At 46.0% G+C, this 57259-nt stretch carries 58 protein-coding genes and 5 tRNA genes (1 of these 63 cut by a window edge); 21 read left to right on the plus strand and 42 right to left on the minus strand.

Features of this window, described 5'->3' with window-relative positions; translation table 11 throughout:
• Window positions 1-125: 125 nt before the first annotated feature.
• From Q0G26_RS08715 to Q0G26_RS08725, 3 genes are all read right to left on the minus strand, one after another.
• The gene (locus tag Q0G26_RS08715) at window positions 126-1331 is read right to left on the minus strand and encodes a type III PLP-dependent enzyme (protein WP_293829919.1); all 1206 of its coding nucleotides are present in this window, start codon (window positions 1329-1331) and stop codon (window positions 126-128) included.
• Window positions 1332-1620: 289 nt separating this feature from the next.
• Window positions 1621-2901, minus strand: coding sequence for a serine--tRNA ligase (gene serS / locus Q0G26_RS08720; RefSeq protein ID WP_009145851.1), 1281 nt, complete (start codon window positions 2899-2901; stop codon window positions 1621-1623).
• Window positions 2902-2979: 78 nt separating this feature from the next.
• The gene (locus Q0G26_RS08725) at window positions 2980-3852 is read right to left on the minus strand and encodes an NAD(P)/FAD-dependent oxidoreductase (RefSeq protein ID WP_021719199.1); all 873 of its coding nucleotides are present in this window, start codon (window positions 3850-3852) and stop codon (window positions 2980-2982) included.
• A gap of 172 nt (window positions 3853-4024) precedes the next feature.
• Between Q0G26_RS08725 and Q0G26_RS08730 the strand changes: the two genes are divergently transcribed.
• The 6 genes from Q0G26_RS08730 (at window position 4025) to Q0G26_RS08755 (ending at window position 4752) form a co-directional block, all read left to right on the plus strand.
• A tRNA-Lys gene (locus Q0G26_RS08730) sits at window positions 4025-4100 on the plus strand.
• Between the two features lie 5 nt (window positions 4101-4105).
• A tRNA-Glu gene (locus tag Q0G26_RS08735) sits at window positions 4106-4180 on the plus strand.
• Between the two features lie 5 nt (window positions 4181-4185).
• A tRNA-Val gene (locus Q0G26_RS08740) sits at window positions 4186-4261 on the plus strand.
• Between the two features lie 31 nt (window positions 4262-4292).
• Window positions 4293-4369: transfer RNA gene (locus Q0G26_RS08745), tRNA-Asp, on the plus strand.
• Between the two features lie 4 nt (window positions 4370-4373).
• Window positions 4374-4449: transfer RNA gene (locus tag Q0G26_RS08750), tRNA-Phe, on the plus strand.
• Window positions 4450-4545: 96 nt separating this feature from the next.
• Window positions 4546-4752, plus strand: coding sequence for a hypothetical protein (locus Q0G26_RS08755; protein WP_009145849.1), 207 nt, complete (start codon window positions 4546-4548; stop codon window positions 4750-4752).
• 73 nt (window positions 4753-4825) lie between these two features.
• On the opposite strand, the gene Q0G26_RS08760 is transcribed toward Q0G26_RS08755, so the two are convergent.
• Complete coding sequence (locus tag Q0G26_RS08760) at window positions 4826-5032, minus strand: heavy metal-associated domain-containing protein (protein ID WP_293829921.1); 207 nt, start codon at window positions 5030-5032, stop codon at window positions 4826-4828.
• Between the two features lie 19 nt (window positions 5033-5051).
• Window positions 5052-7310 (minus strand): heavy metal translocating P-type ATPase, encoded by a 2259-nt coding sequence (locus Q0G26_RS08765; RefSeq protein WP_293829922.1) that lies wholly within the window; start codon window positions 7308-7310, stop codon window positions 5052-5054.
• Between the two features lie 166 nt (window positions 7311-7476).
• On the opposite strand from Q0G26_RS08765, the gene Q0G26_RS08770 reads away from it, so the two are divergent.
• Window positions 7477-7866, plus strand: a complete 390-nt coding sequence (locus Q0G26_RS08770; protein WP_293829924.1) for a helix-turn-helix domain-containing protein — start codon at window positions 7477-7479, stop codon at window positions 7864-7866.
• A 59-nt stretch (window positions 7867-7925) separates the two neighbouring features.
• Here Q0G26_RS08770 and Q0G26_RS08775 read toward each other — a convergent pair whose 3' ends face one another.
• From Q0G26_RS08775 to Q0G26_RS08805, 7 genes are all read right to left on the minus strand, one after another.
• A complete protein-coding gene (locus Q0G26_RS08775; RefSeq protein WP_293829926.1) occupies window positions 7926-9359 on the minus strand; it encodes an RNA-binding domain-containing protein in 1434 nt (477 codons plus the stop codon).
• A gap of 164 nt (window positions 9360-9523) precedes the next feature.
• Window positions 9524-9895, minus strand: coding sequence for a helix-turn-helix domain-containing protein (locus Q0G26_RS08780; RefSeq protein WP_293829928.1), 372 nt, complete (start codon window positions 9893-9895; stop codon window positions 9524-9526).
• Between the two features lie 101 nt (window positions 9896-9996).
• Window positions 9997-10392 carry a pyridoxamine 5'-phosphate oxidase family protein gene (locus Q0G26_RS08785; protein WP_293829930.1) on the minus strand — a complete coding sequence of 132 codons (396 nt, stop codon included), beginning with the start codon at window positions 10390-10392 and terminating at the stop codon, window positions 9997-9999.
• 321 nt (window positions 10393-10713) lie between these two features.
• Window positions 10714-11097 carry an aspartate 1-decarboxylase gene (panD, locus tag Q0G26_RS08790; protein ID WP_009145844.1) on the minus strand — a complete coding sequence of 128 codons (384 nt, stop codon included), beginning with the start codon at window positions 11095-11097 and terminating at the stop codon, window positions 10714-10716.
• Between the two features lies 1 nt (window position 11098).
• Window positions 11099-11953 carry a pantoate--beta-alanine ligase gene (gene panC / locus Q0G26_RS08795; protein ID WP_276634532.1) on the minus strand — a complete coding sequence of 285 codons (855 nt, stop codon included), beginning with the start codon at window positions 11951-11953 and terminating at the stop codon, window positions 11099-11101.
• Between the two features lie 31 nt (window positions 11954-11984).
• Window positions 11985-12824: a 3-methyl-2-oxobutanoate hydroxymethyltransferase gene (panB, locus tag Q0G26_RS08800; RefSeq protein ID WP_293829932.1), complete on the minus strand. Its 840-nt coding sequence runs from the start codon at window positions 12822-12824 to the stop codon at window positions 11985-11987.
• On the minus strand, window positions 12817-13665 hold the full coding sequence (locus Q0G26_RS08805; protein ID WP_293829934.1) for a Rossmann-like and DUF2520 domain-containing protein: 849 nt from the start codon (window positions 13663-13665) through the stop codon (window positions 12817-12819). Before Q0G26_RS08805 ends, panB begins: the two co-directional genes overlap by 8 nt.
• A 324-nt stretch (window positions 13666-13989) precedes the next feature.
• On the opposite strand from Q0G26_RS08805, the gene Q0G26_RS08810 reads away from it, so the two are divergent.
• The 4 genes from Q0G26_RS08810 to Q0G26_RS08825 all read left to right on the plus strand — a co-directional run bounded on the left by Q0G26_RS08810 (window position 13990) and on the right by Q0G26_RS08825 (window position 17095).
• A complete protein-coding gene (locus tag Q0G26_RS08810; protein WP_293829936.1) occupies window positions 13990-14205 on the plus strand; it encodes a 4-oxalocrotonate tautomerase family protein in 216 nt (71 codons plus the stop codon).
• A 229-nt stretch (window positions 14206-14434) separates the two neighbouring features.
• Complete coding sequence (bioD, locus tag Q0G26_RS08815) at window positions 14435-15118, plus strand: dethiobiotin synthase (RefSeq protein WP_293829938.1); 684 nt, start codon at window positions 14435-14437, stop codon at window positions 15116-15118.
• Between the two features lie 124 nt (window positions 15119-15242).
• Window positions 15243-16598 (plus strand): adenosylmethionine--8-amino-7-oxononanoate transaminase, encoded by a 1356-nt coding sequence (gene bioA / locus Q0G26_RS08820; RefSeq protein WP_293829940.1) that lies wholly within the window; start codon window positions 15243-15245, stop codon window positions 16596-16598.
• Between the two features lie 11 nt (window positions 16599-16609).
• Window positions 16610-17095: a hypothetical protein gene (locus Q0G26_RS08825; RefSeq protein ID WP_293829942.1), complete on the plus strand. Its 486-nt coding sequence runs from the start codon at window positions 16610-16612 to the stop codon at window positions 17093-17095.
• A gap of 23 nt (window positions 17096-17118) precedes the next feature.
• On the opposite strand, the gene Q0G26_RS08830 is transcribed toward Q0G26_RS08825, so the two are convergent.
• Complete coding sequence (locus Q0G26_RS08830; RefSeq protein WP_293829944.1) at window positions 17119-17493, minus strand: hypothetical protein; 375 nt, start codon at window positions 17491-17493, stop codon at window positions 17119-17121.
• On the opposite strand from Q0G26_RS08830, the gene bioF reads away from it, so the two are divergent.
• The 5 genes from bioF to Q0G26_RS08855 all read left to right on the plus strand — a co-directional run bounded on the left by bioF (window position 17474) and on the right by Q0G26_RS08855 (window position 23946).
• Window positions 17474-19375, plus strand: coding sequence for an 8-amino-7-oxononanoate synthase (bioF, locus tag Q0G26_RS08835; RefSeq protein WP_293829945.1), 1902 nt, complete (start codon window positions 17474-17476; stop codon window positions 19373-19375). The two genes, Q0G26_RS08830 and bioF, sit on opposite strands and share 20 nt — an antisense overlap.
• Window positions 19376-19503: 128 nt before the next feature.
• Complete coding sequence (locus Q0G26_RS08840; RefSeq protein ID WP_293829946.1) at window positions 19504-20706, plus strand: CaiB/BaiF CoA-transferase family protein; 1203 nt, start codon at window positions 19504-19506, stop codon at window positions 20704-20706.
• Between the two features lie 30 nt (window positions 20707-20736).
• Window positions 20737-21522, plus strand: coding sequence for an acyl-CoA dehydratase activase (locus tag Q0G26_RS08845; RefSeq protein ID WP_293829948.1), 786 nt, complete (start codon window positions 20737-20739; stop codon window positions 21520-21522).
• A gap of 5 nt (window positions 21523-21527) precedes the next feature.
• Window positions 21528-22817: a 2-hydroxyacyl-CoA dehydratase family protein gene (locus tag Q0G26_RS08850; RefSeq protein ID WP_293829950.1), complete on the plus strand. Its 1290-nt coding sequence runs from the start codon at window positions 21528-21530 to the stop codon at window positions 22815-22817.
• 1 nt (window position 22818) lies between these two features.
• Window positions 22819-23946: a 2-hydroxyacyl-CoA dehydratase family protein gene (locus tag Q0G26_RS08855; protein ID WP_293829952.1), complete on the plus strand. Its 1128-nt coding sequence runs from the start codon at window positions 22819-22821 to the stop codon at window positions 23944-23946.
• Window positions 23947-24060: 114 nt separating this feature from the next.
• On the opposite strand, the gene Q0G26_RS08860 is transcribed toward Q0G26_RS08855, so the two are convergent.
• Complete coding sequence (locus Q0G26_RS08860; RefSeq protein ID WP_293829954.1) at window positions 24061-24489, minus strand: DUF523 domain-containing protein; 429 nt, start codon at window positions 24487-24489, stop codon at window positions 24061-24063.
• An 84-nt stretch (window positions 24490-24573) separates the two neighbouring features.
• Entirely contained in the window at window positions 24574-26028 is a 1455-nt protein-coding gene (locus Q0G26_RS08865) for a flotillin family protein (protein WP_293829956.1), read from the minus strand.
• Window positions 26029-26520: 492 nt separating this feature from the next.
• Between Q0G26_RS08865 and Q0G26_RS08870 the strand changes: the two genes are divergently transcribed.
• Window positions 26521-27693 carry an MFS transporter gene (locus Q0G26_RS08870; RefSeq protein WP_293829958.1) on the plus strand — a complete coding sequence of 391 codons (1173 nt, stop codon included), beginning with the start codon at window positions 26521-26523 and terminating at the stop codon, window positions 27691-27693.
• Between the two features lie 556 nt (window positions 27694-28249).
• On the opposite strand, the gene rhuM is transcribed toward Q0G26_RS08870, so the two are convergent.
• The 9 genes from rhuM to Q0G26_RS08915 all read right to left on the minus strand — a co-directional run bounded on the left by rhuM (window position 28250) and on the right by Q0G26_RS08915 (window position 36307).
• Window positions 28250-29251 (minus strand): RhuM family protein, encoded by a 1002-nt coding sequence (gene rhuM, locus Q0G26_RS08875; RefSeq protein WP_293829960.1) that lies wholly within the window; start codon window positions 29249-29251, stop codon window positions 28250-28252.
• Window positions 29252-29393: 142 nt separating this feature from the next.
• Window positions 29394-29600 (minus strand): DUF951 domain-containing protein, encoded by a 207-nt coding sequence (locus tag Q0G26_RS08880; protein WP_021719843.1) that lies wholly within the window; start codon window positions 29598-29600, stop codon window positions 29394-29396.
• Complete coding sequence (locus Q0G26_RS08885) at window positions 29600-30259, minus strand: CBS domain-containing protein (RefSeq protein WP_021719844.1); 660 nt, start codon at window positions 30257-30259, stop codon at window positions 29600-29602. Before Q0G26_RS08885 ends, Q0G26_RS08880 begins: the two co-directional genes overlap by 1 nt.
• A gap of 99 nt (window positions 30260-30358) precedes the next feature.
• Window positions 30359-31063, minus strand: coding sequence for an ABC transporter ATP-binding protein (locus Q0G26_RS08890; RefSeq protein ID WP_293823134.1), 705 nt, complete (start codon window positions 31061-31063; stop codon window positions 30359-30361).
• A complete protein-coding gene (locus Q0G26_RS08895) occupies window positions 31063-31836 on the minus strand; it encodes an ABC transporter ATP-binding protein (RefSeq protein WP_293829962.1) in 774 nt (257 codons plus the stop codon). Before Q0G26_RS08895 ends, Q0G26_RS08890 begins: the two co-directional genes overlap by 1 nt.
• Window positions 31811-32770 carry a branched-chain amino acid ABC transporter permease gene (locus tag Q0G26_RS08900; RefSeq protein ID WP_009145530.1) on the minus strand — a complete coding sequence of 320 codons (960 nt, stop codon included), beginning with the start codon at window positions 32768-32770 and terminating at the stop codon, window positions 31811-31813. The genes Q0G26_RS08895 and Q0G26_RS08900 overlap by 26 nt, the downstream gene beginning before the upstream one ends.
• 11 nt (window positions 32771-32781) lie before the next feature.
• The gene (locus tag Q0G26_RS08905; protein ID WP_277249539.1) at window positions 32782-33672 is read right to left on the minus strand and encodes a branched-chain amino acid ABC transporter permease; all 891 of its coding nucleotides are present in this window, start codon (window positions 33670-33672) and stop codon (window positions 32782-32784) included.
• Window positions 33673-33797: 125 nt separating this feature from the next.
• A complete protein-coding gene (locus tag Q0G26_RS08910; RefSeq protein WP_293829964.1) occupies window positions 33798-34973 on the minus strand; it encodes an ABC transporter substrate-binding protein in 1176 nt (391 codons plus the stop codon).
• A 161-nt stretch (window positions 34974-35134) separates the two neighbouring features.
• Window positions 35135-36307, minus strand: a complete 1173-nt coding sequence (locus Q0G26_RS08915; RefSeq protein ID WP_293829967.1) for an ABC transporter substrate-binding protein — start codon at window positions 36305-36307, stop codon at window positions 35135-35137.
• A 365-nt stretch (window positions 36308-36672) separates the two neighbouring features.
• On the opposite strand from Q0G26_RS08915, the gene Q0G26_RS08920 reads away from it, so the two are divergent.
• Complete coding sequence (locus Q0G26_RS08920) at window positions 36673-37086, plus strand: hypothetical protein (RefSeq protein WP_293829969.1); 414 nt, start codon at window positions 36673-36675, stop codon at window positions 37084-37086.
• A gap of 77 nt (window positions 37087-37163) precedes the next feature.
• Here Q0G26_RS08920 and Q0G26_RS08925 read toward each other — a convergent pair whose 3' ends face one another.
• The 13 genes from Q0G26_RS08925 to Q0G26_RS08985 all read right to left on the minus strand — a co-directional run bounded on the left by Q0G26_RS08925 (window position 37164) and on the right by Q0G26_RS08985 (window position 47280).
• Window positions 37164-37640, minus strand: a complete 477-nt coding sequence (locus Q0G26_RS08925) for a DUF4446 family protein (protein ID WP_293829970.1) — start codon at window positions 37638-37640, stop codon at window positions 37164-37166.
• A gap of 51 nt (window positions 37641-37691) precedes the next feature.
• A complete protein-coding gene (locus Q0G26_RS08930; protein ID WP_293829972.1) occupies window positions 37692-38675 on the minus strand; it encodes a ParB/RepB/Spo0J family partition protein in 984 nt (327 codons plus the stop codon).
• On the minus strand, window positions 38668-39429 hold the full coding sequence (locus tag Q0G26_RS08935; protein ID WP_021719853.1) for an AAA family ATPase: 762 nt from the start codon (window positions 39427-39429) through the stop codon (window positions 38668-38670). The genes Q0G26_RS08930 and Q0G26_RS08935 overlap by 8 nt, the downstream gene beginning before the upstream one ends.
• A 418-nt stretch (window positions 39430-39847) precedes the next feature.
• Complete coding sequence (locus Q0G26_RS08940) at window positions 39848-41299, minus strand: ATP-binding protein (RefSeq protein ID WP_293829974.1); 1452 nt, start codon at window positions 41297-41299, stop codon at window positions 39848-39850.
• Between the two features lie 307 nt (window positions 41300-41606).
• Window positions 41607-42713: a redox-regulated ATPase YchF gene (ychF, locus tag Q0G26_RS08945; RefSeq protein WP_210685300.1), complete on the minus strand. Its 1107-nt coding sequence runs from the start codon at window positions 42711-42713 to the stop codon at window positions 41607-41609.
• Window positions 42714-42876: 163 nt separating this feature from the next.
• Complete coding sequence (locus Q0G26_RS08950) at window positions 42877-43362, minus strand: PepSY domain-containing protein (protein WP_293829976.1); 486 nt, start codon at window positions 43360-43362, stop codon at window positions 42877-42879.
• A gap of 41 nt (window positions 43363-43403) precedes the next feature.
• Entirely contained in the window at window positions 43404-44108 is a 705-nt protein-coding gene (locus Q0G26_RS08955) for a hypothetical protein (RefSeq protein ID WP_293829978.1), read from the minus strand.
• A 148-nt stretch (window positions 44109-44256) separates the two neighbouring features.
• Window positions 44257-44487, minus strand: a complete 231-nt coding sequence (rpsR, locus tag Q0G26_RS08960; RefSeq protein WP_009145516.1) for a 30S ribosomal protein S18 — start codon at window positions 44485-44487, stop codon at window positions 44257-44259.
• An 18-nt stretch (window positions 44488-44505) separates the two neighbouring features.
• Window positions 44506-44943 carry a single-stranded DNA-binding protein gene (gene ssb, locus Q0G26_RS08965; RefSeq protein WP_293829980.1) on the minus strand — a complete coding sequence of 146 codons (438 nt, stop codon included), beginning with the start codon at window positions 44941-44943 and terminating at the stop codon, window positions 44506-44508.
• 3 nt (window positions 44944-44946) lie between these two features.
• Complete coding sequence (rpsF, locus tag Q0G26_RS08970; RefSeq protein WP_293829982.1) at window positions 44947-45231, minus strand: 30S ribosomal protein S6; 285 nt, start codon at window positions 45229-45231, stop codon at window positions 44947-44949.
• Between the two features lie 133 nt (window positions 45232-45364).
• Window positions 45365-45805, minus strand: coding sequence for a transcriptional repressor (locus Q0G26_RS08975; protein ID WP_293829983.1), 441 nt, complete (start codon window positions 45803-45805; stop codon window positions 45365-45367).
• Window positions 45806-45817: 12 nt separating this feature from the next.
• Window positions 45818-46615, minus strand: a complete 798-nt coding sequence (locus tag Q0G26_RS08980) for a metal ABC transporter permease (RefSeq protein ID WP_293829985.1) — start codon at window positions 46613-46615, stop codon at window positions 45818-45820.
• On the minus strand, window positions 46615-47280 hold the full coding sequence (locus Q0G26_RS08985) for a metal ABC transporter ATP-binding protein (protein ID WP_293829987.1): 666 nt from the start codon (window positions 47278-47280) through the stop codon (window positions 46615-46617). The genes Q0G26_RS08980 and Q0G26_RS08985 overlap by 1 nt, the downstream gene beginning before the upstream one ends.
• Window positions 47281-47471: 191 nt before the next feature.
• Here Q0G26_RS08985 and Q0G26_RS08990 point away from each other — a divergent pair, with 191 nt between their 5' ends.
• Window positions 47472-48383, plus strand: coding sequence for a zinc ABC transporter substrate-binding protein (locus Q0G26_RS08990; RefSeq protein ID WP_293829989.1), 912 nt, complete (start codon window positions 47472-47474; stop codon window positions 48381-48383).
• Between the two features lie 140 nt (window positions 48384-48523).
• Here the strand turns inward: Q0G26_RS08990 and Q0G26_RS08995 are convergent, their stop codons facing one another.
• The 4 genes from Q0G26_RS08995 to Q0G26_RS09010 form a co-directional block, all read right to left on the minus strand.
• Window positions 48524-48820, minus strand: coding sequence for a hypothetical protein (locus tag Q0G26_RS08995; RefSeq protein ID WP_210685293.1), 297 nt, complete (start codon window positions 48818-48820; stop codon window positions 48524-48526).
• Between the two features lie 71 nt (window positions 48821-48891).
• Entirely contained in the window at window positions 48892-49671 is a 780-nt protein-coding gene (locus Q0G26_RS09000; protein WP_293829991.1) for a YgcG family protein, read from the minus strand.
• A 12-nt stretch (window positions 49672-49683) separates the two neighbouring features.
• Window positions 49684-50787 carry a hypothetical protein gene (locus Q0G26_RS09005; RefSeq protein ID WP_210685291.1) on the minus strand — a complete coding sequence of 368 codons (1104 nt, stop codon included), beginning with the start codon at window positions 50785-50787 and terminating at the stop codon, window positions 49684-49686.
• Window positions 50788-51303: 516 nt separating this feature from the next.
• On the minus strand, window positions 51304-52818 hold the full coding sequence (locus tag Q0G26_RS09010) for an SPFH domain-containing protein (protein WP_293829993.1): 1515 nt from the start codon (window positions 52816-52818) through the stop codon (window positions 51304-51306).
• Between the two features lie 411 nt (window positions 52819-53229).
• On the opposite strand from Q0G26_RS09010, the gene Q0G26_RS09015 reads away from it, so the two are divergent.
• Window positions 53230-54564: an ABC transporter substrate-binding protein gene (locus Q0G26_RS09015; protein WP_293829995.1), complete on the plus strand. Its 1335-nt coding sequence runs from the start codon at window positions 53230-53232 to the stop codon at window positions 54562-54564.
• Window positions 54565-54593: 29 nt separating this feature from the next.
• On the plus strand, window positions 54594-56411 hold the full coding sequence (locus tag Q0G26_RS09020) for a LuxR C-terminal-related transcriptional regulator (protein ID WP_293829997.1): 1818 nt from the start codon (window positions 54594-54596) through the stop codon (window positions 56409-56411).
• Between the two features lie 280 nt (window positions 56412-56691).
• Here Q0G26_RS09020 and Q0G26_RS09025 read toward each other — a convergent pair whose 3' ends face one another.
• On the minus strand, window positions 56692-57259 hold the 3' portion of the coding sequence (locus Q0G26_RS09025) for a hypothetical protein (protein WP_293829999.1). It continues 491 nt past the right edge of the window; 568 of the gene's 1059 nt are visible here — the last part of the coding sequence; its start codon lies beyond the right edge, outside the window; the stop codon is at window positions 56692-56694.

Genomic DNA, 57259 nt, shown 5'->3' on the forward strand with positions numbered 1-57259 from the left:
TTTGTCTTTAATAAAAATAAAGTGCCGGTGGTCTCAATCTTATTTTAGATCAAGACCCCAACACTTATTATAGAACCACAAAAACCGCACCAACGTTAAATGCTGATGCGGTAATAATTCTATTTTCATTTTACAGCCTGCGCCACAGACTGGTTCATCTCAACACAGCCAACAGCAGCAACAGGCTCAACCTCAGCCTTTACGCGCTCCCAGATAACGAATTTCGCCTTACTGAAGCCGTTAAAGGTAGTTGCACTGGCAGAGGTATAGGCACCGCAGCCGGGAACCAGCAGCAAATCGCCAACCTGCAGCGGCACAGTCAGGCGGCCGCGGAACATAATATCCAATGAATCACAGCTTGGTCCTGCAAACGTCGCTGCCACCTTTTCCTCACCCTCACGGAAGCTGATGAGCTTGAAATCCCATTGGTCAAAGAGTACACCGGAGAAGGTTCCGTATAAACCCTCATCGAGGAAGTACCATGGCTGACCGCCACGCTCGGTAACGCCGATGACGCTGGTAATCAGATTAACCGCCGTACCGCAAATATAACGGCCCGGTTCGGCCCAAATTTCGGCATCGGCAAAATCTTCATCCAGACGTGCGTTAATCTGGCGAAGCATTTCCGGCAGGTTAAATTTCACCTTTGGCTCAGGAATAGGGAAGCCGCCGCCGATATCCAACACACGCAGCTTCAGGCCTGCTGCCTCAGCCTCCTCAAACAGCTCACGTGCGATATCCAGCGCATGCAGATAAGGATCAGCGCTGACAGTCTGACTGCCTACATGAAAGGCAATGCCAGCCATATCCAGGCCTGCATTCTTAGCCTGCTGCATCAGTGCCAGCGCATTTTCACGCGCTGCGCCGAATTTTTTATTCAAATCAACATGTGCCGAAGAATTGTCGATACGCAGTCTGAGCAGTACAGTCGCATCCGGGCACTGTTTTTTTATTTTATCTATTTCACTGGCGCTGTCAAAGGTCATCTTGCGTACACCACAGCTGCGGCAGGCCTCCAGCCCTACGCTTGTCTTTACAGGATTAGCGTAAATCAGACGACCGCCATCCACACCCATATCATGCAGAGTGCGGATTTCTCCGTCGCTTGCTACGTCAAAGCAGGAGCCCATATCTGCCATCACCCGCAAAATTTCCGGATGCGGATTAGCTTTAATCGCATAATGAATTTTAACACGCGGCATATATTTTTTCAAAACCTTGTAGTTCTTTTTGATTTCATCTAAAGAAAGCACTAACAGCGGTGTACCGAAACGTACCGCTAATTTTTCTACAGCCTGTTGGCTTATTTGGAAATGTTTTTTATTACTCATAACACTCTCCCCTTGCTATTGCATTTATTTTTTCTTCTATGATTGTACCACAATAATCTGAAAGTACAATAGGAAAACGGCAAAAAATTGATTTTTTTCGAGGAGAATGGAAAAATTTCCCAATAATCACGGATTGGCTCATTTTCCAGCATAAAATAGCGAAAATTTCGCCATAAAACATATGAAACAACAGAAACATATCTGAATACGGCAGGCAAAAATAAAAGCGTTGAAATGCCGGTTAAATGACATTTCAACGCTTATTTTTATTCAGCTGTATCTGCGCAGCTTATTTTTTCGGAGCGGGAATTACATCGCAGCCCATATAAGGACGCAGAACCTCAGGAACAACTACGCTGCCATCAGCCTGCTGATAGTTTTCCAGAATAGCAGCAACGGTACGGCCAACAGCTACACCACTGCCGTTAAGGGTATGTACAAATTCCGGTTTGGATTTTGCATCACGACGGAAGCGGATGTTGGCACGGCGTGCCTGGAAGTCCAGGAAGTTGGAGCAGGAAGAGATTTCGCGGTAGCAGTTTGCTGCCGGCAGCCATACTTCGAGGTCATAGGTAGTAGCGGAGCTGAAGCCCAGGTCACCGGTGCACAGACGTACAACATGGTACGGCAGGCCCAGTAATTGCAGAACCTCTTCAGCATCGTTAGTCAGCTTGTCCAGCTCAGCCCAGGATTCTTCCGGTTTAGTGAATTTAACCAGCTCAACCTTGTTGAACTGATGCATACGGATCAGGCCACGGGTATCACGGCCTGCAGCACCAGCTTCTGCGCGGAAGCAAGCACTGTATGCAGTATATTTCAGCGGCAGCTCGTCGCCGGTCAAAATGTCATCACGATGATAGTTGGTTACAGGAACCTCTGCAGTCGGAATCAGGTACATATCGCCGTTTTCCAGCTTGTACATATCCTCGGCAAATTTCGGCAATTGACCGGTGCCCTGCATGCTTGCACCGTTAACGATGAACGGCGGGAAGAATTCGGTATAACCATGCTTTCTGGTGTGTACATCCAGGAAGAAGTTGATAACGGCACGCTCCAGACGGGAGCCCATGCCACGATAGAATACATAACGTGCACCGCTAACCTTAACGCCACGTTCGAAATCCAGAATGCCCAGGTTTTCACCGATATCCCAGTGAGCCTTAGGTTCAAAATCAAATTTAGTCGGTTCGCCCCAGGTGCGGATAACCGGGTTGCAGGTGTCATCCTTGCCTACAGGAACATCTTCTGCAGGAACGTTAGGAATAGTCAGCAGAATGCTTTTGATTTTTTCTTCAATCTCTTTCAGTTCCTTATCATCTGCAGCAATTTTATCGCCGAGAGCACGAACTGCAGCCATCTGCTCAGCAGCATCCTGACCAGCTTTTTTCAGCTTGCCAATCTCTTGAGATGCAGTGTTGCGTTCTTTCTTCAGTGCTTCTACCTGTTGGGTAATTTCACGACGTTGTTTATCCAGTTCCAGGAATTCAGTCAAATCAAGGCTGCCATTACGGCTTTTTACAGCCTCTTCGACCAGCTTCGGATTTTCGCGGACGAATTTTAAATCTAACATAATATAGCCTCCAAATAATTTATCATAACTTATATTGTAGCATAAATCCCGTCGGGATAAAAGATTTTACTGCAATTTTTAATAGTCAATTCCCTCATCGCGACGTGCAAGATAGCGGATTGCCGAAAGAGCAGCCTTTTGTCCCTGCCCTGCAGCACGATTTACCTGCCAAGGCTGACCTGTACAGTCTCCGCCGGCAAAAACGCCTTCAATATTTGTTTGCGCCTGATCATCAACATAAATGCTGCGGCCGCGGATTTCCAGGCCCGGCAAAAAGCTATTGAGCGGATCGCTGGCACGGAAGACAAAGGCAGCCTTAACGCTGTAAAAATCATCGCCTGCACGTAGGCCGGTAACCTTGTCAGTACCGGTAATTTCTGTCGGCTTATCCAGCACTACAGTAATATTTTTCTTTTTCGGCGGAATAAAGCCGGAATAAAGCGGGAAAAAGAAGACATGCTCACATTGCTCTGCCAGATATTCTACTTCTTCCAGAGCATCAGGAACAGTAGCAATAGCGGCCACAGACTTGCCCTTATATTTATCAGCATCAACAATAGCACAGTAGCTTACGCCCTTGCCCAAAAATTCCTTTTCTCCGGGGAACAGCGTAGAGCGGGAAATACCGGTCGCCAATACTACGGAATCCGCAGAATATTCGCCATGCGGTGTACCAAGCATAAAGCCTTCGCCTACCTCACGCAAAGAAATAATTTTAGATTCAATGATATCTACTTCCATCTGCTTGAGATGATTTACAAAAATATCCATAAGCGCAGTACCGGAAATATCGGGTATACCCATATAATCTGTTATCTGCGCTACACTACGCAGACGGGGGCTGAAGCCGTGGGCTTCAAACAGAACAACCTTACGTCCCTTGCTGGCAGCAGTAATCGCTGCAGATACACCAGCAGGACCACCACCAATAACGGCAATATCGTAATCCATAAGTCTATCCTCCGTACAAAAAATTTAGAACCTACTATAACACTTTAATTGTATGCTTTTCTAGATGCATAGTCAATTGTTTTTATGCCTCCAAAGATTTTTTAAGTTTTTACGAAAAAAGTGCTTGACATTTTCTAGCAGATAGGGTATTATAATCAAGTAACGTGACCACGGCCCATTAGCTCAGTTGGTAGAGCACCTGACTCTTAATCAGGGTGTCGTAGGTTCGAGGCCTACATGGGTCACCACATTTGGCCGGTTGGTCAAGCGGTTAAGACACCGCCCTTTCACGGCGGTATCGGGGGTTCGATTCCCCCACCGGTCACCAAATACGGGCGCTTAGCTCAGCTGGGAGAGCGTCTGCCTTACAAGCAGAATGTCAGCGGTTCGATCCCGTTAGCGCCCACCATTTTTTTGCCCATTTGCCTCAATATTGTAATGGCCCGGTGGTTCAGTTGGTTAGAATGCCGCCCTGTCACGGCGGAGGTCGTGGGTTCGAGTCCCATCCGGGTCGCCATTACGCCTCGGTAGCTCAGTTGGTAGAGCAAAGGACTGAAAATCCTTGTGTCCACAGTTCGATTCTGTGCTGAGGCACCAATCCAAAAACAGCACCTGCTATTGCGGGTGTTTTTTTATTATCTATGTATCTCAAACTGCTTAAATTCATTTTTTCAGTCAGCAAGGAGTGTTATCATGTTTGAAAAATTTTTCCATGAGGTAACCGGTCCCTATATCTGGGGCTTAATTCTGCTTTTATCCCTGCGTGCCATCTTTTCTTCCGTACGCAAAAAGGATTATCCGCACGCTGCTGCTTTTATCGTTGTAGCTATTGCTGCCGCATTCATGACAGCAAGTGCACTTGATATGCTTCCGCCTGCTATAGCAGAAATATTTGCATAAGAAAAAAAGTCGCCTCGTAGCGACTTTTTACAAGCAAAAACGCCGCTTACGCGACGTTTTTTTGTGCTTATTTTCAGTTGATGGCGGTTACATCAAAGCCGGTATCCTCAACAGCTTCTTTCAAAACTGCGTCATCCAGCTCAGCGCCCTCAACAACAGCATTATTGTTTTCCAAGGAAACAACAACACTTGTTACACCTGCCACAGCAGCAAGTGCTTCCTTAACAGCGCCAACACAGTGCTGACAATGCATACCTTCAATAGCAATAGTTTTAGTCATGATAAAATCTCCTTTGCAATTACAATTTTATAAAACGCAGTCTCAGTGCGTTAGTAACAACAGAAACACTGCTGCAGCTCATCGCCGCTGCAGCAATCAGCGGATTCAGCAGCCAGCCGAAGGCTGTATAAAATACACCTGCGGCAAATGGAATACCAATCGCATTATAAATAAAGGCCCAGAAAAGATTTTCTTTGATATTGGTCATCACGCTGCGACTCAGGTGAACCGCCTTTGTCACATCCAGCAAATCACTCTTAATCAAAACCATATCAGCAGCCTCAATCGCAATATCAGTGCCTGCGCCAATGGCAATACCTACATCAGCGCGCGCCAGCGCCGGTGCATCATTGATGCCGTCACCTACCATAGCGACAATGTGTCCCTCCTGCTGCAGCTTGCGTACTACCGCTTCCTTATCCTGCGGCAGCACCTGCGCAATAGCCTCATCCACGCCAACCTGCGCGCGAATCGCCTCCGCCGTCGCCCGATTATCACCGGTAACCATCAGCACACGCAGGCCCATTGCCTGCAGCTTGCCGATAGCTTCTCTGCTAGTCGGCTTAACAGTATCGGCAACGGCAATACAGCCTAAAAGCTCGCCTGCACGTACAAAGTATAATGGTGTTTTTCCCTGAGCCGCCAGCTTGTCATACTGGTTCATCAAGCTGCTGACATCAACATTCAACGTCTCCAACAGATTGAGATTACCTGCTGCGCACTCATCCCCTGCAAGCAAAGCAGTAAAGCCCTGACCAGGGATTTGCTTATAATTGCCAGCTTCCGCAAGCACCAGACTCTTTTCTTCAGCAGCAGCAACAATCGCCTCGCCCAAGGGATGCTCTGAAAGCTTCTCCAGACTGGCAGCAAAGGCCAGCAATTCATTTTCAGTAGCCTTTATAGGTAAAATATCCGTCACAACCGGCTTACCCGCTGTTATCGTACCTGTTTTGTCTAAGATAACGGTATCAACCTTGTGCGCTGTTTCCAATGCCGTTGCCGATTTAATCAGGATACCACTCTTTGCACCACGCCCTGTGCCGACCATAATCGCCGTCGGTGTTGCCAATCCCAAAGCACAGGGACAGGAAATGACGAGCACCGAAATAGCAATCGTCAGCGCAAAATGCCAGCTTGCACCCAGCGCCAGCCAGATCCCGGCTGCAATCACAGCAATGCTGATAACGGCAGGTACAAAATAACCGCTTACCTTATCCGCCAGCTTGGCGATCGGTGCTTTAGATGAAGTTGCCTCGTCCACCAGCGCAATAATCTTCGCCAAAGCTGTATCTGCGCCAATCGCAGTCGCTTCCATCTTAAAGTAACCGCTTCTGTTGATTGTGCCGCCGATAACCTTGTCCCCGATTGTTTTATCTACCGGCAGACTTTCACCCGTCAGCGCGCTTTCGTCCAAGGCAGCGCTGCCCTCAATAATTTTACCGTCCACAGGCACGGACGCACCACTTTTTACAATCAGCACATCACCTGTTACAACCTCCTCTACAGGTATTTCACCCTGCAGACCGTGACGCTCAACAAGCGCCGTTTTCGGCGTAAGGTTCATCAGCGCCTTAATCGCATCAGAGGTGTGGCTCTTTGCCCGCGCCTCCATAAACTTGCCGACGGTTACAAGTGCCAAAATCACGGCACTAGCTTCAAAATATAAGGCATCGGCAAAGCCCGGCAGCAAATCAAGACGGTTATGACCAAAGGCATACGCCATGCCAAATACGGAATATAAACCGTAAATAAAGGATGCACCGCTGCCCACGGCAATCAACGAATCCATGTTAGGCGCACCGTTTAAAAGATTGCGCACACCATAGATAAAATACTTGCGATCGATAAAAAGCACCGGAATGCACCACAGCATCTGCAGTAAAGCGTTAATCAGCTCGTTTTCCTGCCCCAGAATAAAGCCTGGCAGCGGCCAGCCCCACATGCGCCCCATGTGCTGATAAAAGACAAGACCGGCAAAAATCAGCGAGCCGATAAGACGCTGACGCATCTCCTCCATCTCCTGCGCTGCTGTATCCTGCTGAGGCACCGGTGCAGCAGCATTTGCAGTATGCACTCTCGCGCCAAAACCCAGCTTTTCAATGCGGGCAATAATTGCTTTTTCATCTACAACGCTTTCGTCAAAGGTAACGTGCGCATTATTTTTCAGCAGATTAACACTCATCTGCTCCACGCCCTGCATCCTGTTAACAACTTTTTCGATGCGTGACGAGCAGGCACTGCAGCTCATGCCTGTTATATCAAGTAATTGTTTTTTCATCGTGGCTCCTTTCATTTACTATCTATTTGACGTAAAAAATTTTGTCTGCTATTATTATAGCAAACGCTACCCTTATTTCAAGAATGCACTATTTAGGTAGATAGTATACAAAAAGATACTGTGAGAAACTCTGAAAGCTTTGCTCATTACAGAAAGGAAAATCCAAATGAAAGACATCATTAACGTCAACTGCCCCGTTGCTGCCACACTGCAGCTCATCGGCGGCAAATATAAAGCACTGCTCCTGTGGCACCTGTCCGGTAAAATTCTGCGCTTCAACGAGCTGCGCCGCCTCGTCCCCGAGGCTACGCCCAAAATGCTCACCCAGCAATTACGCGAGCTGGAAGGGGACGGCTTGATTGCGCGCAAGGTGTACGCCGTTGTGCCGCCTAAGGTTGAGTACAGCCTGACGCCGCGGGGCGAAAGCCTCTTTCCCATCCTGCAGGCCATGTACGCCTGGGGCAGCAAGCTTTTAGAGGGCGAAGGCATCTGCCCGGAATGCTCCATGAAGCCTGTGGCAGCAGAGCATTGCTGCTGCCACGACAAAAGCGAATAGAAACGAAAAACTTCGGTAGAACGATGACACTTAGCGTTCTACCGAAGTTTTTTATTTGGCTATTTTACTATTATATCCCAATATCCGTTATGGCTACTGCCTACACGTTTAATAACTCCTTTTTTCTTCAGTTTTTGCAAGTAATATTTTACTCTGTCCACAGACCATTCCAGTTTTGAAGCAATTTCCCTTTGCGTTAACCTGTTGTTTTGTAGCAAAGCATTTAAAATAACATTATCATCATCTGTCAAATCAGAAAGGTTACTTACGACAGTTTGGGTAGTTTGGGTAGTTTGGGTAGTTTGGGTAGTTTGGGTAGTTTTTCTATACATATTCACCCTAAAATCACCATCAAAATCAAGTAATTGCGGTTTAGGCAAATCATATTCCGCACATTCCCTAAAAATTCTTGGTATACCAGTACCCCATTTTTCAATAATTTTCATATATGCAAAAGCACTTGCAATTGCCGGATTACGCAACTTGGAATATCCTTCCATTATTTTTCTTATCGAAACATTATTTAATAGCATTCCTGGAGATGTAATTTCCAATCTGTCATCATACAAAGCTACTTGTATATTCCCTGGTTCCAAATAACTACGATGTGCAACAGCATTAGCAATTAATTCGCGTATGCCATCGACTGGCAACTCATACATATCCTGACGATAAATCCCTTTGATCTGCATTCCCATATTAATTTTTTCTAAAACATACTGATATGCAAACTCTACCTGCTGCTGAACAGGACCATCAAATTCTCGTCTATCAATAAAGTATGCACGTGTATTTCCTTTGAAAACTGCACATTGTATAACAGGCTGACACAGCATTTGACCTGTTAACAGTGCATATGCATTGGTAGGGAGAATTTTACCATCCACATCCTTCAAAACTCCCCAAGTTATCAATACATTCTTGGTTATATCGCGAACCGCTAATTTTGCACTTTCATCTAAAGTATTCTTTATTGCTATAGCTTTCATGTCACGACATAATTTTTCTATTTCATCATCTTGCACCTCTGTAAGGTCTTTGCATATTTCACTGTCATAATAACGATTTTGCCCTTCTAATATAAGCTCTTTTAACATATACGCTTCTGCATGTCTTGTAGTTCCGGCAACGCGCACATAAGTACCTTTTACTATACCTTGAGACTTTATATAATAAGGCCTCATAGGTGCCGGTTGAATTTCTACCACTATTACAGTTTTATCATCTAATGTCTGTAAAGTTACGTTTGGATATATTTTCGGTTCACAGCTATCCAGAATAGCATTTGTAATGGCATCAATTTTCAAAAATATAGCATCGGATTCTATTCCAACTACCTTTAAACTTTTGTCATCAATACCAAAAATAATATGTCCACCTCGTCCATTAGCAAAAGCAACTACTGTTTTCATGTACTTATCACTATTCGGCGGAATTTCTACTTTATATTCAACATTTACCGATTCTCCCGAAAACAAAGCTTTTTCCAACATACTATTTCCTCCAAATGAAATACCTTAAAATCTACTATAGTATTTAGTGTTGCACACAAGTTCAGTATATCATTTTTTTCTTAAGTTCTCAATAAACGAAAACTTCGGTAGAACGATGACACTTAGCGTTCTACCGAAGTTTTTTATTTGCTGTATATATCGTTTTACTTATAGTCACAACGCTGGCACTGCGTCAGCATCACTTCGTCAGTTTCCTTGCAAAAAATGCCCGACCAACGGCAAATGCTTTGTAATATAGGTATTGCCGAAGTTCCCTTTCCCGTAAGCTCATACTCCACATGCGGCGGGATTTCATTATAAGCCTTGCGCGCCACCATATCGTCAGCAATCAGCTCTTTAAGCGCCGCCAAAACAGCATCGGTAATATTAGCCAATTCCTTGCGCAGCTCACTATAACGCAATTTATTGTTTTGTGCCAGCACACATATAATACGCGATTTCCATTTGCCGCCAAAAACACTCAAACCATATTCCAACGGACAGCGGATATCCGCCGCCAGCTTTTTTTGATACATAGTCATCACCTGCCTATTACTATTCTACTATATCAGGCTTGTTTTTGCCTATATAATTAAAAAGCGCAGGGAAAAATCCCCACGCTCAAATGCAATGAAAATTAAAGCTCTTTTTTATTATCAGCACCTGGAGTAGTAACAATAACCTTTTCAGGAGTAATAATCAAGGCACCCTTAGCAGTTGCAGCTCCATGGAACAGCTCCTCTGCAGCAGCCTTAAAGGCATCAACCACTTCGCCCTCTGTTACATAAACAGCGCTGCCCTTAATCTGATAGCCTTCAAAGGTTTTGCCGTCATAAGCAGAAACAGCAACGCGGCCGTTATTTTCGGCAATGTTCTTTAAAGTAGTATCCAGAAATACATCACCTACTACCAATTTACCTTCTGCAGTCACATCCTTAAAGCCAACCGGCACAACATTAGGCTCGTTGTCAGCGCAGGTTGCGACATCCCAAAGATTATTTTTCAAAACATTAATAACACTATCGTTTAACATTCAGCATTCCTCCTAAGCTTTTCTTGATTTTCCTTTATTATATTCTTACTGCTTTGCAAAAACAATATATTAATGAATTTATAAGTTACTAATAAATTTCATAGTATAGAAAAATGCTGTGCTTATATTGGGAAAACTTCGGCTAAAACAGAACAAGACTTACGTTTTAGCCGAAGTTTTGCTATTTTTACTTTAAAACAGCCGAAGTGTTTTATTCACACACATAGCATAACTACTTTCCAACGAAAGCAATTAATACAAAAAGCACGCTGCAGCCTGCGCTTTCGCGCAACCCACAACGTGCTTGTATAATGCTTAAAATCAGCCGATTTCTGCTTCTTTTTCAGTACCGCGAACGTTGATCGGATGGTTGTTTTCGTCAACCATTACAACCTTCGGCACATAGGTTTTAGCTTCTTCCTCGGTCATGAGGCTGTAAGCGATGATGATAACAGTATCACCAACCAGAACCTTGCGTGCAGCCGCACCGTTCAGGCAGATAACACCGCTGCCACGCTCACCGGCAATAACATAGGTTTCCAGACGGTTGCCGTTGTTGTTGTCAACGATTTGTACACGCTCGCCCGGAAGAATACCGGACAGCTCCAGCAGCTCGCTGTCGATAGTAATGCTGCCCATATATTCCAGGTTTGCCTGGGTTACGGTAGCGCGATGAATTTTGCCATGGTGCATAGTATAAAGCATATTATTTCTCCTCCAAAACTACATTATCAATCAGACGGGTAGTGCCGAATTTAACAGCTACAGCCAGCAGGTTGCTGCCTGCCATCGGAGCTGCTACAGGTTTCAATTCCGGCAGTGCATAAATTTCAACATAATCAATATCAGACATTGGCTCTTCTTTAATGGAAGCGGTTACAGCCGCAGTAATCTTAGCAGCGTCACGCTCACCTGCTTCGTACTGCTCCTTAGCAGCCTTCAGGCTACGGCTCAGTACCAGAGCTGCTTTGCGCTCTGCTTCATTCAGATAGGTGTTGCGGGAGCTCTTTGCCAAACCGTCAGCTTCGCGGACAATCGGCATAATGCGCAGCTGGATATTGAAGAACAGGTCTTTTACCATGCGCTTCAGAACCTCAACCTGTTGTGCGTCCTTCTGGCCGAAGTAAGCACGGTCCGGTTGTGCCAGGTTGAACAGCTTGGTAACAACGGTAGTTACACCGCGGAAGTGAATCGGACGGGTACGGCCGCAAAGAACCTTGGTAATATCACCGGTTACTTCAACCCAGGTTGCATCTTCGCTCGGATACATTTCCTTCGGAGCCGGAGCGAAAACTACGTTAGCGCCCATGCTTTCTGCCAGCTTGCAGTCTGCTTCCAGAGTACGCGGATAAGCATCCAGATCTTCGTTAGGACCGAATTGAGTCGGGTTTACGAAAACGCTGACTACAACAAAGTCATTTTCCATGTTAGCTGCTTTAATCAGGGATGCATGGCCTTCATGCAAAGCGCCCATAGTAGGCACCAGACCAATTGTCAAACCCTGAGCTTTAGCTGCTGCAACCTCCTCGCGCAGCTCTGCAACTGTATGTACTAATTTCATTTTGAATTACCTCACTTTATGTATAAAAGTATTAATATAATTTTTCTAAAACAGCATCGTCAATCTTAAAGGTATGCTCCGGAGCAGGGAAACTTCTTGCTTTAACATCGGCAATATATTCCTTTACTGCTTCTACGGTAGTATCATGCAGATTAGCATACTTCTTAACAAATTTCGGACAGAAGCCGGTTGAAACTCCCAAAAGGTCGTTGCATACGAGCACCTGGCCGTCGCAGCCGTTGCCGGCACCGATACCGATGGTAGCCATGGTTTTCAGCTCGCTGGTTACCTTAGCAGCCAGTGCTGCCGGAACGCATTCCAGCACGCAGGCAAAAGCACCTGCAGCCTCCAAAGCCTTGGCATCATCAATCATTTTTTGTGCAGCAGCAATATCCTTGCCCTGTACCTTGAAGCCGCCCAGCTGATTTACAGATTGCGGAGTCAGACCGATATGAGCACATACGGGAATGCCAGCCTGTGTCAGGCGCTCTACGAGAGGAACTACCTCAGAACCGCCCTCCAGCTTAACTGCAGTGCAGCCTGTTTCCTTCAGGAAGCGTGCTGCATTGTACATTGCATCAACAATGCTTGCCTGATAGCTCATAAACGGCATATCGCCAACTACTAAAGCAGTGCTGTTGCCACGCATAACAGCCTTAGTGTGATGAATCATTTCATCCATCGTTACAGGGACTGTGGAATTATATCCTAAAATTACGTTACCCAAGGAATCACCTACAAGAATCATGTCTACGCCTGCTTCGTTCACGTTGCGGGACATTGCTACGTCGTAAGCGGTTATCATCGTGATAGGTTCGCCCTTTTGCTTCATTTCTTTAATCGTTGCGACTGTTACTTGTTTGTTAGCCATAATATCCTCCAAGCAAATTTCTCAGCTCATCAGCTGCATTTTCGTCAATAGTGCCATTAGCAAGGGCCAGCGAGGTTGTCGCCAGGCCTAGAGAGCAATAGGCAGGAATTACAGCTGCCGGTAAAGCAGCAAGATGTTTTGCTACCGTGCTGACATCACCGCGGGCAATAGGTCCTGTCAGGACCGCCGCAGGATTTTGCGTAGCCTGCAAATTAGCCGCCGTGCCTTTGAACAAGGGCAGCAGCGCTTCCCAGGCAGCTTCGTTGCTGCCGATCCAGCGCGCCATCAGCTGCGCCGCCATAGCCTCCACCGTTACAGCGTAGTTGGAGCAGATGCACGCTGCCGCATGGTAGGCCGCACGTTCTTCAGCAGGAACGCTGAACGCTTTACCGCCAAAAAGCTCTACGAGCTTTTTGCCTGCGTCCAGCGCTTCGCTGTCACCGTCCAGCGCCATATACACACCTGCAAGCTGTGTATTGCCGCCGGCAAAGCTTTGCAGCGGATGCAGACTGCCTACATGTGCGCCCAGCTGCGTAAGCGGAGCCAAAGGCTCCAGTCCTACACTGCCGCTCACATGCAGTACAACCTTAGCCGCAGGTATCACACTTTGCGCCAGCTCCTCTGCCACCGTACCAATCAAACGATCCGGTACGGTAAGCAAGAGCACGTCCGCTGCCTGCCACAGCTTCGCGTTATCCGTCATCGGTACGCCAAACTGCTGTGCCAGCTGTGCGCTGTGCTGCTCGGATGCAGCCGTAATGCCGGCCAGCACGCCTGCTTTACGCAAGCTTGCAGCCAAACGGCTGCCAACACGCCCACCGCCAATAATACCAACCTTCAAGATTGCCCTCCCTTCTGACCACAGGAGACGCTGTGCAAATTCAAGGCTACGGAATTGCTTATTTGTGCCGAAGCATATAAAAAAGCGCATTCCGGTACGGAATGCGCATAGTTAGCCTGTTTGCGTCTTCGTCCCGGTCTTATAGATCCAAGCGAGTATTGACTTAAAAATTTTTCAGAAGTAAGCTTTACTGTTAACTGCTCCAGCTCATCCTAAATGCTACTGTGCATCAGTAAATTTTACCGCACTTATAATAGCATAGAAATGAGTAGTTTGCAAGTAAAATATGTTATAATGAAAGAAAAACACAAGGAGGTCATCACCATGCCCTATGTAAACATCAAAATCACCAAAGAAGGTAACGTTACCCCGGAGCAAAAGCGCGCTCTCATCGAAGGTGCGACCAATCTTCTGCATGACGTTTTAGGCAAAAACAAGTCTACCACCGTTGTCACCATCGACGAGGTTGATACAGATAACTGGGGCATCGGCGGCATCCCTGTAACTGAAATCCGTAAAAACGCAGCAACAAAAAAATAATTTTTTCCTTTATATTAAGATGATTTTTCGTTAACCACAAGATAAGCACAGATTGACAGTTATAACCACAAAATATAGCTGTCAGTCTTTTTTTATGCTCAGCCGCCATGGTTAACCATACTATTTTGCTAGGTTGACATTAAAAATTTCACAGCGTATACTTAAGCTATAACAAAGTTAACCACGCAGAATCTTAAGTTAACCAAAATAAATTACGAAGGTGAAAATTATGAGTAAAGGTCTTTTCATTACAGCAATCGGTACAGATATCGGTAAAACATACGTTACCGGCCTGCTTGTTAAACGCTTACGCGATGCAGGCGTCAACGCCGGCTACTACAAAGCAGCGCTGAGCGGCGCTGAAGAACAGCCTGACGGCACCTGGCTGCCGGGCGACGCAGCCTTTGTTGCCAAAACCGCCAACATCCCGGAAAAGCCGGAAAATCTTGTTTCCTACATTTATAAGGAAGCAGTTTCCCCGCATCTGGCAGCACTGCGCGAGGGCAACCCTGTAGAAATGGAAAAGATTGAAGCTGATTATCACGCTTCCCTTGCTAAATATGATTACGTTACCATGGAAGGCAGCGGCGGCATCATCTGCCCCATCCGTTGGGATGAAGAGCACATCCTGCTCGAGGACATCATCAAAAAGCTTGATTTAGGCGTACTGGTCATCTCCAACGCAGCGCTCGGTTCCATCAATAACTGCGTACTAACCATCTCCTACCTCAAGCAGAAAAACATTCCCGTCCGCGGCATCATCCTTAACAACTATGACGGCAACAACTTCATGCAGGCCGATAACAAGCGTATGATGGAAGAAATTACAGCGGTCCCCATACTTGCCTGCGTACCGCCGAACGCCAACGAGCTGGATATTGATGTAGAAGTGCTTAAAGGATTATACAAATAAAAATTGACAGCCCCCTTTAGTCTCAATTACACGCTCTTGCCTGCCCCTACAGGGAAGTTGCCGAACAACGTGAAGCGGAAGGGGGAATAAACAATAATGACACAAAACTCAGGAGGAATATAAAATGAACGATAGAGTAGCAGATTTACAAAAAAGAGATTTAGCCCACATCTGGCATCCCTGTTCCCAAATGAAGGACTACGAAACCTTACGTCCTATCATCGTTGACCACGCTAAAGGCCCTTACCTTTACGCAGCCGACGGTACCGAATATCTTGATATCATCAGCAGCTGGTGGTGCAACCTTTTAGGTCACTGCAATCCCAAAATCAATGCTGCCATCAAAGAGCAGATTGAACAATTAGAGCACGTTATCTTCGTTAACTTCACCCACGAGCCTGCTATCAAGCTGTGCGAAGAGCTGGTCGACGTTCTCCCCAAAGGCCTGAATAAATTCAACTTTGCTGACAATGGCTCCTCTTCTGTAGAAATCGCGCTGAAAATTGCCTTCCAATATCAGCTGCAGACCGGTCACCCGGAAAAACAGCGCTTCATGTGCCTCAGCGAAGGCTATCACGGCGAAACCATCGGTGCTCTTTCCGTAGGCAGTATGGACCTGTTCGCACAAATGTATAAACCCATGATGATGAATAACATCCATGTAAAGGCACCTGATTGCTACCGTTGCCCGTTTGCCAAAGACCGCGAGCACTGCCAATGCGAATGCTTCAAATTTGCTGAGGAAGAATTCGCTAAACACGCCAAAGAAACCGCTGCCATTATCGTTGAACCTATCGTCCAAGGCTGCGCAGGCATGCGTATCTATCCGCCTCTCTACCTGCAAAAGCTGCGCAAGCTCTGTGATGAGTACGGCGTACTGCTGATTGCCGACGAAATTGCTACCGGCTTCGGCAGAACAGGCAAAATGTTCGCCTGCAACCATGCGGGAATTACTCCTGATATCATGACCATCAGTAAGGCTCTCACCGGCGGTTATCTGCCAATGGCTATTGTCTGCACCACAGACAAAATTTATGATGCCTTCTATGACGATTACAACAAAGGCAAGCAATTCATGCACAGCCACACCTATGCCGGTAACCCTATCGGCTGCGCAACCGCCCTCGCTGTACTCAAGATTATGAAGGAAGAAAACATTCTCGAGCATGCTGCCGAAAAAGCAATCTACTTCCACAATGCACTCATGGATACCTTCGGCGCTCATAAAAACATCGGCGAAATCCGTCATATCGGCCTGATTAACGCTATGGAACTTGTTACCGATAAGGATAAGAAAATCGGCTTCGACGGCGACCTGCGTATAGGCTACGAAATTTATAAAAAAGCACTTACCCACGGCCTGCTGCTGCGTCCTCTGGGTAACGTCATCTACTTCAACCCGCCGCTGAATATCGAAAACAAAGATCTGGATAAGGCTATAGCACTAGCTAAACAATCCATGGATGAGGTTTTAAAATAAGGAGCAATTAAATGAAAGATTTGAGTATGAAAGAGCTGACTACTATCGCTTTGTTAGGTGTCTTGATTCTGATTTCAGGTTCTTTTAAAATCCCTTCGCCAATTGCCGGTGGCGAATTCCAGTTATCTGCACCAATCGCCGTACTCATCTGCGCCTGCTTCGGCTTTAAACGCTACATTATCGCAGGTATCATTGCAAGTATGCTGGGAATGATGCTCGGAATGCACAACATCATCAACGTACTTGTACAGATGGTATTCCGCGTTGTTGCCGGTGGCGCCATGGCCCTGCTCGGAACCAATCTGCTTACTGTTGCTGTCAGCGGCCCGCTCGGAACCTTCGCTGCCCGCCTCGTACTGTGGCAGGTTACCGGTGTAAACTGGATGGTACTCACCGCCGCAGCCTTCCCCGGTATGATTTTCACCGCAGTTGCCGCCGGTGCATTCTATAAGCCAGCGCAAAAGCTGCTTACCAAAGTGGCTTTGCTCAGAGGCTGATAAATAATAGTTTGTATAACATTTCAGGCAAAATCACAGTTGTGGTTTTGCCTGCTCTTTTCTAAATGCAGATTCACAAAAGTTTGCCGAACAAATAACGCCAGCAAGCAATATATCGTGTAGTGAATAAAAATTTTAGCAAATGAGTGTCTGGAATCACAAAAGTGGCGCAACTGTTTGAGCGCTAAACATTGCTTATGTAGAAAAACATTATCGCTTTGCGCGAGTTTTGCGGCACTTTGTATTGATTCCACACGAAATTTGCGTTGTACCCTTTGGGTACGGGAAAATTTTTCTTGAGCGAAACGATATATTGATTGCAATGCGAAGACACCAAAATTATAACGTTCTAAATTTATCATCAAAGGAGATTTCCCTATGCCTTTATACAGCATCAAAATGCGCGCATCCAAAGGTGATTTGCACGTCAGCGGCGCAGAACGCATTGTCCCGCAATCCGATATCAGCAACGCTGTCAGCGCACTTACCGAGCGCGCTCTGCATCACGGCCTCGGCCGAGCAGACTTCATCAACGTCAAAATGGAAGAAGTCGCACCGGAAAAGCTGCAATATCTCAACGCTCTGCCTGTCAGCAAACGTCCCGCTGATACGGTAGAAGAAACCTACAAAATCATGAAGGAAATGCTCTGCGAGCTGGGATTGGAAGCCAAGTCTGATGAACTGATTAACCTTTTGCGTCACAACCATCCTATGCGCGGCGCCGTACTCTACGATGTTGCCACCGGCACCCGACTTGAGCCTGACCATGAGCGCGGTATCCGCGTAACCCATATGGATGCTGAAGGCGCAGCAAGCAACTGCAGCGGTAAGAACCACTTCCGCGAGGCCATCGTACTAGCCACCAAGGTTGTACATGCTCCCGGCATCATCGCCGAGCTGTGTCTTTCCGATGATCCTGATTACCTCGTCGGCTACCTTGCATCCTTAAAGCATGGTTATGTACGCCTCATGCCGATAAAGGAAATGGGTAATCCGCACGGCGGTCGAGTTTTTATTTTTGACAGCAGCAAAGCCAAGGCCGAGGATGCTATCAATTATCTGGAAAAACAGCGTGTACTGGTGCGCGGCCTGCCTGTCGAAAAGCCTGCTAATCCTGATCCGGAGCAGATTTTTGCTGACGAATTAAAGCAACTTAAAGAACAGAATCTTTACCGCTCTCTGCGCACTATGGACAGTGAGCAAAGTAAATACGTCGAAATGCAGGGACCCAAGGTTTTGATGCTTGCCTCCAATAGCTATCTTGATTTAGCAGCAGATGCCCGCGTTAAGCAGGCCGCTGCCGAAGCTGCGCTTCAATGGGGCGCAGGCAGCGGCGGCAGCCGTCTGACTACCGGCAACACCGCCTTGCACGAAGCGCTTGAAAGCAAACTGGCGCATTTCAAAGGCACAGCAGCAGCACTGGTGTTTAACACAGGCTACATGGCCAACGTCGGCATTATTTCCGCCCTCTGCAACAGCGAAAGCGTTATCTTCAGCGACGAATATAACCACGCCAGCATCATCGATGGTGCCCGCCTTTCCAAGGCACGCATCGTTGTCTATAAGCATAATGATATGCAGGATCTGGAAGCGAAAATTCTTGCTACCCCCTGCAGCAGAGGCTTGATTGTCAGCGACGCAGTTTTCAGCATGGACGGTGACATTGTTGACCTGCCTGCACTCGTCTCCCTCGGCAAAAAATATCATCTGCTCACGATGATTGACGAAGCTCACGCCACTGGTGTTATCGGCCAAACAGGTCATGGTACTGTTGAGCATTTCGGCAACACTGTTCGTCCTGATATTCTCATGGGTACGCTCAGCAAAGCACTTGGCGCCGAAGGCGGTTACGCCTGCGCCAGCAAGGTGATTATTGAATATCTCAAAAATAAAGCACGCAGCTTTATCTTCGCCACCTCTCAGACTCCTGCTACGCTCGCCGCTGCGCTGCGAGCTATTGAGGTACTGGAGGAGGAACCACAGCGTGCACAAAATCTGCAGCATAACGTTGAGTTTTTCTTAAACGCATTGCACGCTGAAGACGTAGAAGCCTACTCTCCCACCGCCATCATTCCTATTATCATCGGCGATGAGAAGTCCGCTCTGCAGGTTGCAGACGAGCTGTTGGCAAATGGCGTGCTCGCCCCCGCTATCCGCTATCCGACGGTAGCAAAAGGCACTGCGCGCCTGCGCGTTGCCCTCATGGCAACGCACACCGAAGCAGAGCTGTCGCAGACAGCGAAGCTAATCGGTGCAGCGATCAGAAAGTATAAAAAATAAGCAATGCAGCAAGCCGAGAAACCTAAAGTCTGACTTTATATTTCTCGGCTTTTGTTGTCACAGAATACGCTCAGCCCAAATTTAGAGCAGCGTTAACAGATAGCGAAAGACGAAGGAGGAACTAACTCATGAAGCCCATGGAGGGAATTAAGGTAATTGAACTTTCCAATATGCTGGCAGGACCAATGACTGCCCGAATTCTTGCAGAATGGGGAGCAGAGGTAATCAAGGTTGAATCTATAAACGGTGACACCTGGAGGACGCAAGGCGCGACCTCGCTCTCTCCCACGACAGACATCGCTAATCCTAATTTTGATATGCAGAACTTAAATAAACGCTTTCTTGCCATCAACACAAGAACAACGGAGGGCAAGCAGGTCTTGCTGAAGCTGTTGGAAACAGCAGATGTTTTCGTGACCAACTACCGTGTGCAGGCTCTGGAAAAGCTGGGCCTGACCTATGACCAGTTAAAGGATATTTATCCCAGGCTCATTCATGCCTCCGTACTAGGCTATGGTGACAAGGGGCCGGAGAAAGACCGTCCCGGCTATGATTATACAGCCTTTTATGCCAGAACCGGACTCTTGGCAGATTTAGCACCGGCTGGCGGTCCGCCGCTCATGACTGTTGCCGGCTTTGGCGACCACAGCGTTGCTGCAGCGCTTGCCGGTGCCATTGCTGCAGCCCTCTTCCGCAGAGAAAGAACTGGCGCAGGAGATAAGGTTGACGTTTCCCTTTTGCAGATTGGTACCTTTATTCTGTCCTCCGGACTTTTAAACGGCTTCAACGGACGCCAATACCCACGCAGCCATGAGGACTGCAGCCATGCGTGCAGCAACACCTATCAGGGAGCTGACGGAGAATGGCTGTACCTTGCAATCATTGACTATCGCCGTTTCCCTGAATTCTGCCAGCTTATCGGTCTTCCTGAATTATTGAAAGACGCAAGATTTTCCACCGCCGCAGCCTATTACGAAAATAAAAAAGAGCTTGTCGCTATCCTTGATAAGAAATTCAGGGAGCAGCCTGTTTCCTATTGGCATGAGCTTTTAGACGCTCACGATCTGCCGCATGAGGTGCTCGCACACTTTAAGGATGTGCCCAACGATCCGCAGGTTATCGCCAATAATTATGCCTATCATTACGAATACAGTGACGGAACCAAGACTGTCTTTACTAACGGCCCGGCTCACTTCCGCTCTGTCGATGCCGCTGCAATTCCGCATAAAATCTCCGGTCCGATTGGCTGCGACACAGCAGAAATCCTCAAAGAGCTTGGCTACAGCGAGGAAAAAATCCAGTCGATGTACAAAGCTAATGATATCCGTTAATTTATTTTCGTCAAAGGAGGCAGTCATTTTATGTACACACTAGGCATAGACATCGGCTCCACTACCAGCAAAGCTGTTATTCTTGAAAACGGCCAAAAAATTGTGGCCCACGTCGTTGTGCCGCTGGGGACAGGTACTGTCGGCCCCGCCAGGGCCTTAGCCGAAATTTTTGAGCAGTCCGTTATCTCGCGCGAGCAGATTGCTTATACCATAGCAACTGGCTATGGACGGCTGATTTGTTCTGAGGCAAATGAGCAGAGCAGCGAGCTGAGTTGCCACGCCAAGGGTATTCATTTGCTGCTGCCGCAGGTGGACACAGTTATCGACATAGGCGGCCAGGATGCCAAGGCGCTCAAGCTATCGCCGCAGGGAAGGCTGCTCGCCTTCCAGATGAATGATAAATGCGCAGCAGGGACAGGACGTTTTCTGGACGTGATGGCAAGGGTTTTAAACGTTCCTATCGAGCAGCTCGGACCTTTATCCGCAGCGAGCAAGCAGCCGGCGAAAATCAGCAACACCTGCACTGTCTTTGCCGAATCCGAAGTAATCAGCCAGCTTTCCGCGCAGGTGCCTCTAGCGGATATTGCCGCAGGCATTCACAAATCCGTAGCCAAACGCGTCGCAGGCATGGCGCTCCGCCTGGGACATCCAGTCTGCCTGGCCATGAGCGGCGGTGTAGCCTTAAACAGCGGCGTCGTACAAGCCATGGAAAAGGAAATGGGCTGTCCGATTCTTGTCGATCCCTTATGCCAGTCCGCAGGTGCTATCGGTGCAGCTGTTCTGGCCTATGAAAAACTATTGCAAGCTAAGGAGTGAAGACGATGAGTGAAAGTATAGCAACGATAAAAGCAGCGGACAGCGCTCCGCAAGCCAAGCCTAAACGACCAAAGCCAAAAAGCATGCTCATGCTGGCCGAGCAAAGTGCCGCCCTTTTTGAAAACGCACGCCTCGCCAAGGAGCGCGGCGAAAAGGTCGGCTGGTCAGCGTCGATTTTTCCGCAGGAAATTGCCGAAACGCTAGGCCTCAACGTCCTCTATCCTGAGAACCATGCCGCAGGCATTGCTGCCAGACATCAGGCAGACAACCTTCTGCAGGAGTGCGAAGGGCCGCTTGGCTACGCTAACGACCTCTGCGCCTACGCCAAGCTCAACCTCGCCTATGCCTCTGTGTTAAACGGGGAAAGCGCTCTAGAGCTTCCTGATAGCGGCAAGCTGGTAAAACCTGATTTTCTGCTGCTCACCAACAATATCTGCAACCAGCTCACCAAGTGGTATGAAAATTTAGCACGTCAGATGAATATTCCTATCTTCTTCATTGATACCTGCTATAATCCCTGGGATTACGTTACTGAAAGCCGTGTCCGCTATGTGCGCGCACAAATTGATGAGCTCATCAAAAACCTCTGTGAGTTTACCGACAAAAAATGGGACGATGAACATTTTAAAGAAGTAATGAAAATCAGCCAGCGCAACAGCTTCCTATGGGAGCGTGCCAATAATCTGCTTGACCGCAAACCGGCTCCCCTAAGTGGATTTGAACTCTTCAACTATATGTCCTCTATGGTCTGCAACCGCGGCAAGGCTTCCACTACCGCCATTCTGGAGCAGCTTAACAGTGAGATTGAAAAACATATCGCAGAGGGAACCTCTACCTTCCCCATCGAAGAACGCTTTCGCATCTCTTGGGACGGCATTGCCTGCTGGCCATACCTAAGCCATAATCTTCGCACTTTAAAAAAGTATGGCATTAACATGGTTGCTTCCAGCTACGGCAAAGCCTGGGCCATTGAATATAATGACCTCGATGGCATGGCACGCGCCTATTGCTTCGCTTCTACAAACGGCGATAATGCCAGCACGATGATTGAACGTCGGCTTGAAGCCTTGAAACGTTTTGGCTGCGAAGGTACAATCTACCATGTTAACCGCAGCTGCAAGGTTATGGACTGCCAGATGATGGAAGTACAGCGTCAGCTCGCCAAAGCTGCAGGCATCCCATTCACTTCCTTTGACGGCGATCAGGCTGACTACCGCAACTACAGTGAAGCTCAGTTTGAAACAAGAATTCAAGGCCTAGTTGAAGTTAAGCAGCAAAATAAGGAGGATTTATAAAATGGCTGATTTGCACACAAATATTGAAAGTCTTAAGCAGGCCTGTCAAAATCCCCGGGCTCAGCTTGATAAATATCTGGCAGAGGGTAAAAAGGTTATCGGCTGCTTTGAACCATATACACCGGAAGAGCTCGTGCATGCCAGCGGTATGATTCCACTGGGCCTTTGGGGTGGCCAGACAGACTTAAAGCTTGTAAAAAGCTACCTGCCACCTTTCGCCTGCCCCATCATGCAGGCCAACCTGGAACTTGGCCTGAACGGCACCTACAAAGGACTCAGCGGTGTCATAATCCCGGCAATCTGCGACACACTGCGCTGTATGACTCAGAACTGGCGCTTTGGCGTTCCTGATATCCCGATGATTCCCATTGTCTACCCGCAAAACCGTGCTTCAACAGCAAGTACTGATTATCTTATCAGTGAATATGAAAATGTTCTTGTCATGCTGGCTACTATTACCGGTCAGATGATGACCAAAAAAGCGCTCTTTCGAACAATTGAAATTTACAATGAGCATAATGCAGTTATGAGAGATTTTACCACGCTCGCAGTAAAGCATCTTGATATCATTACGCCTGCAGTACGCCATGCAATTATGAAAAGTGCTCTTTTCTTTGAAAAGAGTGAGCATACTGCCATTGTAAAGGAAATTAATGAAAGTCTTAAAGCATTACCAGATTATAATTTTGTTGGAAGGAAGGTTATTCTCACCGGCATTACCGGCGAACCTGATGCTTTTCTTGAAATACTTACCAAGAATAAGCTTGCTGTTGTCGGTGATGACCTTGCGCAGGAAAGCCGTCAATTTAGAACTGATATCCCTATAAACGGAGGCGGTGGTTTGAAACGTTTAGCACTCCAATGGAAGAACCGCACCTGTTGCAGCCTGATTCATGAGCTTGGTAAGCCACGCGGTTCCCTCTTAAGCGAACTTTGCCAGCAAACACAGGCCGATGGCGTTATTAACTGCTTAATGAAATTCTGCGATCCTGAAGAATACGACCAGCCCTGGCTTGAAGCTGACTTAAACAAAGCAGGCTATCCCTGCCTGACTGTAGAGATTGATCCGCTCAACACTAGCTTTGAACAGCTTCACACCAGAATCCAGACGTTTGCTGAAATGCTTTAATAAAGCAGGTTAAAAGAAAAATATTGTAAGCTAAAGCACAAAAGGCAAAGTCTAGGAACATACATCCTATGACCTTGCCTTTTAATTTTTATAAACCAACTTTTTCAGGCACTGTTATTTATGCTCAGCTATATCCTCGGCATCAAGCACCTTTATACCATGTGCAGAAAGTAACTTGGCGAACACGCCCTGCCCTTTAATCTTCTTGCCGCTGAAGCTACCGTCATAAATCTCCTTGACGCCGCAGCTGGGACTACGCGACTGCAGAATTGCCAAATCCACCTTGTTCTCCAAAGCAGCTGCCAACGCCTCCTGAGCTCCCTTGCGAAATTCCGCATCTACGCTGATACCTTCCTTGTTCGTCACAACGCCAGCAACAATTTCTGCCGGTAAGCGAGGAGTAGACAGCCCGCCCAACTGCTCCGGACAAACGCCGATAACCTCATGCCCTTCGATAAAATCCAACACGCTTTGATTTAAGTTATTGCAACCGTTATACTTACAGTTTTTGCCTAACAAACAGGCACTTACGAGAATCTTCAAAGCAACTTGCCTCCGTTATTTCAAATTAAAACCTGTAAAAAATAAGCTGTTAACATACCAGATGCTAACAGCTTATTTTGATGTCTATTCTTCCTTGCTGATTTCTACAGGAATTTCCGGCAGCTTGCCATCAATGCTGATGTTCTTGTTAACCTTAGCATCGTAGGTTTCACCCTTGGCAATCTCCTGCAGGTCAATGCCGGTAGCACTCTTCACCGTATCGAAAACCTTCGCCATCACGGAAGGAACATTGCCGGAAAGACTGCCCATGCCGCCTTCGCCGTAAAGCGTAATCTTATCCACCTTACTGAGCGGAGCAGCAACCTCTTTAGCAACCTGCGGCAGAACCTCAATCGCCATCTGAGCCATCGCAGCCTGACCGTATTTCTTCATAGCCTCGGCCTTCTTATCCATCGCAGCAGCTTCAGCTTCGCCCTTCGCCTTAATAGCGGCAGCCTCAGCCTCACCCTTTACTCTGATAGCATAAGCCTCTGCATCACCCTTCGCCTTGATAGCGGCAGCCTCCTGCTCCATGGCATATCTTTGCGCTTCTGCTTCACGCTGTTTCTTGGCCTGCTCAGCCAAAGCATCCTGTTCCACTCTGTACTTATCGGCATCCGCCTGCTTCTGAATGGTAGCAGCAAGAATCTGTTCTTTTACCAGAACCTCCTGCTTTTTCAGGTCAGCTTCACGCTCAGCCTTAGCAATCTGCGCATTTACAGTTGCCACCTCAATAGACTTTTGCTGCTCCTGCTGTTGAATTGCATAAGCAGCATCTGCCTCTGCCTTTTTAATATCGGCAGTACGCTTCAGTTCACTCTTGGCAATAGAAAGCTCATTCTGACGCTGCGCAATCGCCAGATCAGCATGCACCTGCGCGTCATTCGCCTCTTTCTTGGCAGCAGCCTCAGCAATAGCCACATCGCGCTCGGCAACAGCCTTACTAATAGAAGCATCCTTGCGGATTTTCGCCGTATTATCTGCACCCAAATCAACAATCAGGCCGTTATCGTCAACAACATTTTGGATATTGCAGCTCAGGATGCTGATGCCCAGCTTTTCCATATCCTTGGCAGCCTTCTTCAGTACTTCATCGGAGAAGGAATCACGGTCAACGTTAATCTTCTTCAAATCCAGCGTACCGATAATCTCACGCATATTACCTTCAAGAGAATCCTGCAGGCTGCGTGTAATATCCGCCGGCTCCATATTCAAAAAGTTTCTTGCCGCCAGGTAGATACCGTTTTCCTTATCAACGATAATCTTAGCAACTGCATCAACCTTAACATTGATAAAGTCATTTGTCGGAACGCTTTGGCTGGTTTTGATGTCAACAGACATCTGCCCTAGATACAACATATCCACGCGCTCCAACAGCGGGATTTTAAAACCGCCTATACCAATAAGGATACGCGGGTTCTTCGTCAGACCAGAAATAATGTAGGCCACGTTTGGTGGTGCTTTCACATAGCAGGTCTTGGCTGCAATAATAAATAAAATCAGGAAAATAATAACGAGAATAGCAATTCCATAAGTCAAAATAACTCCCCCTTTATCATCTAAACGCTTTAATTAAATCATAGCATAGGCAATCATGAAAGGCAAGGGAATTATTCGTTACATTTTGAACATTCCTACAATACTTTAAACCATTATGACAAAAACAGAACATCATCCTTCCAGCAATTAACCTGCTAATCAAAAAATTTTTGAGTAGACTCTTCTCAAACCTTACGATTTGACTAAAAGTTTAATTGATATGCCAAAAAACTTTCCAAAACTCAAACCAACGCCTAAATATATGTAAAGCAGCAAATCTCCAACGCATTGAAAATATAACATAACCTACATTGACAATAAAATATACTCGTGGTAAAATCATCATAATTTATCAGAGGACTTGTAGCGCTCAGGCTATTGAAGTGGGATAAGATTCAAATGAATTTTATCCCACTTTTTTAGATAAATTATGGTAACACTCACCCCATAAAAGCTCTCATAGCTACTATGTAACGAAAGGAGTTTTTAACAATGCAAATCAACAAACCGAAAAACACTTTAGAAAACTTCTCCGTTGGCAGCAAAGAAGTAAATGCTGCCCGCCTGGCCTTCTTCATCCCCGGGTTCGCCGTTTCCACTTGGGCGCCTATGATTCCCATAGTAAAAGAACGCCTGAACCTTGAAGCTGACGTGCTTGGTATACTGCTTTTATGTATCGGTATCAGTGCTTTTATTGTCATGCCTTTTGCTGGTATACTGGGACAAAAATGGGGTTGCAAAAAAGTGCTTCTTATCACCACGACGCTACTTGCACTTGACGTTGTTTTTTTATCCTTCTTGCCTAATATCATCAGCTACGTATTAGCGCTCGCCCTTTTCGGCGCAGCCATGGGTTCTACAGAAGTAACAATGAACATTAATTCCGTCATCGTTGAAAAGCTTGATGGACGCAGACTCATAAGTGGTATGCACGCCTTTTGGAGCATAGGCTGCTTTGCCAGCGCCGGTCTGTTCAGCCTGCTTGCAAGCCTCGGCTTGTCTGTAACGCTCATCGCCCTCCTACATTGCGGCATCATGCTGGCTATCATTGCCTACTTTGGGCGCAGCTGGCTCCCATATAAAAATCCAGGTGGAGAAAAAGCCTTTGCCCTTCCACGTGGTATTGTCATCATCATAGGTACATTGGCATGTATCTCTTTCCTTGTTGAAGGCGCAGTTATGGACTGGAGCGGCGTATTGCTCACCGAAGCGAAAAATATGGATATAGCGTTAGCTGGCACAGGTTATGCTATCTTCTCCGTCGCCATGCTCATAATGCGTCTTTTAGGCGATAAAACTGTGCAATTTTTAGGTGAACAAAAGGCAGTCATCGGTGGTGCACTGCTGACATCGGCAGGCTTTGTACTGCTTATCGCACTAGATAGTATTTATCTTAACGCCTTCGCCTTTATTCTTATCGGCCTTGGCTGCTCTAATGTTGTCCCGGTTTTCTATTCTATTTTAAAATACCAAAAAGCTATGCCTATCAGCGCCGCGGTAACTTCCGTAACCAGTTTAGGTTATACAGGAGTTATCCTTGGTCCAGCACTTTTAGGCTTTGTCGCCCACGGTATCAATATCAGCGCGGTGTTTGAACTGGTTGCCTTACTGCTTGTCATCGAAGCAGGAATTGCCAAGTACGTTTTCTGCAAGCTGAAAATGTAAAATACGTCATATAGCAAAACGAGCAGGTTTTAGTCAAAATGCTAAAGCCTGCTCGTTTTTTGATTGCAAAAGTTTTGGGAATATTTTTCCCAAAACTTGGCGATTCTGTATAGTTTTGGGAATTATTTTCCTAAAACTTTTGAGGAATTAAATATAAAGTACCTAAAACAATATCGCTAACGATACCGGAAAACCAAACTTGTAAAAACGACCTAGGAAACGCTACCCTTCGCGCTGCGCAGACCGGAACGGACGACGGACTCGCCGACACATCTTTGTTACGCGAAAATTCGCCGGCAACGGACCAACAGGGAATTTTTCGCTGGAGCGTTGACGAACTACTCAGCAAGCACACCTCGCAAAATTCAGCGACGTGAAAAATTCTGCTAATCTAGTCGCCGGAATCCGGCGAAGCAGCTACGTAGGGCGTTTTTTGGATACTTTTTGCCGCCCCGGGCAAAAAGTATCACATACTACCTAAAAACGCTCCTCTGCTACCCCACGGTAGCAAGAGAGCGTTCTCTATTTCTTATTGCAATTAAACACCTTAATATTTTTATTGTAATAATTTCTTAACTGACTTATCAAAATCAGATTCTATTTTTTGTGTTTTATTGAATATCTCATACTCAGCATAAGCCTTAGCATGTGCATTTTTACTAGAAATACGACCATTATCCGGAAGTATATCATATCTACGGAAAGCTAAAAATTCATTTACACTTGAAGCAAATTCTTCCATAGTAAATGTATTCTCTCGCTCGATCAGATCTTCAATATAATCAAAATATCCACTAACTGTTCGTTCTAATTGTCGTATTTGTTTTTCATCCAAATAATTTTTAGCTACAATAACATCTGACTTCAATATTCTACCATCAGGAGCATTCTTCCATGTTGTTAATCCCATATGCTCTTTTTCGTGATTCGCCTGATAATATATAATTTCTGCTGCAGTATGACCAGCAATAGCATAATGAAATTTATTCTGTATAGTTGCGTAAAATTTTTTTGTTATATCTGCTTCTTTATCATAGTCAATACTACATTCAGCAAAAATATCTGTTATTTGCTGATAAATACGTCTTTCGCTAGAACGTATTGAACGAACACGCTCTAATAATTCACGAAAATAATCTTTGCCAAAAGCCTTCTTGCCTTGTTTTAACCTCTCATCATCCAATACAAATCCCTTTTGTATATATTCTTTTAAAATGTTCGTTGCCCAAATACGAAAATGGGTAGCTCTCATTGAGTTAACCCGATAGCCTACAGAAATAATAGCATCTAAATTGTAAAACGCTATATTACGTGTGATTTCCCTTTCACCTTCATTTTGAACTGTTGCAAAAAACGCAACAGTTAAATGCTCAACAAGTTCTTTTTCCTCATATATATTTTTTAAATGTCTGGAAATAGTAGACTTGTTTACACCAAATAATTCAGCCATTGATTTTTGAGTCAACCAAAGCGTTTCGTTTTGAATAAAAGCCTTAACAATAACATCTTCTTGCTCTACCTTATAAAGCAGAAAACGAAAGTCTTTAACATTACTCATCGTCAACTCCCCTTTTTAGAATTATCACGAACATATTTTCTTATTATTTTATCATATGATTTATACTATGTCAAATTATCAAAAACGCTCCCCTGCTACCCAACGGCAGCAAAGGAGCGTTTGCAAACTTCCATATAAACTTTTACTTTTCCGCTTCAGCGCTCTTTACAACCGCCTTCGCAGCCTTTTCGAACTTGGTACGCGCCAGCATGACAAAATGTCCGCAGCCACAGCATTTCATGCCAAAGTCCATACCAGTACGGGTAATTTCCCACTCATCACTGCCACAGGGATGAGCCTTTTTCATTTTGACGATATCGCCTACATTAACATCCTTACCGGAAAGCATTATTCAATACCGTCCAAAGTCATTACATCGCTGACTTCATAGCCGGCTTCACGGATTTGTTCAATGATATCCATGCCATTATTATTGAGAGCGGCACGAATGGTAACTTCAGCGGTACCATCACCATTTTGCTTGGTAACCAAAGAAATAATATTAATGCCGTCTTCCTTCATAATGTTGGAGATTTCCGCAACAACGCCAACCTTATCAGGTGCTTCGATAGTAATACGCAGGCAGTTGCGGTTCATGCCCATAATTTCTACGATAGAACGGAAGATATCGCTGCGGGAAACAATACCGCAAAGCTTGTTCTCCTGATTAACAACCGGCAGAGCATTGACTCTGTATTTATACAGTTTGTAGGCAACATATTCGATAGTATCATCCGCTTCAACGCTTATAACGGAACGTTTCATAACATCTTTAACCTTCAGACGTCCCAGCAGATAATTAGCCTCATAACGGGAAAGGGTGCTGCTGTCACTGGGAGAAGCTTTGCCAATATCATCACTGGTAATAATGCCGCGTACGCGTTGCATATCATCTACAACCGGCAGGCTGATCAGCCTTTTGCCACGCATAATTTCGCGTGCTTCCAAAATAGATTGATCCTCACGTATGGTAACAACAGGTTCAGTCATAATATCTTTTACTAACATATGAGTTTTACCTCCTTTGACTATAGACCACAATCATTTTAATATAATCCTTTTCACTTTAAGGCAGCTATGAAGCAACCCGACGCATTTGTATATTAATCAGCCGCCGAGATATGCTTTGCGAACAGCCTCGCTGCTTGCCAGCTCCTTAGCTGTACCGCTCAGAGTAATACGTCCTGTTTCCAAAACGTATGCCTTATCAGCGATGGACAGCGCCATATTAGCGTTCTGCTCAACCAACAGAACGGTAGTACCGCTCTCGTTGATTTCTTTTATTATATTAAAAATTTCCTTTACAAGCAAGGGGGCAAGACCCATAGAAGGCTCGTCCAACAGCAGCAGCTTAGGACGGCTCATCAGTGCACGGCCCATAGCCAGCATCTGCTGCTCGCCACCGGAAAGCGTACCGGAAAGCTGATCCTTACGTTCCAACAGACGTGGGAATTTTTTAAAGACATCATCCATGTCCTTGGCAATTCCGTCCTTATCCTTACGCAGATAAGCACCCAGCTCCAGGTTTTCCATAACAGTCATATTAGCAAAAACATGACGGCCCTCAGGAACCTGGCACAGGCCCATGCCGACAATTTTATGCGCCGGTACACCGGCAATATCATGACCTTCATATAAGATTTTACCGGTCTTCGGTTTCATCAGACCGGAAATGGTGCGCAATGTAGTAGATTTACCGGCACCATTGGAACCAATCAGCGCTACGATTTCACCATCGGGAACATCGAGGCTGATACCTTTGATAGCGTGAATTGCGCCATAATATACATTGATATCTTCAACAGTTAACATCAGTTGATAACCTCCTCGCCCAAGTATGCTTCAATAACGCGCGTGTTATGTTTAATTTCTTCCGGAGTACCTTCGGCAATCTTCATACCGTATTCCAGTACGTAAATACGCTCGCAGACACCCATTACCAGGCCCATATCATGCTCAATCAGCAGAATGGAAAGATTGAATTCCTTACGGATCCAGCGGATCATTTCCATCAGCTCTTTAGTTTCCTGCGGGTTCATGCCGGCAGCAGGCTCGTCCAACAGCAACAGCTTCGGCTCGGTAGCCAGAGCACGCGCAATTTCCAGACGACGCTGCTTACCATAAGGCAGGTTCTTTGCTACCTCATGTGCTTCTTCCTCCAGGTGGAAGATTTTCAGCAAATCAAGAGCCTTTTGCGTAATATATTCTTCTTCACTGAGATATTTGCCATCACGGACGATAGCATCAGCCAGATTATAGGTTACGTGCATATTATAAGCAATTTTTACATTGTCGATAACGCTCAGTTCAGAGAAAAGACGGATATTTTGGAAGGTACGCGCCATACCCATCTGTGTAACCTGGTAAGATTTTTTACCGCTGCTTTGCTGACCGTTAAAATATACCTTGCCTTCGGTCGGTGTATATACACCGGTAATCATATTGAAGGCTGTTGTCTTGCCGGCACCGTTAGGACCGATAAGGCCAATCAGCTCTCCCTCGTCGATATGCATGGAAAGATTGGAAACGGCACGCAGGCCGCCGAAAACCATGGATACATTATCTACCTTCAGCAGTTCTGCCATTGTCCTTACCTCCTAATTTAAACATTTTCAAGCTCAATTCCTTGCTGCCAAACAAGCCTTGCGGACGATACAGCATCAGGATAATCATGGTAACAGAATAGATAATCATACGCCATTCCGGGTAATCTGACAAGTAAGCGGAAATGAAGGTCAGCAAGGTTGCACCGGTGATTGCACCAGTCATAGAACCTAGGCCGCCCAAAACAACCATGGTCAGAATATCGAAGGAACGCATGAAGGTGAAGGACGCCGGATGCGCCAGGAAGAAGTAGTGGCTGAAGAGTGCGCCTGCAGTACCGGCAAAAGCAGCACCGAAGGTGAACGCCATTACTTTATATTTGGTAGTGTTGATACCCATGGTATCTGCAGCAATTTCGTTTTCACGAATTGCCAGGCAGCAACGGCCATAGGAAGAGTTTTTAAAATTCTTGATGAAGAAGATGATTGCTATCATAATCCAGAAGGTATATGCGAAATTGGTCATACGGGGAATGCCCATCAAACCGGAAGCACCGCCGACATAATCAATGTTCAAGATGCAGATACGGATAATTTCGCCTAAGCCCAAGGTGGCGATTGCCAGATAGTCACCATCAAGACGCAGCGTCGGCAAGCCAATCAAAAAGCCCAACAGACCTGCGGCCAGGGTTGCTACAACCAGGCCTGCCTCAAAAGGCATGCCCAGCTTAACCGTCATAATAGCACTGGTATAAGCACCGACTGCCATAAAGCCAGCATGACCGATAGAAAACTGACCGGTATAACCGTTAATCAGGTTCAGGCTGACTGCAAGAATAATGTTGATGCAGATAAGGATAATGTTCAGCTCCCAAAAGGGACCAATGATTTCGCCAAAGAGCAGGCCTTGTACGATACCAAAAACGATAACGCAGGCAACGATGGCTTTTAAATCAAATTTTCTAATTGCATTCATACCATGTCACCTCAGACTTTCTCACGAACATTCTTGCCTAATAAGCCGGAAGGTTTATAAAGTAAGATGATAATCAAAATACCGAATGCTGCTGCATCACGGAAGGTAGAGGAAATAAAGCCGCTGACCATTGCTTCTACAACGCCCAGGATAATACCGCCGATCATAGCACCGGGGATAATGCCGATACCGCCAAGAACTGCGGCAACGAAGGCTTTAAGACCAGGCATCATGCCCATCAACGGGTCAATAGAGTTATAGTAAACACCTACCAGCACGCCGCCTGCAGCTGCCAAAGCACTGCCAAGCGCAAAGGTAGTGGAAATTACACGGTCAATGTTGATGCCCATCAGCCTTGCAGCGTCAGCATCATAAGATACAGCACGCATAGCCTTGCCGGCTTTGGTTTTGTTTACGATATAGGTAAGAACTGCCATCAGGATAATGGCACTCAACAGGATAACAAGCTGCTGACTGTTAGCAACTAGTGGTCCAAGATGATATACAGTAGCGCCGAATACAGCGGGAAAGGTTCTCGGCTGTGGAGAAACCAGCAGAATCATGCTGTATTCCAGGAAGAAGGATACGCCGATAGCAGTAATCAAAATTGCGATACGCGGTGCATTACGCATGGGGCGGTATGCAACACGTTCAATAATAATACCTGCGATAGCAGCGCCTGCCATCGAGAAAATAATTGCCGGAATAAACGGCAAGCCTAATTGGGTAGTAGCAAAGAAGCCAAAATAGGCACCCAACATATAAATATCGCCATGAGCAAAGTTTATCAGCTTAATGATGCCGTAGATCATGGTATAACCCAAGGCGATCAATGCGTAGATACTGCCGAGAGATACACCATTTATCAGCTGCTGAAAAAACTGATGGATAAAAGTCTCCATAATTTACCTCCCTAGAGATTTCAAAGATTTGTGTAAGCGGGACACGCTTACTTAAAGGAAAAGGCTGTTGCTACGCAAAACAACAGCCTCGTTGATTAAATCAGATTAACTACTAATGTAAACTATCAGGGATTAACTTTAGCTTTAAAGGTTTGTTTGCCATCTTTATGTTCGATAATTACAGCACTCTTGATCGGGTTATGCTGTTCGTTAAAGGTTACTTCACCGGATACACCCTTGAAGCCTTTAATCTTAGCCATTGCTTCAGCAATTTTAGCCGGATCTGCACTGCCTGCATCTTCGATTGCTTTTGCAACCAGCAGAGCGGAATCATATGCCAATGCTGCGAATACATCCGGGTTGGTGTTGTAAGCTTTTTTGTATTCAGCTACGAACTCTTTGTTCAGATCAGAGGTATCGTCCGGAGAATACAGGCTGGAGAAGAAGGTGTTTTCCAAAGCAGCTTTGCCGGCAATTTCAGGAAGCTTAGCGCTATCCCAGCCGTCACCACCTGCCATAGGAACGGTGATGCCCATCTCACGAGCTTGTTTAACAATCAGACCAACCTCCTGGTAATAACCAGGGATATAGATGAAATCAGGTTGTGCAGCTTTGATTTTGGTCAAAGTAGATTTGAAGTCGGTATCCTTTTGCAGATAAGCTTCTTCAATTACAACCTGACCGCCGTTTTTAACAAAGTTCTCTTTGAAGAACTGTGCCAAGCCTTTAGCATAGTCACTTGTATTATCGATATAGATAGCAGCCTTCTTCACTTTCAGTTCATTGGAAGCAAAGCTTGCCATTACAGTACCCTGGAACGGATCAATAAAGCAGGTACGGAAGCTGTAGGGTTTAACCTGTTTAGTTTTCGGATCGAAGGTAACGTCCGGGTTAGTGCCCATCGGTGTAATATCTACAACCTTAGCACCGTTGTTGATTGCACCGGATGCGATTACAGCAGAGGATTGGTTAGGACCGATTACTGCTACAACCTTATCCTGAGAAATCAGCTTTTGCATACCATTAGTTGCTTCGGAAGCTTCAGATTTGGTATCAGCAACAACTAAAGAAAGTTTTTTGCCACCCAGCACACCTTTTTCATTTATTTTTTTCAGTGCCAGGTCGATACCGTTTTTACTGGAAATACCGAAGGATGCGCTGCCGCCGGTCATTTCCAGCAGGCCGCCTACCTTTATGGTATCGCCGTCAGCTCCTTTGGAGCCACCTCCGCAACCGGTCAGCGCGCTCATAAATACAGCGCCGGCTGCTAGTACAGATAACAATTTGGTTACTCTTTTCATGGTTTATTCCCCCTCAGAAATAAATAAAATATATTTTTATAGAGGGCGCATCCGGTAGACGCGCCCAGTCTAACTTAATAAATAACCCATGGAATAGAAGTCTTGTTATGCTTTCTGATATTTACTTGTAGAATTTTTTATGTTTATTTTTTTGTTAACAATTACAGGCTGATTTTTTCAACCAGAGTCGGAGTACCGGATTCCAGACCGATAATCAGAGCAGGCATTACCGGGTTGTGGTTAGCATCAAAGGTGAGCTTGCCGCTTGCAACCGGCAGGTCTTTGGTTTCAGCAATTGCTTTAGCCAGCTTAGTGCCATCAGTGGTGCCTGCACGTTTCAGAGCATCTGCCAGAATCAGGCCTGCATTGTAGCCCTGCATTGCGAAGATATCAGGATCTTTTTGGTATTTCTCTTTGAATTTCTTGATGAAGTCCTGAACGGATTTGTCTTCGTCTTTAGCATTGAAGGCACTTACATAGTAGCAGCCCTTCAGAGCATCTTTACCGGCGATTTCAGCAAGTTTCGGGCTTTCCCAGCCATCGGAGCCCAGCATCGGGCAGGTAATACCGATTTCGCGAGCTTGTTTGATAATCTTGGAAACTTCTTCATAGTAACCGGGAACGTAAATTGCTTCCGGATTAGAAGCTTTAAGCTTAGTCAGAGCGGATTTGAAGTCAACATCTTTAGCCAGAAAAGCTTCCTTAGCAACAATTTTACCGCCTTTGCCTTCCAAGGTTTTTTGGAATACCTCTGCTAAGCCTTTGGAATAGTCACTGGAGGAATCGTAGAAAATAGCTACGTTTTTAACCTTCAGAGTTTTATCGGCAAACACTGCCATTACCTGACCTTGGAACGGGTCGATGAAGCAGGCACGGAATACGAAGTCCTTTACTTTGCCGTTCTCTACGGTAATGCTCGGTGCAGTAGCAGCCGGAGCAATATGAGGAACCTTATTAGCAGTAGTAATAGGAGTTGCAGCGTTTACGCAACCGCTGGTTGCAGGTCCGACAACGGCAACTACTTTATCCTGAGTAATCAGCTTGGTTACAGCGTTACCGGATTCAGCCGGCTCAGATTTGTTATCGCTTTCAACTACGCTGATTTTTTTACCGTTCACGCCGCCGTTTTTATTAAGTTCGTCTACAGCCAGCTTGAAGCCTTCGTTGATGGATTTACCGTAGTTAGCAACATTACCAGTTAATTCGAATGCTGCGCCAACCTTAATAGTATCTCCGGTATCAGCTTGTTTCTTTTCTCCGCCACAGCCTGTGAGCAATGCGGCGCACATCATAGCAGCCATAGCTGCAGATGCTAATTTCTTCCATTTTTTCATTTTGAGTCCTTCTTTCCCTTAAAAATAAAATATAAAACACAGTACCGGGAGTGTTCTCAGATTCAACCACTATCCCAGCAACTTTATGTAACCAATTATAGCCGTTACATTACACTTTTGTCAACGAATTTTTTCATGTTCATTGTATACATGAGATTTTTACACATAAACTGATACATTTTTTATGCTTTCTATTTTTGCGTTTATTATTTCAGTATTTTTGTGTTTCTCAAGAAAACTTTGTAGCTTTTGTGTCTTCTTGCTGCCTTTATAGCGCTCTGCCTGCAGATAGTGTATAATATAATGCATAAGAATTACTTGCTTTACAAATACAGGCAAGACTATTTATAGAACGAGAGGTATTTATGAACTTTATTGCTTTATTTTTCTTGTGCGTGCGCATGTTTCATTTCATTCATTCCCGCAGAATCGCCTATCTGCTGCAGCGCTTTTCCCGGATTATCGATGAGCGACGCGCTAACCCTGGCCGCAAACAGGTCATTATCATTGACGGCAGCGCAACAACCTTTATCATTTACTTCCTGCTGGATGTTTTCTTTCTTTTATACTGCATCTGGCTGATGCTGCACGATGCTACCTGGACACCGGGTTTTCTGCTGCTCGTAATTGCAGCTTTGGAATCCTTCGCTATTCATGCCCGCATCAGCGGTGCCTACGACGAGGACGAGGAGGGCTTTGTCTATCCCCGCACCTGGCTGCGCTACCTCTGCTTCGGCGAGAGCATGTTTATTCTGCTGAGGCTGTTTGAGGGCGCATAAGAACCATACTTTAATTGTAAAATTGAAAATAAAAAATCCCGGCAGCCACCTGTCGGGATTTTTCTTATACTATTAAGTTACAAGAGTCTTTGCTCTTCCTCTGCCAGCGGATAGCTGGACTTACCGTTATCGATATCCTTGGCAAAGCAACGGCTTTCCTCTCTGCCGTAAATGCTGGTCATAATAATACCCTTATTATTCGCATCCGTAAGCAACAGAGAATAACTCATTTCTCCGCCCATAGCGTCAAAAGCATCATAACGTACAAGTTTAACATTCTGCAGACAGTTCTGCACCTGCGTATGCAGCTTCTGGTGCTTGTCCTGCAAAGCCGCCAGCTCTGCCTGCACCGCATGCAGCTCCTGCAGCGTATCTGTCAGCACAACGTCTATATTGGCTTCCTTACCCTGAGTAAAGAAGTCGTATTTTGTTTGCAGCTTATTCAGTCTGCTACGCAGACCAAAGCACATACCCAACGCAACTAAGATAACACCCAGCAGCACAATAATTATCGCTGCTGAATGTGTATTGACAAAAAGATTTGCCTGCTCCATCAACAAAAGCCCCCTCATACCAAAAGCTTATCCTAAATTCTTCTAAATACCTTATACGTGCAAACGCTGCGGTTCACCATTACTCGGCTTATCATCCTGGCGTCCCTGCTGCAGCACCTCATAGATGCGCTCCAGGTCCTCAGCAGAATAATATTCAATATGAATGGTACCGCCCTGACGTCCCTGCTCATCAAGCTTAGGAACAACCTTAACCTTAGTACCCAAAAACTCTACCAGACGCTGTTCAAAGTCATGGCAGAAAATATCATTTTCGGTAGGCTCACGCTTAGGCTTCTTTTCCTTATTTTTAGCTTCTTCCTCGACAAGCTCACGCACAATTTTCAGCTTCTTGCCTTCCTTCAGCTTACGCACAACCTCTTCCGTCATACGTGAGCTCCAGCCATTGGCAATGATTGCCTCAGCTACCTCGCACATCTGCTCCTGCTTCGGTAAGCCCAAAAGCTGCTTGGCCTGGCCCATTGTCAGCACGCCATTGATAATATGCGCCTGAACCTGCTCCGGCAGGTTCAGAAGGCGCAAAATATTAGTCACTGCACTGCGGCTACGGCCTACCTTTTCAGCAGTCTGCTCCTGCGTCAGCTTAAATTCCTGCATCAGGCGGCGCAAGCCCTGCGCCTCTTCAATCGGATTCAGATCATGACGCTGAATGTTTTCAATCAGCGCGATTTCCATCATCTTGGCATCGTCATAATCCTTGACGATAGCAGGCACCTTCGTCAATCCGGCCAACGCTGCGGCACGCAGACGGCGTTCGCCTGCCACTAGCTCGTAGCTTCTGCCCTTTTTGCGCACTACTACAGGCTGAACAACGCCAAACTCCTTAATAGAAGCAGCCAGCTCCTGCAGCTTTTCCTCATCAAAGTTGCAGCGCGGCTGATAAGGATTCGCTGCGATATTTTTTATAAGCAGCTCCTGTGCAGCACTTGCAGGCTCCTGCGCCTTTTCTACAGCAGGGCTGGTATTTTCGCCAAAAATTGCGCCCAGGCCCTTGCCTAAGCCGCCCTTCTTACTCATCCTCAATCACCTCACGCGCAAAGTCCATGTACACCTGCGCACCCTTAGATTTGCTATCATAATCAATAACCGGCTGTCCGTGGCTGGGTGCTTCACTCAAGCGCACGTTACGCGGAATAATCGTCTGATACATCTTAGTCTTGAAGTACTTCTGTACCTCGTTCACAACATCCTGCGACAGATTTGTTCTGCTGTCATACATAGTCATCAGCACACCCTCCAGCTTCAAAGCAGGGTTCAGGTTACGCTGCACTAATTGAATAGTATTCATCAGCATGGTAACACCCTCCAGCGCATAAAATTCGCACTGAATCGGAATCATTACCGAGCTGGCAGCTGTCAGACCGTTAATTGTCAGCAGGCCTAAAGACGGCGGGCAATCAATAATAACGTAATCATAATTATGTTTTACCCGTTCCAGTGAGTTTTTCAGACGACCTTCGCGGTTCATCAGTGAAACAAGCTCTATTTCCGCACCTGCAAGCTGGATGGTGGCAGGTACCAGGTCCAGACCTTTATAAGCTGTATGCTTGATTACATCCTGCATGGGTACTTCACTAATAATCGCATCATAAATACATTGCTTAATATCACGTTTATCAAAGCCAAAGCCGCTGGTAGCATTTCCCTGCGGATCACTGTCAATTAAAAGTACCTTGCGTTCCAGCGCCGCCAGACACGCAGCCAGATTTACCGCCGTAGTAGTCTTGCCAACACCACCCTTCTGGTTGGCAATAGCAATTACCTTTACCAATTCGCTTCACCTCGTAGTCATAGTTTATCCATTCTATTTTATCACACTTTACGTATTCATGGGAAAAGAATTTTTGTTTATTTAATTTTGTACGCTGCTTCAGCATATCCTGACAGCAAAAAGCGCAGCACGCTTTCGCTTGCTGCGCTCAGGTTGCAATGAGCTACAACTTTTTAATCACTTCTGCAAATTGTCCAGCGTATAAGCACCATCATGCTGGAATTCTTTTTTCTCGAAAACCATCATATAACGATAGTCGCGACCGACAGCTTTCACAATCAAAATTTATAGCAAATGACAAGCAAATAAAGCGATTTTATTATACGTTGTTTTTATTTATTTCAAAGCGTATATATTAAATTATTCAGAGATATCATTGAATTATTTCTCTTTGCAGGCAAATGGCCGGCAAATAAGCTCAAGCCCATGCAGGTATATATTTCATATATCTATTTGAAGTAGTAGGATCTAACGGCTTAATCAATTTCGCATTTACTGCTTCTTTAATTAATCTGGAAATACTAGCTGCTGATGTCGACTCCAAGCCAAACCTTTCTCTAAGTGAACTATTTGTCATTTGTTCTTCTTCAATGTACATAATACAAGAATGTAAATATACAGCCCATAACTTATCTTCTAAAGATAAATTATTAAACTTGACCGCAGAAAACAACGTTACTTTAGTACTATCTTCATATAAGTTAATTTTAGGAGCAGGTAATTTTAACTTTTCACAAGCAATAACTATCTTATCCCAGCCAGTGCCAAGTTCCTCACAAATTCTAAATCTGCGCATCAAACTAGCTATTTTCTCATTACGTGATTTTGGTGGGTTATCAACTATACGCTTTATATCTACCAACGGAATCCCTGAATTTGTAATCTCTATTCTATTATTAAATATTTCTATAATCGGGCCTGTACCAGAAACAGAAAAGTCTTGATGTACCAAAGCATTCGCTACTGCTTCTCTAATTGCCAACATAGGATAAGAAACAATTTTTTCTCTAAGCCCATTGTCATCAATATTTTCTTTTGTTGGAGTTAAAGCTTCTATATATTTAAGCAAATACTCAAAGTCACTTGCGTAACCTTTTTTACCTATATCTTCTCGCAACATACTAAGCCTGCTATTTCCTTCGTATTGAATTATGCGCAAAGCTTTTCTCGCAAGCTTAGGAAAGTCAGCAAGTTTATTCGCTAAAAGAATCGCTCCCATATTAGTAACAGAATATAATCCATTGTCATTTTGAATTATGCAACCATCTTCTTTTAAATAATGGATGATACTTGCTCTCGATTCAGGTTGCGGAATTTTACTTAGCTCAAAATAAACACTATAATCCAAACATCTCAGAACATCTTCTGAACTCATATCCTGTTTCGCAATCAATTCCTCGTATTTTTTATCATGCAGTCTTTTCCACAATCTTGACTGCAAAACCGGATGATCAATCAACTTCTTAGTATAACTGCCAACTCTAATATAATCTACTTTTTTAAAAGTTACAGGATTATTAACAGCACAATGAATAATAAGAACACCAACAAATCGCCCATCAATATTAGTAACCTGGTATTCAAAATCTGCATTTGGCGACAACGATCCTCTTAGCCAATTCTCTAATTCCTGGTTTCCCTTTTTTAATGTTTGTAAATTATACTCTGTTCCTACTATTTCATGTGTTTTATCATCTATACCCCACAAGAAATATGCATAATTCCGCTCATCTAATGTAGCACCATTAGCTAATGCGCTGATATCCGCACCAATCATATCCGGGTCATAATTATTATGTTTAAACTCAAGCCAAGGCAATTCATCTTTATACTTGCACAGTTCCTTAACCAGCAATTCTAAATTTTCCATAGCTACAGCTCCTCTAATTCACCTATTCAGATATCTTGAAATAAATCTATTACTTTAATTATAATACAGCTTTTTAAAAATGACAAAAACAAAAATCTAAAAAAAGCTACAATCATATAAAAGCAAATCCTTCTTCAAGGAAAGAAAGCATTTTATCTTTCATATTCTTAGGCAAAATAAACATAACTATTTCAATCTGTCTAATAAAAACTAATCGGAGCATTCTCAAAATCCCCCGACAGCAAAAAGCGCAGCACGCTTTCGCTTGCTGCGCTCAAGTTGCATATTACGCTTTTATAAAGCTTAATTATACGTTGAAGCGGAACTCAACAACATCGCCGTCCTGCATCACGTAATCCTTGCCCTCCAGACGAACCAGGCCTTTTTCACGCGCTGCAGCCTTGCTGCCGCAGGCTACCAGGTCATCAAAGGAAACTATTTCCGCACGGATAAAACCACGCTCAAAGTCAGTATGGATTTTGCCTGCTGCCTGCGGAGCCTTAGTGTTCAGCTTAATAGTCCAGGCACGGGATTCCATTTCACCAGCAGTCAGGAAGGTCATCAGGCCAAGCAGCTTGAAGCCTGCTTTAATCAGGCGGTCCAGACCGGTTTCTTCCAAGCCTGCCATTTCCAGATATTCCTTAGCCTCTTCTTCCGGAAGCTCGGCAACTTCGCTTTCCATCTTCGCAGAAACAACGATAACCTCAGCATTTTCTTCTGCAGCATATTTCTTTACAGCCTGTACATGCTCGTTACCGGACGGATCAGCAACCTCGCCTTCGGCAACATTAGTAATGTACAGTACAGGCTTCATGGTCAGCAGATGCAGCTCACCCAAAAACTCCTGCTCTTCTTCAGTCAGGCCCAGGCGACGTGCAGGCACACCATCAGACAAGCCTGCCATAACCTTTTCCATTACAGCCTGCTCCAGCTTAACCTTTTTATCGCCGGTCTTCGCCAGCTTAACCAGGCGTTCCTGACGCTTTTCAACTGTTTCCATATCAGCCAGGCACAGCTCGGTGTTGATGATATCGATATCACGCAGAGGATCAATGCTGCCCTCAACGTGGGTGATGTTGCCATCCTCAAAGCAACGTACAACCTCGGCAACAGCGTCTACCTCACGGATGTGGGACAGGAACTTATTACCCAGGCCTTCGCCCTTGCTTGCGCCCTTTACCAGACCGGCAATATCTACAAAGCGCATAGCTGCCGGAACAATCTTTTTGGATTTAAACATATCGCTCAGAACATCTAAGCGTTTATCAGGCACATCAACAACGCCAACGTTAGGCTCAATTGTGCAGAAGGGATAGTTTGCTGCTTCTGCGCCAGCTTTGGTAATAGCATTAAACAGGGTACTTTTGCCTACGTTAGGCAGGCCAACGATACCAACTTCTAAATTTGTACTCACGTAAATCGCTCCTCGTCATATATATTTAGTGCGTTAAAAACTCTGTATCTAATATATTTTACAATAATATGCTTTGATATGCAATGTTTTGACGTAAAATGGCACTCTTCCGCAGGATAAAAAAGAGACAGTCCGCAGACTGCCTCTGATTTTTGGCTTAAGCTTAGAAATATTCCAGCTCTCTCTTGGCAAATGCACCGGTTACCGGGTTCATGTCAGCTTCTACTTTATATCTTGCAGTAATGAACTCTACATCATAATGTACATTGTTGCCTTCTTTTTCGGTTTCAATCACAATGTTTTTAGCATCAGGATATGCTTCCAGGATGATTTGTCTGATATCCTCAGGAGTTTTTACCATCATCGTGCTACCGGCAATATTGCTGCCTTTGATTTCTACTTCCTTAACCTTGGTAGTTGCCAAAATAACCTCTACCTCGTATTCCAGATAATTATCATTATCGCGGAAGTTCAAAACAGCTTCGCCATCTTCTTCCTTGTAGCCATAAAATACAGCAGCAGCAGGAACCTCGGCACGTGCAGCGTCAATAACCATCTGCTGATGGCTTTTAGCAGGTGCAGCAAAAGCTACTGCGCTCATTGCCAACGCAGCCAGCATAGAAAGCAGAACTAATAATTTTTTAAACATTGGTATTCCCCCTTTGAAAAAATATTATCAGCTTACCAGACTTACTGTCTTTCCAAAAGTCTGTTAGCGTAAGCACGCATAGAAGGATTAGCAACGGCCTTGAAATCTGCAGGCGGCAGAGCAAAGGCAGTTGCCTCATCCACGGTATTAGAAACCTCTACAACCTTAAAAACCGGCAGGTAATTTACCTCATAGCCCTTCCAATTAGCGGTATCCTTTTCAAAATAGAAGTTCAGGCTGTTGGTGCCCTTAGTCATCTTATCATAATCATAGCCGGTGGTAACATCGTTGCCAGACTGCGGGCGTACGTTGAACCAGCTAATCAGTGTTTCAGCAAACGGCATGCTCATGCCAGGCAGCTCGGGAACTTTGTCATAGTTTTTATTGAGATAATCAATAGTATACCAATAGCCGTTCTTCACAAAGGAAACAGTATCCTTGATTACCTTGCCATCACCATCGGTAGTAGTGATACGCTCAGCGTTGATGCCATTGGCTTCATTGTATTCCGTACGATTGGTGCGCTTTTGCTGCGCCTGCGGCAGTTTAGCATATGCTTCAGGCGTCAGCACCTCACGCATATCAATGGTCTGGGTTACAACCAGATGCACAGGATGCTTATCACTGTTTAAGGTCTCGCCCAAAAGCTGGATGGTGCGCTGACCGGGATTATAGGCAAACGCCATTGCTGTACAAAGCATCGTAAAAACAAAGGTCAAAAATAAGGTTCTTAAAGATGTTTTCATGCAATTCACCTCGTATGTATAGTACTACTCTTATTATATCATGTTAAGGCCTACGATGATATGTAAACTTTTTGTGACTTTTACATAAACGAAAACCCCGCAGCCTAATGACTGCGGGGTATAAGTTTCGTTTAAACCGCCGTGCGAATTATTCGCAGGTGAACGGCAGCAAAGCAACGCAGCGAGCGCGTTTGATTGCTACGGTCAATTGGCGTTGGTGCTTAGCGCAGGTACCGGAAATACGGCGCGGTAAAATCTTACCACGTTCGGTAATATAGCGTTTCAGCTTATTTGCATCCTTGTAATCGATTTCTTCAACTTTATCAACACAGAAGCTGCAAACTTTTCTTCTAGGTCTTCTGCCTCTTTCGCGTTTCATTGCATAACCTCCCTTAAATTAGAATGGAATCTCCTCATCAAAGGGAACCTGTTGTCCGAAACCACTCATGCCGCCATCTTGTGCCGGTGCAGCAGGAGCTGCAGAGCGAGTCGGATTGCTATGAGCATTGACAGCATCAGCTTTGCGCTCAATAAACTCGAAGCGATCAGCGATTACTTCGGTTACCCAGCGTTTGTTGCCATCTTTACCATCATAGCTACGGATTTGCAGGCGGCCTTCAACCAGCGCGCGCTGCCCTTTGGTGAGACTGTTACCGCATGTCTCAGCCTGTTTACCCCAAATTACTACGGGAATAAAGTCAGCTTCTCTTTGGCCTTCCTGATTGGCAAAAGGTCTGTCTACTGCAAGAGTAAACTGACAAACAACTTTACCGGTAGACGTATAACGCACTTCCGGATCTTTAGTAAGTCTGCCTAACAGAATAATCTTGTTCATTGATTATTCACCCTTTCTGATAATCATATGGCGCAGTACTTCATCGGTAATTTTCATAACACGATCAAGTTCTTTAACAGCAGCGGCGTCAGCCTGGAAGGTTACGAGAACATAGATACCTTCATTCAGGTCCTGGATCTCATAAGCAAGGCGTTTTTTGCCCCAACGATCGGTTTTTTCTACATTACCACCGTTTGCAGTGATGAGCTTCTCGAATTTAGCAATAACTGCTTCACAAGCCTCATCCTCAACAGGTTTAACGATGTACATGACTTCGTATGCGTTCACGAAATCACCTCCTCCTTTGGACTTTGGCCCCCGTCTCTCCGGGAGCAGAAGAAGTATATATAGTTATATACAAGCTTAATAATTATATCATTGCTTACGCTACTTTGCAAGCTTTTTCAGAAAAATTTTCTTATTATTTCTGCTTGCGACACTGCGGACAATAACCATACCATTCCAGGTTATGTCCCACAATGGCAAACTCTGTTTTATCCGCCAGCTGCTCCTCAAAATCAGCAATTGGGCAATGGTCTACCTCCACAATGCGGTGACAGCGCAGGCAGACAAGACGATGCCTGTGCCCCAAGGCATGCAGTACAAAGCCATACTTGCGCGCGTCCGCCAGAAAGCTTTTTTCCGTCAGTCCCTTTTGCGTAAAGTTTTCCAGAATACGATAAACCGTCGAAAAATTTATCTCTGCTCCCTGCTCACACAGCTGCTGATAAATATCCTCAGCCGTCAGCACGCCCTCGCTTGCCAACAGCATCTGCAGGATAAGCTGTCTGTGACGGGTATTTTTTAATCCGTAGCGATGCAGATAATCGCGATAATCTGCTGCATTTTTTGTATCAGTCATTATTTTACCCCTTTATGAGACAGCACGTATTTCTTTATAGATGATAATCAGCAGCAGCAAAGCCACCGAAACCAAAGCAGTTACACCGCCCGGCGCCGCACCCAGCCAATAGGATGTGACAAGGCCTGTGATAATGGCGATAAAGCTCAGCACCATCGCAGCCAGCATCGTCACCTTAAAGCCCTTGCCTAGCTGCAGCGCTGCTGCTACCGGCAGTGCAATCAGCGAGCTGATGACCAAAATGCCCACCACACGGATAGAAACAGCAACCATCGCTGCCACCAGCAGAGCAAAGACATAATTAATCAGACGCGTTTTTACGCCGGCAATTTTGGCACCGTCCTCATCAAAGGCCAGCATTACCAGCTGCGGATACAAAAAGTAAACAGCAGCCAGCGACACTACACACAGCACTGCTACCGCCAGCACATCGTCAGGCGTTACGGTCAGAATGCTGCCGAACAAAAATGCTTCTACATTAGTATGCACCATACCGCTGCTGATAATCGTAATCGCAATACCGACAGACAGCGACAGAATGATAACCAGTATAAGCTCCGCATAGCGGCGGAAGCGCTGACGCAAAACCTCAATCAGCACGGCAAAAACAGAGGTTACGGCAAAAGCGCTGATAATCGGGTTCACCTTAACCAGCAGGCCTACCGCTACGCCGGCCAGCGATGCATGTGCCAGCGTATCGCCAATCATGGAATAGCGGCGCAGCACCAAAAACATGCCAATCATAGGACACATTAAAGAAATCAGTACAGAAACCAGCAAGGCATTCTGCATAAAAGCGTATTCCAGCATTATTCCGCACCTCCTACATTATCCTGCATATATTCCTGCACATATTCCTGCGGATTGCAGAAATGACCATAACCGTTCATGACATGATACATTTTATCGGCATTACGTGCCGCAAATTTCAGGTTATGCTCTACCGTGATAAGGGTAATACCCTGCTCATGCAGCTCCTGCATAAATTTATACAGCTCCTGCTGGCTCTTGACATCAATGCCTGTAGAAGGCTCATCAAAAATCAGCAGCTGCGGACTGCCCAGCAGTGCTCTGGCAATGAGTACCTTCTGGCACTGGCCGCCGCTCAGCGTACCGATAAGACGGTCATGCAGGTCGTAAACATGCATCAGCTCCAGACAGCGACGTACTGCCTGCTTATCTGCTACCTTTAATATCCTGCGGTAATATTCCATTACCTCATATACGGTTATCGGAAACTGGCTGTTGAGAGTTTCAAAGCGCTGCGGCACGTAGCCGATGCTGCTAAAAGTATTCTTCAATTCACCTTTTGACGGCTCCAGCAAGCCCAAGAGCAGCTTGACCAGTGTACTTTTGCCGCTGCCGTTTTCGCCGACAATGGCAATATACTCGCCGTCATTTACCTGCATATTGATATCGCGCAGCAGCTCGCTGCCATATTCATAGGCAAATTCTATATGCTTCAGTTCTATCATATTGACTCCTTCATTTACTCACGGCAGCCTGCGCTGCCTTTTTGTTGCAGTAAATATTATAGACCTCGCCTGGCAAATATGCAAGTCATTTGCATTTAGCTTGACAAGAAAGTTCACGGGTGTTATGATAAAATTCGTTATAATATGCAAATCATTTGCGTTTATCTGTGTTTAAATGAGGAGGAGAGCCCATGAAAAAGCTCAATATTATTTTTTGTATTTGCACACTGCTGCTCTGCAATCTGCTGGCAGGCTGCGGCAGCAAGGAGCCTGCACCTGCTGCAGACCATAAGCTGCGGGTTGTGGTAACCTTTAACGCTATGAAAGAATTTACTCAGGCCGTAGGACAGGATAAAATTCATATAACTTCCCTGATTCCCGACGGCACAGAGCCGCATGATTTTCAGCCTACTACTAAAACTATGCAAGCCCTGAGTAAGGCTGATATCCTGATTTACAACAGCACGGGCATGGAGCGTTGGGTGGAGCAGGCAACGCAGGCCGCCGCCAATCCCAAGCTCGTCATTGTAGAAGCTGCCAAGGGAACCGACCGCATCAGCCTTACAGAAGCCGATGAAATCAGAGCACACGGCCAATATGACCCCCACACCTGGCTGAGCCTGAGCTGCGCACAGACAGAGGTAAAAAATATTGCCGAAGCACTGGCAGCCGCAGACAAGGCTAACGCCGATTTCTACCGCAAGAATGCCGCAGAATACAATCAAAAGCTGCAGGCATTGCTTGCTGCCAATCAGAAAAAATTTGCCAAGCTGGAACAAAAAAACTTTGTCACCGGCCATGCTGCCTTTGCTTACCTGTGCCGTGATTTCGGCCTACAGCAGCAAAGCATAGAAGACGTTTTCGCCAGCGGTGAGCCGAGCGCACAAAACCTAGCCAAGCTGACAGCCTACTGCAAGGAGCACAACGTTAAAACTATCTTCGTAGAAGAAGCGGTAAGCCCCAAAACATCGGAAACACTGGCGCGTGAGGTTGGAGCCACAACGCAGGAAATATATACTATCGAATGCAGCAACGGCGAGAAAACCTATCTTACCCGCATGGAAGAAAACCTGGACGCTATTTACAAGAGCCTGGAAAAGTAAAAAAGGCTGCCATCTTGGCAGTAAACAAAATTATCTACGCACAGCAAAACGCCGCGGCTTACGCAGCAGGTCATCGACCTGCCGCAGCCGCGGCGTTTTTTGTGCATCACTGCTTCAGCAGCCAGGCTGCTGAAGCTGATTTACTTTTTGTTTTTGGGCAGCACATCCTCATTCTTGGGCGAATAGGGATTGATATTTTTCAGCTGCTGATTGGGACGGTAATTATCGCGCGCCGACGAGCCCCAGATAATCATCCAGGTCAGAGAAAAGCCCATCAGGAGCCACAAAACAGCCATAGCCGCCGCCGGATACCACGAAAGATTGAACCAGTAGCTAAAGCCCCAAAGCAGCACCGCGATAAACCCCCATTCCCAGTTCACTATCAGGTTGGCAATAAAGCAGATAAAAAAGCCTGAATTTATAGTCGTCCTGCGCATAATAACCTCCTGCTAAAAAAGCGGCCGCGATAAACAATCGCAGCCGCAAAAAGTTTCAGCTCATTTCAATATCAGTAGCTGCCACCGCCGCCGCCATGATCACTATCAGCAGAGCTTTCGCTTACAGAACCATCGTCACTGCTGCCGCCGTTGGATTTAGACTTCGGAACAGCAGAAATGTTGGTGTACAGATAAGTATCATTGCTGTGTGTCAGCGCAAAGGTTTGCTTATCAAGGTAAGCATTTGCTTCAACAGCCTCACGGACATTGCTCATGCCCTGAATCAGGAGTGCACGCCAGCCATAGGCTGCAGCACCGCCGATACCGGCAGCAATTACTAAAGCAAACCAGTTGAAGCCTGCATTAGGATCCCACGGCTCGCCTTCCTTTTCGTAATACTCAAGGAGCTCGCCTGCTTTTTGAGCATAGGTGATGTAGCCTTGGGCATAATTATCTTTCTTGAACTCTGCAACCATCGGCTTGCTCATATACTCAACGCCTTCATTGCCAACGATAACCTGCTTCAGCTGTTTATCGGTAGCAATATACCATTTACGGGTGTTGGTAACCTGCAGCAATACCATGTTGCCCTTGGCACCGTCATTATAAACATCGTCGAGCAGCTTATTGGCATATTCACCGGGAACGGCACCGCCAATTGTCTTCATGGTTACAACAGCAATGCGCACATTATGCGCCTGCTCCTGCTTGTGCAGCTCCGCCAGAACTGCCTGACGCTGCTGCGGCGTAAGAACCTTGGCGTTATCCACCAGGCTGGGCGCAGCAAAGGCTGTTACACTGGCTAACATAAGGGCTGCCAGCATGGTTAAGATTGCAAATAACTTTCTCATTCCGGCACCTCCTTATAAGATGAACTTCACAATGAAGTAGCTGATAATTGTTACAATAATAAAGGTCAGGGCAGTGTAATTACGCAGCTTACCATAGTCAATCGGCAGACTGCCGACAACCTTACCCGTCTGACCGTTCATCATAAAGGTATAGGGCTTACCTTCAAAGCGTGTGGACAGAATCCATACCGGCACCATTGCATAATGCACAGCATTTTCATCCTTAATAACTGCGCAGTCACCGTTGCTGGTTACACGGGTATAGCCTGTAACGGTATCTGCCAGGCAGCCCTCGGCGCTTTTAACAACGCGCGCATCAGCACGTGCTACAGCAGCCTCGGCATCCACATCATACTTATCTGCCAAAAAGCCTGTCAGATAAGCGGTGCTGAAGGGAACCATTTCTTTGTAATCAAACGGCTCGATGCTTTCCATAAAGGTATCGTCCATCTTCTCGCTGCCATCTACAGGAATGCGCTCAAAGGACATGGTGCCTTCACGCTCGCAGTTATAGACAACGGTAGTCGTAACAACCTCATCATCGGTTTCATAAACACTGTCGCTGGCACCCTGATAGCTGCCGCTGGCACTAACCTTGGAGTCAAACAGCCAGAACGGTACATACATCGCCTGGATATCCTCCACACGATTGTTGGCCGTAAAGGAGTTAGGCAGCAGGGTTCTTCCCTTATAGAATTCTTTGAGGGCAGCAACAGCTTCCTCTTTGGTTTTCTTGAAGGGGATGATGAAGTCCGGCTTCAGCATACCCTCGAAGCGGCTCGGCAGCATGGTCGGGCTGCCGCAATAGCAGCATTCTGTTGCCATGGTGTTGCCGTCGCTCACAATCTGCGCACCGCAGCTGGAGCAGGTGAAGGCCTTCATCTGCTCTGCTTCGTCAGCTTCCCATTCGCTGCCGGCAGCAGAGGTATCCCACTTTGCCTCCTTGGCAGCCTGCGCTTTGGCAGCAGCGGCTTCCTTGGCGGCATACATTTCTTCTATAGTCTTAACTTCCAGCTCGGTACCGCAGTATTCACAGGTCACCTTATCATGACCGGGCAAAAACGTCAGCGGCGCGCTGCAGTTAGGGCACTTATAGCCTACAGAGGTTTCAGCCATAATATCACCTCGTTAAAATATAGTTATGCAATTTTGATTGCTCCCGCTCCCCCTCCAGCCACCTATTCGGGCAGCTTGCCTTCCACTCATGAAAGGTGGTTATACATCGCAATTAAATATCGTTCCAGTCAGAAGCAATTTTCCCGTGCCTGAGGGCACAACGCAAATTTCGTGTGGAACCAGGACGAAACGTGCGGCGCCGATTTTGTTCGCAAGTAACTTTTAGTTTTCGGTTGCCTTGTTTCTATGGTTCCGGACACTTATTTGCTAAAATTGCTATTCCTTGCACGATATGTTAATTGCTCGCTAAGGCTTTCGATTCACCCATTGTTTTTTTGCTAACCTTCTTGCCTTCCCCTCGCACTCTTCGAGTATAACACGACCAACATTTTTCATTACATGAAAAATGGGTCTTAGTATAGCGAAGGTGCCGAACGCAGTGAGGCAGAAGGGGGCAGCATAGGAGCATACATCATGCTTGCATTCGCATCTGACGCAAGCTGTTAATATATGAGGTTATTGTTTATCGTTATCGTCGAAAATATCGCCGCACTCAGGGCAGAACTTAGGCGGATGGTGCGGATCTGGCGGCTCCCAGCCACACTTATCGCACTTGTACAGCGGTGCTCCCTCAGGCTTCTTGCTGCCGCATTCAGCGCAGAACTTGCCTTTGTTTACAGCGCCGCAGCTGCAGGTCCAGCCATCCTCTGCCGGTTTGTCTTCCGGCTTCTTGCTGCCGCAGTTAGCGCAGAACTTACCGGTATTGGTAGTGCCACAGCTGCAGGTCCAGCTGCCCTCTGCCGGTTTCGGTTCAGGCTTCTTGCCGCCGCAGTTAGCGCAGAACTTACCGGTATTGGTAGTGCCACAGCTGCAGGTCCAGCCATCTGCTGCCGGTGCTGCTGCCGCAGGGGCGGCAGGGGCGGCCGGCGGCGGAGTAGGAGGTTGCGGCTGTTGCGGATAAGGCGGTTGTCCGTAAGGAGGCTGTTGACCGTAAGGATTCTGTTGAGCATACATCTGCTGCTGTTGTCCTTGGGCAAACAAGCCAGCCACATTTGCGCCACCGGCCATTCCGGCCATATTCATGCCAACAAAGCCGCCCATTGCACCCATGCCGCCTTCATTGCCAGCTGCAATACGCATAGCGTCTGCAGTAGCACCAGCCATAGCTGCTGCTGCACGGTTCGGATTGCTGAGCATCTGGATATCTTTCAGACGTTGAGCATCTTCCTCAGACATGGTTACGCTTGCCAGTGCGAAGGAATAAACCTCTACACCGCGGCGGTCACGCCATTGGTCGCTCAAATCTTCGTTCAAAGCGTTAGCGATTTCTTTGCCATGACGCGGCAGTGCGCTGTAGCGCATACCGTTTTCAGTGAGCGTACCGAGGGCAACGCCCAGGCTCATCATGAGCTCGCTCTTCATCTGGCTGTCAATCTGGTCACGACGATATTCGTCAGTAATGTTGGAGCATACATTGGTGTAGAACAGCAGCGGATTGGTAATCTTATAGCTGTATTCACCAAAGCAACGGATACCAACTTCCCAATCAATGCCTAAGTTGTTGTCAATCAGGCGTACAGGAATCGGCTGAGCGGTGCCAAACTTGTTGCCGTAAATTTCCTTCATATTGAAGTAATATACGCGCTGGTCCTTGCCGGGGTCACCGCCGAAGGTGAAACGTTTACCGATCTGACCGAAAATTGCCTTTACATTATCCTTCAGATCGCCGGTAAAGATAGACGGTTCAGTAGAAGTATCGTATACATATTCGCCGGGCTCGTTGCACATATCTACAACTTTGCCCTGCTCAACGATAATCATGCACTGACCTTCGTTGACAGCAACAACGCTGCCATTACTGATGATGTTGTCTTCTGCAGAAGTGTTGGAGCTGCGTCCTTGGCTGGACGTACGCTTCATACCCTTGGTTACCAGAACCTCGGGAGGCATGCTTTCGCAATAGAAAAACTCTTTCCATTGGTCGCCCAGTACGCCGCCTACAGCGCCCATTGCCGCTTTAATTAAACCCATAATACAACCTCCTTTTGTATCACTAAAAATTTAACAATTATATTTTATCAAAACCCGTTTAATATTAACAGGACTTTGAATAAAACGGTTGTACTCTTATCAGACAAGAAATTGCAAAATATTTATCTTATCCTTATCTGTAGTAAAAAGCTATTCACTAATACTTTGATTTGTGATAAACTAATTGTTAGACAATCTTAGCAAATCATCTGTGCAGGTAAGCTGTTTTCGCTTCCTTGCCTTTAGTTTAATATAAAAATTGCATTTCGTCACTACACCAAATGGTTAATTCGGGTAGGATAAGGTAATTTTTTTCATATTTTTTTCCATACTTTTAAAAAAATCCCTTTCAGGAGGTTGTTTTATGTCTTTTTGTAACAAAAAAAAAAATTCGTTTCACTGTATATTTTTTTGGCTTTAATATTAATCTGTCTCGGCACTGTTTTGAGCAGCGGCTGCGGCAGTAAGGCATCACTCGACCCAACCAAGCCGGTAACTCTCACCATCTGGCACGTTTACGGCAACCAGACCAATTCTCCGTTTAATGATACCATCGAAAAATTTAATGCCTCTGAAGGTAAGGCCAAGGGCGTTATCGTTAAGGTTGCTTCCGTGAGCAGCTCTAACGTTATCGACAAGGCTCTGTTCGCCTCTGCCAAGCAGGAGCCAGGCGCAGTGCCGTTGCCCGACCTTTTTACCGCCTACCCGCGTGTTATCCCCGCAATGCACGATAAGCTGCTACATTGGGACAAATATCTTGATAAAGAAGATTTAGCTGTTTACCAGCCGGAATTTTTAGCCGAAGGCTATCAGGATAAGGAGCTGCTGATGCTGCCGGTAGCAAAATCCACCGAGCTGCTTTTTGTAAATCAGACATATTTTGACCGCTTTGCTGCGGCAACAGGTGCCAGTACCGAGGATTTTGCCGACTATGACAAGCTTTTTGCGCTCTGCCGCAAGTATTATGCCTGGACTGGCGGCAAAAACATGTGCCAGCTCGATGATTTCTACAATTATTATCTTACCAGCATGGCGTCTTTAGGCGACCCGTTAATCAAAGACGGCAAGCCTGATCTGGCCAGCTCCAACTTTAAGCGTGTCTTCCGTGCTGCAGCCGAGCCTGCAATTGCCGGTGGCCTGGGTATTGAAAAGGGCTATGCTGCTGACGCCTGGAAAACAGCCGATTTAATCAGCAACGTAGGTTCCACCGCTGCTATTCTTTATATGCGCGATTATGTAACTAATCCTGACAACACGCGCGAAACCATTGTTACCAACTATTATCCCTGCCCTGTTTTCAGTGGCGGTAAGGTGACACTGCTGCAGCGCGGTGTAGGTCTGTTTGCCATCAAGAACAGTGATGAACGTAAAAACCTTGGTGCCGTTGTTTTTGCCAAATGGCTGGCGCAGGAAAACAGCAACTTGAATTTTGCTATACAGGCAGGCTACCTGCCAACCAATAAAGAAGCATTGCCCAAACTGCTGAACAATCCGCAAGAGGTGCATAACTTCAAATATCGCAAGCTGTATACATGCATGCAGCAGGTATACAAAAAAGGCACCTGGCTGCATCTGCCACACAATGCTGCTGAAATACAGCAGAATCTTGAATATGGCAGTAAAAACATTCTGCGTGCTGCCCATCAGCAATATCTGCAGGAAGTTGCCGGTGGCGCTAATCCTCAGCAGACGCTTGATAAATTGGTAGAAGAAAGCTACCAAAAGCTGCTGAACTATAAGCAATAAGCCTTGCAAGCTTGCCAAGGAGGCTACTGATGCTCGATAAGCTTACCAAATTAAAAAGATTACAGCTCATTAGCAAGGAAATCTGGCAAAATAAGCGTTCCATGCGCGGCCGTTTTATTATTTACCTGCTGTCATTAGTACTGCTGGCAGGTTCTGCTATGCTGATACTGTTAAACGTTATCGGCATAGTACAGCCGCCAAGCCATGATATCGACCGGTTTCTTGAATACGAGCTTAACACCCGTACCAACGATATCAAACGCCAGATGAACGCGCTGGCTGCCCACAATATCGATTTGTCGCAGCAGCTGCAGCATGATATCGAAGGCGTGATGATGGAAAAGGGAATTTATAACAATTATGAGGCCCTGGACAATAACCCCGAGGCCTTGACCGCCATTCAGCAGGCAACCTACCAGACTCTTGCTGCCAAGATGCAGCAGGCTCCGGCCAGCGGTGCCTTATATCTGATTAACGCCAGTGTCAACACGAATCTGTTGGAACCTACCTATAATGGTCTTTTTCTCAAATTTACCAATATCTATTCAGAAAACACCCTTTTCAACGAAATCTGTATGTTCCGCGGCAACCCTCAGGTTGCCCGCAATAATAACATCAGCCTTTACAGCACCTGGCAGCTGGAGCTTAATGTCCACGCCTATCCGCAGGCCGATAAGCTGCTTCATGCCCAGAATAACAATATTTCCCAACAATATATACTTACCGACGTTGCCCACCTCAAAGAAAGCTGGGAGCAGTCCCGTCTTTTCCTGATGCCTATTAACAGTAATGACGGCAGGATCATCGGTATCTGCGGCTTTGAAATCAGCAGCGTTTACTTCCAACAGCGCACCAAGCAGGCCAATTACAAGGGTTATCCGCTGATTGTCGCTATTCTCGATAAAAAAGCGGACAACGAATACCAGGGACAGCTTTCCAATCCGGCCTCCTTCGTCAATGCTACTATAAAAACCAGCTCTGACGGCGAGCATGAATTCTTTACTGCTGGTCAGGAGCGCTTCATCGGCTTCACAGCTCCCTTGACGGTCGGTGCCTCGGAGCACAGGGTAGCAGTCATGCTGCCTACCGACAGCTATTATCATCTGCAGAGGCAGGCTAAAATGCGTCTGCTGATAATGCTGGGTATTATCCTGCTGCTTTCATTGCTGTCTGCCGGTTATTTCAGCAAAAAATATGTAGACCCCTTGTTAACGGACTTGCGACAGCTGCAGCAGAATCCGGAAGCACCTCCGCAATCGAAGGTGCTGGAGCTTAACCAGTTCTTCGAGTTTTTGCAGAACCATTCTGAACAGCAGGCTGAAAAACTGCGTCAGCTGCAAAGTGAAAATAACGAAGTACAAAAGCAATACGGTCAGGCAGCTGTGCGCTTACAGGAAGCACAGGAAAAGCAAAAGCAAACTTTCAACCAATACATCCAACTGGAGCAACAGCTTGCCGCCCTGCAGGACGAAATCACGCAGGTACGCCAGCAGATGGAGCAGACGCAGCAGGAAAAGCTGCAAGCTCAACAGGAGCGTGAGCAGGCTCAGCAGCAGTTCAACTTTGCCCAGGCTGCCCTGGAAAAGGCTATTGAAAAGAAGCTGGAGACCGTCGACCCCGACAGCTATAAGATGTTTGTCGATAATCTGGCGACCCTGACACCTAAGGAAGAGGACATCTTCAACCTTTATGTGCAGGGCTGCTCGACAAAAGCTATTATCAGCCAGCTGGGCATCACCGAAAACACCTTAAAATATCACAATAAAAACATCTACGGCAAGCTGGGTGTGAAAACCCGTAAGGAGCTGCTGCAGTATATCGAACTGATGCGCAACGCAGAGCACTGACGCGCAGCGCATTGAAAAAGCCTCCGGCGAGTTTACTCGTCGGAGGCTTTCTTTATGGGTTAGGGGTTACTATTGCAATATTAACTTTATCGCTCACTTTATCGCTCACTTTATCGCTCATTTTATCGCTCATTTTTATGCTATATATAGCCATACACACTGCTAACACCAAATATCCAATTTAAGCTATAATTCAAACACCCCCAAAATATATCTTTCGGGGGTGCTCAAATCTTTATTTCTTAAATTTTACAGCTTCTGTCATACCTTCTACCCTACATTACAGCTGCAGGATGAAGAATTCATCATCAACATTTTTTCTGCCTCTGCTGAGGGAAAGCAGAACTCTGTTATCAGGCATATTACTCAGGTTTACCCAAATATTGCTGTCAACTTCCTTATTATCGGTCAAATCCTTATAGCTGACAGTATCAAGCAGCATGCCGGTACTCTTTCTGTAAATAAACAGCTGCTGCTTGTCTACAGCGGAATCGCTGACTACCAGATATTCATCAGTCAAAGCTATATCGGTCAAGTTATGCATAGCCTTGCTATCTTCACGTTTTTCCTTGCCGATGACGCGTTTTTGCTTGCCATTGAAGTCATAAACGCTTACCAGGCCTACATCCTGAGTGCCGATACGTGCATTGCCGCCAACATAGAAATCACCGTTTCTGTCTGCAACAACGCTCTGCGGAATATTGATTTTATCCTTGTCGTCAGCAGCACGGCTTCTGGATTCCTTACGTACTGTGCCTAAATTCTTGCCTACTCTGTAGCCGTTGCGCAGTTCAACCTTTCTCATATCGCCCTGGTTCATCCAGATCAAAGCCTTGTCAGCATTGCCC

The organism is uncultured Phascolarctobacterium sp., assembly GCF_934190775.1.
In the GTDB taxonomy this organism is placed as follows: Bacteria; Bacillota; Negativicutes; order Acidaminococcales; family Acidaminococcaceae; genus Phascolarctobacterium_A.

What these genes read in the sequence shown, in the direction of transcription:
- Q0G26_RS08715 (WP_293829919.1), bottom strand. Translation starts at nt 1,331, where the DNA reads ATGAGTAATAAAAAACATTTCCAAATAAGCCAACAGGCTGTAGAAAAA.
- serS (WP_009145851.1), bottom strand. Translation starts at nt 2,901, where the DNA reads ATGTTAGATTTAAAATTCGTCCGCGAAAATCCGAAGCTGGTCGAAGAG.
- Q0G26_RS08725 (WP_021719199.1), bottom strand. Translation starts at nt 3,852, where the DNA reads ATGGATTACGATATTGCCGTTATTGGTGGTGGTCCTGCTGGTGTATCT.
- Q0G26_RS08755 (WP_009145849.1), top strand. Translation starts at nt 4,546, where the DNA reads ATGTTTGAAAAATTTTTCCATGAGGTAACCGGTCCCTATATCTGGGGC.
- Q0G26_RS08760 (WP_293829921.1), bottom strand. Translation starts at nt 5,032, where the DNA reads ATGACTAAAACTATTGCTATTGAAGGTATGCATTGTCAGCACTGTGTT.
- Q0G26_RS08765 (WP_293829922.1), bottom strand. Translation starts at nt 7,310, where the DNA reads ATGAAAAAACAATTACTTGATATAACAGGCATGAGCTGCAGTGCCTGC.
- Q0G26_RS08770 (WP_293829924.1), top strand. Translation starts at nt 7,477, where the DNA reads ATGAAAGACATCATTAACGTCAACTGCCCCGTTGCTGCCACACTGCAG.
- Q0G26_RS08775 (WP_293829926.1), bottom strand. Translation starts at nt 9,359, where the DNA reads ATGTTGGAAAAAGCTTTGTTTTCGGGAGAATCGGTAAATGTTGAATAT.
- Q0G26_RS08780 (WP_293829928.1), bottom strand. Translation starts at nt 9,895, where the DNA reads ATGTATCAAAAAAAGCTGGCGGCGGATATCCGCTGTCCGTTGGAATAT.
- Q0G26_RS08785 (WP_293829930.1), bottom strand. Translation starts at nt 10,392, where the DNA reads ATGTTAAACGATAGTGTTATTAATGTTTTGAAAAATAATCTTTGGGAT.
- panD (WP_009145844.1), bottom strand. Translation starts at nt 11,097, where the DNA reads ATGCTTTATACTATGCACCATGGCAAAATTCATCGCGCTACCGTAACC.
- panC (WP_276634532.1), bottom strand. Translation starts at nt 11,953, where the DNA reads ATGAAATTAGTACATACAGTTGCAGAGCTGCGCGAGGAGGTTGCAGCA.
- panB (WP_293829932.1), bottom strand. Translation starts at nt 12,824, where the DNA reads ATGGCTAACAAACAAGTAACAGTCGCAACGATTAAAGAAATGAAGCAA.
- Q0G26_RS08810 (WP_293829936.1), top strand. Translation starts at nt 13,990, where the DNA reads ATGCCCTATGTAAACATCAAAATCACCAAAGAAGGTAACGTTACCCCG.
- bioD (WP_293829938.1), top strand. Translation starts at nt 14,435, where the DNA reads ATGAGTAAAGGTCTTTTCATTACAGCAATCGGTACAGATATCGGTAAA.
- bioA (WP_293829940.1), top strand. Translation starts at nt 15,243, where the DNA reads ATGAACGATAGAGTAGCAGATTTACAAAAAAGAGATTTAGCCCACATC.
- Q0G26_RS08825 (WP_293829942.1), top strand. Translation starts at nt 16,610, where the DNA reads ATGAAAGATTTGAGTATGAAAGAGCTGACTACTATCGCTTTGTTAGGT.
- bioF (WP_293829945.1), top strand. Translation starts at nt 17,474, where the DNA reads ATGCCTTTATACAGCATCAAAATGCGCGCATCCAAAGGTGATTTGCAC.
- Q0G26_RS08840 (WP_293829946.1), top strand. Translation starts at nt 19,504, where the DNA reads ATGAAGCCCATGGAGGGAATTAAGGTAATTGAACTTTCCAATATGCTG.
- Q0G26_RS08845 (WP_293829948.1), top strand. Translation starts at nt 20,737, where the DNA reads ATGTACACACTAGGCATAGACATCGGCTCCACTACCAGCAAAGCTGTT.
- Q0G26_RS08850 (WP_293829950.1), top strand. Translation starts at nt 21,528, where the DNA reads ATGAGTGAAAGTATAGCAACGATAAAAGCAGCGGACAGCGCTCCGCAA.
- Q0G26_RS08855 (WP_293829952.1), top strand. Translation starts at nt 22,819, where the DNA reads ATGGCTGATTTGCACACAAATATTGAAAGTCTTAAGCAGGCCTGTCAA.
- Q0G26_RS08870 (WP_293829958.1), top strand. Translation starts at nt 26,521, where the DNA reads ATGCAAATCAACAAACCGAAAAACACTTTAGAAAACTTCTCCGTTGGC.
- rhuM (WP_293829960.1), bottom strand. Translation starts at nt 29,251, where the DNA reads ATGAGTAATGTTAAAGACTTTCGTTTTCTGCTTTATAAGGTAGAGCAA.
- Q0G26_RS08880 (WP_021719843.1), bottom strand. Translation starts at nt 29,600, where the DNA reads ATGCTTTCCGGTAAGGATGTTAATGTAGGCGATATCGTCAAAATGAAA.
- Q0G26_RS08885 (WP_021719844.1), bottom strand. Translation starts at nt 30,259, where the DNA reads ATGTTAGTAAAAGATATTATGACTGAACCTGTTGTTACCATACGTGAG.
- Q0G26_RS08890 (WP_293823134.1), bottom strand. Translation starts at nt 31,063, where the DNA reads ATGTTAACTGTTGAAGATATCAATGTATATTATGGCGCAATTCACGCT.
- Q0G26_RS08895 (WP_293829962.1), bottom strand. Translation starts at nt 31,836, where the DNA reads ATGGCAGAACTGCTGAAGGTAGATAATGTATCCATGGTTTTCGGCGGC.
- Q0G26_RS08900 (WP_009145530.1), bottom strand. Translation starts at nt 32,770, where the DNA reads ATGAATGCAATTAGAAAATTTGATTTAAAAGCCATCGTTGCCTGCGTT.
- Q0G26_RS08905 (WP_277249539.1), bottom strand. Translation starts at nt 33,672, where the DNA reads ATGGAGACTTTTATCCATCAGTTTTTTCAGCAGCTGATAAATGGTGTA.
- Q0G26_RS08910 (WP_293829964.1), bottom strand. Translation starts at nt 34,973, where the DNA reads ATGAAAAGAGTAACCAAATTGTTATCTGTACTAGCAGCCGGCGCTGTA.
- Q0G26_RS08915 (WP_293829967.1), bottom strand. Translation starts at nt 36,307, where the DNA reads ATGAAAAAATGGAAGAAATTAGCATCTGCAGCTATGGCTGCTATGATG.
- Q0G26_RS08920 (WP_293829969.1), top strand. Translation starts at nt 36,673, where the DNA reads ATGAACTTTATTGCTTTATTTTTCTTGTGCGTGCGCATGTTTCATTTC.
- Q0G26_RS08925 (WP_293829970.1), bottom strand. Translation starts at nt 37,640, where the DNA reads ATGGAGCAGGCAAATCTTTTTGTCAATACACATTCAGCAGCGATAATT.
- Q0G26_RS08930 (WP_293829972.1), bottom strand. Translation starts at nt 38,675, where the DNA reads ATGAGTAAGAAGGGCGGCTTAGGCAAGGGCCTGGGCGCAATTTTTGGC.
- Q0G26_RS08940 (WP_293829974.1), bottom strand. Translation starts at nt 41,299, where the DNA reads ATGGAAAATTTAGAATTGCTGGTTAAGGAACTGTGCAAGTATAAAGAT.
- Q0G26_RS08950 (WP_293829976.1), bottom strand. Translation starts at nt 43,362, where the DNA reads ATGTTTAAAAAATTATTAGTTCTGCTTTCTATGCTGGCTGCGTTGGCA.
- Q0G26_RS08955 (WP_293829978.1), bottom strand. Translation starts at nt 44,108, where the DNA reads ATGAAAACATCTTTAAGAACCTTATTTTTGACCTTTGTTTTTACGATG.
- rpsR (WP_009145516.1), bottom strand. Translation starts at nt 44,487, where the DNA reads ATGAAACGCGAAAGAGGCAGAAGACCTAGAAGAAAAGTTTGCAGCTTC.
- ssb (WP_293829980.1), bottom strand. Translation starts at nt 44,943, where the DNA reads ATGAACAAGATTATTCTGTTAGGCAGACTTACTAAAGATCCGGAAGTG.
- Q0G26_RS08975 (WP_293829983.1), bottom strand. Translation starts at nt 45,805, where the DNA reads ATGACTGATACAAAAAATGCAGCAGATTATCGCGATTATCTGCATCGC.
- Q0G26_RS08980 (WP_293829985.1), bottom strand. Translation starts at nt 46,615, where the DNA reads ATGCTGGAATACGCTTTTATGCAGAATGCCTTGCTGGTTTCTGTACTG.
- Q0G26_RS08985 (WP_293829987.1), bottom strand. Translation starts at nt 47,280, where the DNA reads ATGATAGAACTGAAGCATATAGAATTTGCCTATGAATATGGCAGCGAG.
- Q0G26_RS08990 (WP_293829989.1), top strand. Translation starts at nt 47,472, where the DNA reads ATGAAAAAGCTCAATATTATTTTTTGTATTTGCACACTGCTGCTCTGC.
- Q0G26_RS08995 (WP_210685293.1), bottom strand. Translation starts at nt 48,820, where the DNA reads ATGCGCAGGACGACTATAAATTCAGGCTTTTTTATCTGCTTTATTGCC.
- Q0G26_RS09000 (WP_293829991.1), bottom strand. Translation starts at nt 49,671, where the DNA reads ATGAGAAAGTTATTTGCAATCTTAACCATGCTGGCAGCCCTTATGTTA.
- Q0G26_RS09005 (WP_210685291.1), bottom strand. Translation starts at nt 50,787, where the DNA reads ATGGCTGAAACCTCTGTAGGCTATAAGTGCCCTAACTGCAGCGCGCCG.
- Q0G26_RS09010 (WP_293829993.1), bottom strand. Translation starts at nt 52,818, where the DNA reads ATGGGTTTAATTAAAGCGGCAATGGGCGCTGTAGGCGGCGTACTGGGC.
- Q0G26_RS09020 (WP_293829997.1), top strand. Translation starts at nt 54,594, where the DNA reads ATGCTCGATAAGCTTACCAAATTAAAAAGATTACAGCTCATTAGCAAG.